49 protein-coding genes and 1 tRNA gene (1 of these 50 cut by a window edge) are annotated in these 46207 nt (G+C 61.4%); 8 read left to right on the top strand and 42 right to left on the bottom strand.

Translation table 11 applies throughout. The features are described from left to right. Positions 1–202: 202 nt before the first annotated feature. From IVA78_RS09130 to IVA78_RS08985, 30 genes are all read right to left on the bottom strand, one after another. The gene (locus IVA78_RS09130; RefSeq protein WP_247277180.1) at positions 203–1987 is read right to left on the bottom strand and encodes an adenylate/guanylate cyclase domain-containing protein; all 1785 of its coding nucleotides are present in this window, start codon (positions 1985–1987) and stop codon (positions 203–205) included. A gap of 146 nt (positions 1988–2133) precedes the next feature. Next, entirely contained in the window at positions 2134–3156 is a 1023-nt protein-coding gene (locus IVA78_RS09125; protein ID WP_247277179.1) for an oligopeptide/dipeptide ABC transporter ATP-binding protein, read from the bottom strand. Then, positions 3149–4129 carry an ABC transporter ATP-binding protein gene (locus IVA78_RS09120; protein WP_247418450.1) on the bottom strand — a complete coding sequence of 327 codons (981 nt, stop codon included), beginning with the start codon at positions 4127–4129 and terminating at the stop codon, positions 3149–3151. The genes IVA78_RS09125 and IVA78_RS09120 overlap by 8 nt, the downstream gene beginning before the upstream one ends. Continuing rightward, entirely contained in the window at positions 4126–4947 is an 822-nt protein-coding gene (locus IVA78_RS09115) for an ABC transporter permease (RefSeq protein WP_247277177.1), read from the bottom strand. The genes IVA78_RS09120 and IVA78_RS09115 overlap by 4 nt, the downstream gene beginning before the upstream one ends. Beyond that, positions 4944–5879 (bottom strand): ABC transporter permease, encoded by a 936-nt coding sequence (locus tag IVA78_RS09110; RefSeq protein ID WP_247277176.1) that lies wholly within the window; start codon positions 5877–5879, stop codon positions 4944–4946. Before IVA78_RS09110 ends, IVA78_RS09115 begins: the two co-directional genes overlap by 4 nt. A gap of 60 nt (positions 5880–5939) precedes the next feature. After that, complete coding sequence (locus IVA78_RS09105) at positions 5940–7526, bottom strand: ABC transporter substrate-binding protein (protein ID WP_247277191.1); 1587 nt, start codon at positions 7524–7526, stop codon at positions 5940–5942. A 156-nt stretch (positions 7527–7682) separates the two neighbouring features. Beyond that, a complete protein-coding gene (mtnK, locus tag IVA78_RS09100) occupies positions 7683–8981 on the bottom strand; it encodes an S-methyl-5-thioribose kinase (protein WP_247465030.1) in 1299 nt (432 codons plus the stop codon). Between the two features lie 35 nt (positions 8982–9016). Beyond that, entirely contained in the window at positions 9017–9364 is a 348-nt protein-coding gene (locus IVA78_RS09095) for a hypothetical protein (protein ID WP_247277174.1), read from the bottom strand. A 240-nt stretch (positions 9365–9604) separates the two neighbouring features. Further along, positions 9605–9880 (bottom strand): DUF1467 family protein, encoded by a 276-nt coding sequence (locus tag IVA78_RS09090; protein ID WP_247277173.1) that lies wholly within the window; start codon positions 9878–9880, stop codon positions 9605–9607. 9 nt (positions 9881–9889) lie between these two features. Next, a complete protein-coding gene (mce, locus tag IVA78_RS09085; RefSeq protein ID WP_247277172.1) occupies positions 9890–10294 on the bottom strand; it encodes a methylmalonyl-CoA epimerase in 405 nt (134 codons plus the stop codon). 10 nt (positions 10295–10304) lie between these two features. Continuing rightward, positions 10305–11975 carry a ribonuclease J gene (locus IVA78_RS09080; RefSeq protein WP_247465028.1) on the bottom strand — a complete coding sequence of 557 codons (1671 nt, stop codon included), beginning with the start codon at positions 11973–11975 and terminating at the stop codon, positions 10305–10307. Further along, a complete protein-coding gene (locus IVA78_RS09075; protein WP_247277170.1) occupies positions 11975–12781 on the bottom strand; it encodes a biotin--[acetyl-CoA-carboxylase] ligase in 807 nt (268 codons plus the stop codon). Before IVA78_RS09075 ends, IVA78_RS09080 begins: the two co-directional genes overlap by 1 nt. A 1-nt stretch (position 12782) precedes the next feature. Further along, the gene (nuoN, locus tag IVA78_RS09070) at positions 12783–14219 is read right to left on the bottom strand and encodes an NADH-quinone oxidoreductase subunit NuoN (RefSeq protein ID WP_247277169.1); all 1437 of its coding nucleotides are present in this window, start codon (positions 14217–14219) and stop codon (positions 12783–12785) included. A 22-nt stretch (positions 14220–14241) separates the two neighbouring features. Continuing rightward, positions 14242–15750 (bottom strand): NADH-quinone oxidoreductase subunit M, encoded by a 1509-nt coding sequence (locus IVA78_RS09065; RefSeq protein WP_247277168.1) that lies wholly within the window; start codon positions 15748–15750, stop codon positions 14242–14244. Further along, positions 15751–17856 carry an NADH-quinone oxidoreductase subunit L gene (gene nuoL, locus IVA78_RS09060; RefSeq protein ID WP_247277167.1) on the bottom strand — a complete coding sequence of 702 codons (2106 nt, stop codon included), beginning with the start codon at positions 17854–17856 and terminating at the stop codon, positions 15751–15753. An 8-nt stretch (positions 17857–17864) separates the two neighbouring features. Next, the gene (gene nuoK, locus IVA78_RS09055) at positions 17865–18173 is read right to left on the bottom strand and encodes an NADH-quinone oxidoreductase subunit NuoK (protein WP_008547737.1); all 309 of its coding nucleotides are present in this window, start codon (positions 18171–18173) and stop codon (positions 17865–17867) included. Beyond that, the gene (locus IVA78_RS09050) at positions 18170–18808 is read right to left on the bottom strand and encodes an NADH-quinone oxidoreductase subunit J (protein ID WP_247277166.1); all 639 of its coding nucleotides are present in this window, start codon (positions 18806–18808) and stop codon (positions 18170–18172) included. Before IVA78_RS09050 ends, nuoK begins: the two co-directional genes overlap by 4 nt. Before the next feature lie 9 nt (positions 18809–18817). Then, positions 18818–19306: an NADH-quinone oxidoreductase subunit NuoI gene (gene nuoI / locus IVA78_RS09045; RefSeq protein WP_026202312.1), complete on the bottom strand. Its 489-nt coding sequence runs from the start codon at positions 19304–19306 to the stop codon at positions 18818–18820. Positions 19307–19320: 14 nt separating this feature from the next. After that, positions 19321–20388 (bottom strand): NADH-quinone oxidoreductase subunit NuoH, encoded by a 1068-nt coding sequence (gene nuoH / locus IVA78_RS09040; RefSeq protein WP_247277165.1) that lies wholly within the window; start codon positions 20386–20388, stop codon positions 19321–19323. A 10-nt stretch (positions 20389–20398) separates the two neighbouring features. After that, positions 20399–22474, bottom strand: a complete 2076-nt coding sequence (gene nuoG / locus IVA78_RS09035) for an NADH-quinone oxidoreductase subunit NuoG (RefSeq protein WP_247277164.1) — start codon at positions 22472–22474, stop codon at positions 20399–20401. Positions 22475–22488: 14 nt separating this feature from the next. Then, a complete protein-coding gene (locus tag IVA78_RS09030) occupies positions 22489–22740 on the bottom strand; it encodes a hypothetical protein (RefSeq protein ID WP_247277163.1) in 252 nt (83 codons plus the stop codon). A gap of 4 nt (positions 22741–22744) precedes the next feature. Continuing rightward, a complete protein-coding gene (gene nuoF, locus IVA78_RS09025) occupies positions 22745–24070 on the bottom strand; it encodes an NADH-quinone oxidoreductase subunit NuoF (protein ID WP_247277162.1) in 1326 nt (441 codons plus the stop codon). A 15-nt stretch (positions 24071–24085) separates the two neighbouring features. After that, positions 24086–24292: a hypothetical protein gene (locus tag IVA78_RS09020; protein ID WP_247277161.1), complete on the bottom strand. Its 207-nt coding sequence runs from the start codon at positions 24290–24292 to the stop codon at positions 24086–24088. Then, positions 24292–24903 carry an NADH-quinone oxidoreductase subunit NuoE gene (nuoE, locus tag IVA78_RS09015; protein WP_247277160.1) on the bottom strand — a complete coding sequence of 204 codons (612 nt, stop codon included), beginning with the start codon at positions 24901–24903 and terminating at the stop codon, positions 24292–24294. Before nuoE ends, IVA78_RS09020 begins: the two co-directional genes overlap by 1 nt. 12 nt (positions 24904–24915) lie before the next feature. After that, positions 24916–25908 carry an FkbM family methyltransferase gene (locus tag IVA78_RS09010; protein WP_247277159.1) on the bottom strand — a complete coding sequence of 331 codons (993 nt, stop codon included), beginning with the start codon at positions 25906–25908 and terminating at the stop codon, positions 24916–24918. Next, a complete protein-coding gene (locus IVA78_RS09005) occupies positions 25908–27104 on the bottom strand; it encodes an NADH-quinone oxidoreductase subunit D (protein WP_247277158.1) in 1197 nt (398 codons plus the stop codon). The genes IVA78_RS09010 and IVA78_RS09005 overlap by 1 nt, the downstream gene beginning before the upstream one ends. Positions 27105–27106: 2 nt before the next feature. Beyond that, positions 27107–27721 (bottom strand): NADH-quinone oxidoreductase subunit C, encoded by a 615-nt coding sequence (locus IVA78_RS09000; protein WP_247277157.1) that lies wholly within the window; start codon positions 27719–27721, stop codon positions 27107–27109. A gap of 11 nt (positions 27722–27732) precedes the next feature. After that, positions 27733–28320: an NADH-quinone oxidoreductase subunit B gene (locus IVA78_RS08995; RefSeq protein WP_247277156.1), complete on the bottom strand. Its 588-nt coding sequence runs from the start codon at positions 28318–28320 to the stop codon at positions 27733–27735. After that, positions 28311–28676 carry an NADH-quinone oxidoreductase subunit A gene (locus IVA78_RS08990; RefSeq protein WP_008136158.1) on the bottom strand — a complete coding sequence of 122 codons (366 nt, stop codon included), beginning with the start codon at positions 28674–28676 and terminating at the stop codon, positions 28311–28313. Before IVA78_RS08990 ends, IVA78_RS08995 begins: the two co-directional genes overlap by 10 nt. 448 nt (positions 28677–29124) lie before the next feature. Beyond that, positions 29125–31380: a TonB-dependent siderophore receptor gene (locus tag IVA78_RS08985; RefSeq protein ID WP_247277190.1), complete on the bottom strand. Its 2256-nt coding sequence runs from the start codon at positions 31378–31380 to the stop codon at positions 29125–29127. Positions 31381–31807: 427 nt separating this feature from the next. Between IVA78_RS08985 and IVA78_RS08980 the strand changes: the two genes are divergently transcribed. Both IVA78_RS08980 and IVA78_RS08975 read left to right on the top strand, forming a co-directional pair. Continuing rightward, a complete protein-coding gene (locus IVA78_RS08980) occupies positions 31808–32011 on the top strand; it encodes a hypothetical protein (RefSeq protein WP_247277155.1) in 204 nt (67 codons plus the stop codon). Between the two features lie 160 nt (positions 32012–32171). Beyond that, positions 32172–32248, top strand: a tRNA-Asp gene (locus IVA78_RS08975). Positions 32249–32286: 38 nt separating this feature from the next. Here the strand turns inward: IVA78_RS08975 and IVA78_RS08970 are convergent. The 3 genes from IVA78_RS08970 to IVA78_RS08960 all read right to left on the bottom strand — a co-directional run bounded on the left by IVA78_RS08970 (position 32287) and on the right by IVA78_RS08960 (position 35344). Continuing rightward, positions 32287–33480, bottom strand: a complete 1194-nt coding sequence (locus tag IVA78_RS08970; protein WP_247277154.1) for a hypothetical protein — start codon at positions 33478–33480, stop codon at positions 32287–32289. Between the two features lie 1127 nt (positions 33481–34607). Next, positions 34608–34793: a hypothetical protein gene (locus tag IVA78_RS08965; protein ID WP_247277153.1), complete on the bottom strand. Its 186-nt coding sequence runs from the start codon at positions 34791–34793 to the stop codon at positions 34608–34610. A gap of 68 nt (positions 34794–34861) precedes the next feature. Further along, positions 34862–35344 carry a hypothetical protein gene (locus tag IVA78_RS08960; protein WP_247277152.1) on the bottom strand — a complete coding sequence of 161 codons (483 nt, stop codon included), beginning with the start codon at positions 35342–35344 and terminating at the stop codon, positions 34862–34864. A 327-nt stretch (positions 35345–35671) separates the two neighbouring features. On the opposite strand from IVA78_RS08960, the gene IVA78_RS08955 reads away from it, so the two are divergent. The 3 genes from IVA78_RS08955 (at position 35672) to IVA78_RS08945 (ending at position 37597) form a co-directional block, all read left to right on the top strand. Then, on the top strand, positions 35672–36106 hold the full coding sequence (locus IVA78_RS08955) for a hypothetical protein (RefSeq protein WP_247459926.1): 435 nt from the start codon (positions 35672–35674) through the stop codon (positions 36104–36106). A gap of 127 nt (positions 36107–36233) precedes the next feature. Next, complete coding sequence (locus tag IVA78_RS08950) at positions 36234–37190, top strand: hypothetical protein (RefSeq protein WP_247277150.1); 957 nt, start codon at positions 36234–36236, stop codon at positions 37188–37190. A 44-nt stretch (positions 37191–37234) separates the two neighbouring features. Beyond that, positions 37235–37597 (top strand): hypothetical protein, encoded by a 363-nt coding sequence (locus tag IVA78_RS08945; RefSeq protein WP_247277149.1) that lies wholly within the window; start codon positions 37235–37237, stop codon positions 37595–37597. A gap of 377 nt (positions 37598–37974) precedes the next feature. On the opposite strand, the gene IVA78_RS08940 is transcribed toward IVA78_RS08945, so the two are convergent. Together IVA78_RS08940 and IVA78_RS08935 are read right to left on the bottom strand one after the other, a co-directional pair. Then, on the bottom strand, positions 37975–38469 hold the full coding sequence (locus IVA78_RS08940; protein WP_247465024.1) for a hypothetical protein: 495 nt from the start codon (positions 38467–38469) through the stop codon (positions 37975–37977). Next, positions 38466–39737: a hypothetical protein gene (locus IVA78_RS08935; protein ID WP_247465021.1), complete on the bottom strand. Its 1272-nt coding sequence runs from the start codon at positions 39735–39737 to the stop codon at positions 38466–38468. The genes IVA78_RS08940 and IVA78_RS08935 overlap by 4 nt, the downstream gene beginning before the upstream one ends. A gap of 126 nt (positions 39738–39863) precedes the next feature. Between IVA78_RS08935 and IVA78_RS08930 the strand changes: the two genes are divergently transcribed. Beyond that, complete coding sequence (locus IVA78_RS08930; protein WP_247277146.1) at positions 39864–40040, top strand: hypothetical protein; 177 nt, start codon at positions 39864–39866, stop codon at positions 40038–40040. Between the two features lie 142 nt (positions 40041–40182). Then, entirely contained in the window at positions 40183–40380 is a 198-nt protein-coding gene (locus tag IVA78_RS08925) for a hypothetical protein (protein WP_247277145.1), read from the top strand. A gap of 1365 nt (positions 40381–41745) precedes the next feature. Here IVA78_RS08925 and IVA78_RS08920 read toward each other — a convergent pair. From IVA78_RS08920 to IVA78_RS08900, 6 genes are all read right to left on the bottom strand, one after another. Continuing rightward, the gene (locus IVA78_RS08920; RefSeq protein ID WP_247277144.1) at positions 41746–42030 is read right to left on the bottom strand and encodes a hypothetical protein; all 285 of its coding nucleotides are present in this window, start codon (positions 42028–42030) and stop codon (positions 41746–41748) included. Next, positions 42027–42650, bottom strand: a complete 624-nt coding sequence (locus IVA78_RS08915) for a hypothetical protein (protein WP_247277143.1) — start codon at positions 42648–42650, stop codon at positions 42027–42029. The genes IVA78_RS08920 and IVA78_RS08915 overlap by 4 nt, the downstream gene beginning before the upstream one ends. Further along, a complete protein-coding gene (locus IVA78_RS34370; RefSeq protein WP_256464556.1) occupies positions 42647–42775 on the bottom strand; it encodes a hypothetical protein in 129 nt (42 codons plus the stop codon). Before IVA78_RS34370 ends, IVA78_RS08915 begins: the two co-directional genes overlap by 4 nt. Positions 42776–42846: 71 nt before the next feature. Further along, the gene (locus tag IVA78_RS08910; RefSeq protein ID WP_247465018.1) at positions 42847–43440 is read right to left on the bottom strand and encodes an HK97 family phage prohead protease; all 594 of its coding nucleotides are present in this window, start codon (positions 43438–43440) and stop codon (positions 42847–42849) included. Positions 43441–43604: 164 nt separating this feature from the next. Beyond that, positions 43605–44189 (bottom strand): hypothetical protein, encoded by a 585-nt coding sequence (locus tag IVA78_RS08905; protein ID WP_247277141.1) that lies wholly within the window; start codon positions 44187–44189, stop codon positions 43605–43607. Further along, a complete protein-coding gene (locus tag IVA78_RS08900) occupies positions 44189–44725 on the bottom strand; it encodes a hypothetical protein (protein ID WP_247277140.1) in 537 nt (178 codons plus the stop codon). Before IVA78_RS08900 ends, IVA78_RS08905 begins: the two co-directional genes overlap by 1 nt. A 387-nt stretch (positions 44726–45112) precedes the next feature. Here IVA78_RS08900 and IVA78_RS08895 point away from each other — a divergent pair, with 387 nt between their 5' ends. Continuing rightward, positions 45113–45508 (top strand): response regulator, encoded by a 396-nt coding sequence (locus IVA78_RS08895; RefSeq protein WP_247277139.1) that lies wholly within the window; start codon positions 45113–45115, stop codon positions 45506–45508. Positions 45509–45515: 7 nt separating this feature from the next. On the opposite strand, the gene IVA78_RS08890 is transcribed toward IVA78_RS08895, so the two are convergent. Next, positions 45516–46207, bottom strand: the 3' portion of a protein-coding gene (locus tag IVA78_RS08890; RefSeq protein WP_247465015.1) for a hypothetical protein. Its footprint extends 16 nt past the window's final position; 692 of the gene's 708 nt are visible here — the last part of the coding sequence; its start codon lies beyond the right edge, outside the window; it ends in the stop codon at positions 45516–45518.

Here is a 46207-nt window from a genome sequence, read left to right as displayed (position 1 = left end):
GCCGATGCCCCATCATGATCTTCAGTCCTGCCAATTAGACAGACTGAATCACTGATATCTCTGCGTCGCAACAGCTGCCTTTTTCAACAGAATCGACCCATCTGCGAAATTGAGCATCGGCGGACCAAAGTCCGGTCATTACATTAGAGCGGGCCTGATTTGCTCAACCTGAGTTCTTCGCAGTTTGACCCGAAGCCGGACATCACCCCTCCGGTACCCCGGCCACGCGCATCCCTTTCAGGATGCGCCTACTTCCGTCGAGAAAGGTCGCATTATTGCCGATTGACATGCTCTTCATGCGACGAATCGTAAATGTGGAATCGAGCGCTTGCCCTGCTTTCGCGGCGGCGTACGCGTCGTTCAGCTTGCCAAGTAGCGCGAGAGCAGCCGCAAGCCCAAAATGCACGAGCGGATAATTTCGGTTGACTTCGATACTGCGAAGGAACCACCCGACTGCTTCGTTATCTGCTCCGACCTGCAACTTGGAAAACCCGACCGGCGACAGCCATCTGTAGGCAAGAGTGTCACGAGGAGAGAGGCGCAATGCTTGGTTTACGTGCCCCTCTGTCTCTGCGCCGCAACCCATTATATACTTAGCGAGACCAATCATCGCGTGGGCGTCGGCAAAATTCCGATCTAATTCCAATGCTCGCTCGCACTCTGCCAACCCTTGAACCGCGCGGTTCGTATGCATCAAGACGATTCCTAAGAGCAAGTGTGCAAAGGGATGGCTCGGTGCATGGGATAGCGCCTTTAGGAGTATGGTCTCTGCGGCTGCCAGACGAAGAGGCAGGTCGTCAGTCAAAAAGGTCGATGAGGATGTCACATCGACCGCCGCCATCCAGATTTTCGCGTCGACGTTTTCAGGGTCGATCGTCAATGCCCGCTCGAAATAAAGGCGAGCTTGTGTCAGCGAGCTAGACGTGAGGCCCTCATTGAATGAATGGCGACCCCGGAAAATCAAATCTATGGCGTCGGGATTGGGCGTGTTTTCCGCTCGCCGTGCCTCAGCCTCAATCAGCTGGGCATTCACTGTGTTCGCCAGCCGCGCTACGATCTCATCCTGCATGTCGAGCAGGTCAGCGACGGGTTTATCGAACCGGTCAGCCCAGAGGTGACTACCTGTTTCGGTCTCGACAAGCTGCACGTTCACTCGCAACCGGTTGCGGTCACGTTGTATGGAACCTTCGAGTGCGTAGCGGACGTTCAGTTCGCGACCGATCTGTTTGAGGTCAGCGACCTTTCCTCTGTAGGTGAATGCTGTGTGTCGGCCAATGACGAACGAGCCTCTGATGCGAGACAAATCCGTGGTTAGGCTCTCGGTCACGCCATCTACGAAGTAGTCTTGCTCAGCATCACCGCTGAGGTTGGTAAAAGGCAACACAACGACGGAAAAATGAGGTGGGGAAACCTGTCGTGTCCGCCCAGTTTCTGATGCCCGGTTACCTCCATCCCGGATCATCGCATAAGCTCGAACAGGGTGAGCGATGTTCTTCAGATGTTGTTCGCCAATATCGGCGAACTCTGCATCGACCTTACCTCGGACGTGTTCGTACACAGAGGCAGACACGCATATGCCACCCGGCTCTGCAATGCTCTCCAGCCGTACCGCTTTGTTGACGCCGTCTCCAAAGATGTCGTGGGGCTCGACGATGACGTCGCCAATGTTAATGCCTACGCGGAAAGCAATACGTGTTTCGTCAGCGTCACCTATCGTAAGTTCCTTGATGAGCTTTTGAAATTGTACGGCAGCCCGCACCGCTTGGACCGCGCTCGAAAACTCCGCTAAGAATCCGTCGCCGGTATTCTTCACGATACGGCCCCGGTGTTCGGCAATTGCCGGGTTGACAGCGTTAGCTAAGAGCGCTGCAAATTTGGCATGCGTAGGTTCTTCATCGGTATGCATCAGCCGCGAATAACCAGCGACATCGGCAGCCAATATCGCTGATAATCTGCGTTCGATCCCGATTGGCCGTTCTTGCACCATGGCCTACGATCCACGCCTCGCGCGATTGTACATCAAGTCGAGCAGGATGCCCACCCATCCAATGTCTCCTGTTGGCCCATTGCATCAATTCGCGGCAACAAAGCCATTCCGCCGCTTTCGGATCGAAGCGGACATTGAGCAAACCGCTACGTCGCGGCCAATGACGTCTGATGGGCAATCTCGTCACTTCGCCAGCACCTCACCGCGTGCCCGTCCGGCCGTGTCTCCAGCGTCGGCTCCGGCTCGCTCCGGCACACCGCCTCTGCGTAACGACAGCGCGGGCTGAACGCGCATCCGTTCGGCGGGTTGAGCGGATTGGGCAGGTCACCGCCTGTCGTCGCCAGCGGGGCGTGGCGCAAGGGATCGGGAATGGCGGCGATCAGGGCCTGCGTATAGGGGTGCGCCGGCCGTTCGAAGATCTCGCGCCAGTGGCCATTCTCCACGATGCGGCCGAGATACATCACGGCGACGCGATCGCTCATGTGCTCGACGACGCCAAGGTCGTGGCTGATCATGATGTAGGACAGACCGAGCGTCTCCTTCAATTCCAGCAAGAGATTGATGATCTGGGCGCGGATCGAGACATCGAGCGCCGAGACCGGTTCGTCGCAGATGACAATCCTGGGATTGAGGATCAGCGCCCGCGCAATACCGATGCGCTGGCGCTGGCCGCCGGAGAATTCATGCGGGTAGCGGTCGGCCTGCTCGGGCCGTAGGCCAACATGTTTGAGCATCGTCGCGACGCGATCCTCGATCTCGCTTTTCGCGGTCACGCCATGGACGCGCAAGGGATCTTCGAGCGTGCGGCGGACGGTCTGGCGCGGATTGAGCGAGGCGTAGGGATCCTGGAACACGATCTGCACGATGCGAGCCAGCGCCTTGCGGTCCGCGGACTGCCTGTTCGTGACGACCTGCCCGTCCAGCACGATGCGGCCGCGCGTCGGCGTCAGGAGACCGAGGATCGAGAGCGCGATCGTCGACTTGCCCGAGCCGGACTCGCCGACGAGGCCGAGGCATTCGCCGCGCCTCAAGCTGAGATCGACACCGTCGACGGCACGGAGCAGCCGCCTCTCGCGGCCGAGCAAGCCGCCCCCCAGTGGAAAATGCACCGCGAGATCCTCGACGCTGAGAATGAGATCGTCGTCCGGCCTCCCCTGTGGCTCATGCATGATGGTGACACCTCACCAGACCGCCGGCGCCCAGCAAATCCGTCCCCGGCGCAGTGGTTCGGCAAATATCGGTCGCCTGCGCGCAGCGCGGATTGAACCGGCATCCGTCCGGGAAGCTCGCGATCGCCGGGACGACGCCCGCGATCTCCTTGAGTCTGGTCCGGCCAAGCGCAGCGCGACTGCCGAGCCGCGGCAGCGAGGCGACGAGGCCCTGCGTATAGGGGTGCGAGGGTGAGCGGAAAATATCGGCCGAGCCGCGCTCCTCGACGATGCGGCCAGCATACATGACGGCTACGCGGCGGCAGACATTGGCGACCAGGCCGAGATCGTGGCTGATCATCAGGATGGCCGTCCGCCGCTCGGCACATAGATTGCGCATCAGCTCGATGATCTCCGCCTGCACGGTCACATCGAGCGCGGTGGTCGGCTCGTCTGCAATCAGGAGATCCGGACCGCATGCCAGCGCGATGGCGATCATCACGCGTTGCCGCATGCCGCCCGAGAGCTGGTGCGGGTAATCCTTCACGCGCCGCTCGGGCGCGGGGACGCGGACGCTCGCCAGTGCATCCACCGCCAGCTGATTGGCTTCCCGCCAGCTCTTGCCCTTGTGCAGCACGAACATCTCGGCGATCTGCCGGCCCACGGGCGAGACCGGGTTCAGGGCCGTCATCGGCTCCTGGAAGATCATGGCGATGCGGTTGCCGCGCAGCGCCCGCTGTTTGGCGGCGGAAAGGTGCTGGATCTCCCGCCCCTCAAAGCGGATGACGCCGCCCCCGATCGACAATGGCGGCCGCAGCAGGCCGATCAGAGCAAGCGCCGTGATGCTCTTGCCGCAGCCGGATTCACCGACAAGACCGAAGGTCTCGCCACGATCGATGCGGAACGAAACGCTCTCGACGGCGGGGACCTTGCGGGATCCGTCGTTGAGATCGATGCGCAGATCCTCGACTTCGATCAGCGGCGAGCCCGTCATGTGCGCCGGCTCCGCGACTGTGGATCGAGAATGTCGCGCAGGCCGTCGCCAAGCAAATTGAGGCCGAGCACCGTCAGGAAGATGGCAAGGCCCGGGAAAACCGAGAGCCACGGCGCCGTCGTGATCTGGTCGCGGGCTTCCGACAACATGCTGCCCCAGCTCGGAAACGGCGGACGCACGCCGAGGCCGAGGAACGACAATGCGGCTTCGGACAGGACCGCACTACCCATGCCGAGCGTGCCGATGACGACGATCGGTCCGAGCATGTTGGGCAGCAGCTGCGTGATCATGATGCGCATATCGCCGTAGCCGAGCACGGTTGCCGCCTGCACATAGCCCTGGCTCCTCAGCGACAGCGCCGAGGCCCGTGCGATCCGGCAGGTGAAGGACCAGTTGGTCAAGCCGAGCGCGATGAGCAGGCTGGTCAGGCCGGGTCCAAGCACCGCCATGATGGCCAGCGCGAAGATCAGCGAAGGGATCGCGAGCATGAGGTTGGTCAGGGCGTTGACGACATCGTCCCACCAGCCGCCCCAATAACCCGCGCTCAGGCCGAGTGCCACGCCGATGACGCTGTTGATGAGTTGGGAGACGATGCCGACCGTCAGCGAAACGCGGGCGCCGTACACGACGCGGGAGTAGATGTCGCGGCCCTGCCCGTCGGTGCCAAACCACCAGGTCCAGCTCGGCGCCTCCTCTGCATTCATGAGGTTGGCGTCCATGATCGGATCGGTGTGCGCCAGCCATGGCGCGAGCAGGCCGACCAGGATCGCAAGCGCAAACAACGCGCCGCCGATGACGAGATTGGCGCGGAGCTTCATGCGTATCTGATCCTGGGATCGATCACGCCGTAGAGCACGTCGATCAGCAAATTGAGCGCGAGAAAGAACAGCACCACCACGAGAATTGAGCCCTGGACGGCCGGAATGTCGCGCTGGAGGACACTGTCGACCAGCAGCGAGCCGATGCCCGGCCATGAGAACAATTTCTCGACGACGACGGCTTGCCCCATCAACGCGCCGAATTGCAGGCCCATTGTCGTGAGAATCAGGACGAGCGCGTTGCGCATCACATGCCACTTCACGACACGGGTCTCGCTCATGCCCTTGGAGCGCGCGGTGCGGACAAAATCGGCGGTCATGATCTCGAGCACGGCGGCGCGCGTCGTCCGGGCCAGCAGCGCCATCGGCGAGACGCCAAGCGTCACGGCCGGCAGGATCAGATATTTGAGGCTGCCGTCGCCATAGCCGAAGCTCGGCAGCCAGCCAAGCTTCAAGGCGAACAGGTACATCAACAGCAGCCCGAGCCAGAATTTGGCCATCGAAAGGCCCGACACGGCGACGACCATGGAGACCGTGTCGACGATGCCGCCCGGTCGCAATGCTGCGACAAAGCCGAGCGGAACGCCGATCGCGATCGCAAACGTCAAGGCTGCGAATATCAATTGCAGCGTCGGCCACATCCGTTTTGCGATCATGGTCGTGATCGGCTCGCGGGTCCGGAACGAGGTCCCCAGATCACCTGTCGCAAGCTTGCCGATGTAGGCGCCAAAGCGCATGTAAACGGGATCGTCGAGGCCGAGCTGCTTTTTCATGCGCTCCACGACCTGCGGGTCCGCTGCACCGCGGCCGTCATCGCTCATGCTCGATACGATGCTGCCAGGGACCACGCTGAACAGGACGAAGACCACCAGCACCACGGCCAGCACGGTCGGAACGGTTTGCAGGATTCGGCGGATCAGGAAGGCGAGCATTGCAACTGTTCCTCCCTCCCTCCGTCGCTTCTTGCGATGGTGGGAGGGTGAGAGCGCGGGTCACTTGGCGGGCGACGTCTCGTCCACCCAGAGGTCCTCGACATTTTGATGGGTCAGTTCCGTCGCATTCAGCTGAATCCCCTTCAGCCACGGCTGCACCGCCATGACCGCCTTGTTGTAGTTGAAGAACCAGACCGGAGCCTCTTCATAGAGCAGAGCATTGGCCTTCCGGAGCAATTGGTCGCGTGTTGCATCGTCGTCGGCCTGCCCGGCTTCGTCGATCAGCTTGTCGAAATCCGCGTTCTTGAAGGACGTGTAATTGCAAGCTGATTGCGGCGTCGACGAGTAGAAGCATTTCAGCGCCGCTTGGGGATCCGGGCCTGTCGCCATGGAATAGACATAGGCCTGGAAGTCGCCTTTGCGGATCACCTCCGCCAACACTGCGGTCTCGACCTGCTTGACCTTCACCTTGACGCCGACGCGGTCCAGCATCGGGATGATGGCCTCGACGATCGGCAGACCCCAGCTTTCGTTCTGACTGGTCGTCCATTCGAACTCAAAGCCGGTGGGATAGCCGGCGTCCGCGAGCAACTGCTTTGCTTTCGCGGGATCGAAGGCGTAGGGCTTCATCGCCTTGTCGTAGAGCGGCGAGGTCAGAGGCAGCCAGCTCGTGGCGCGATAGGCCTTGCCCTTGACGAGCTTGTTGATGATCAGGTCGGTATCGATCGCGTGGTTGATCGCCTGCCGGACGCGCTTGTCGGCGAACGGCTTGAAGGTCGGATTCATTCCCATGTGACGGGTGAAGACCTCGGCGACTTCGACGATAGTGCCCTTGAGGCCAGGGTCGGCCTGATAGGCGACATATTGCGCCGGCCCGAGCACGGACGTGTCGATCTCCTTGTTGCGGAAAGCGACATCGCGGGCCGCGGCTTCGCCCATGATCGAGACGATGAGCTTGTCGGCATAGGGCTTGCCGGGCTTGTAGAACCGGTCCCACCGCTCCAGGACGATACGCGATCCCGGCACGTGCTCGACGAACTTGAAGGGTCCAAGACCGATCGGCTTCTGGATGAAGCTTTCCTTGGCGCCCTCGTCGGCGGGATAGATCGAGGTCAGCGCGTTGAAGAAGTAAAAGCCCGGATCGACCTTCTCAGTCAGCTTCATTTCCAGGGTGAAGTCGTCGATCTTCTTCAGGCCGGAGATCTCTTTGGCCTCCCCCTTCTCGACCGCGGCCGCGCCCTCGATCACGCGCACGAAGCGCGCGCCGGGATAGGCCTTGGTGCCGTCCATGATCCGATTGTAGGACCAGATGACGTCGTCGGCCGTCATCTTGCGGCCATTGTGGAAATACGCGTCGTCCCGCAGCTTGAAGGTGTGAACGAAGCCTCCGCCGGAGACCACGTGCTCCTTGGCAAGCTCCAGAACCGGCTTGCCTTCCGTGGAATTCCAGATGTAGAGCGACCGGTGCAGAGCCTTGGCGTAGATCTCGTCCTGCGCGCGCTGCGTCGTATGAATGTCGAGGCTGGTGAAACTCGAGCCATAGGGCGCGGTCATGCGGATGGTTCCGCCCTTGCGCGGTGTCTGGGCCTCCGCCGTGGCGGCAAGCGCCAGTCCCAAGCCAGCAACGATCGCCATTGTCCTGAACATCATGTGTCCCCCCAATGTAGGCGTGCTCTGATCGGCGAGTTGACCATTCACAGCATGTCGAATGCAAGCGCCTTGAAGGAATGACCTATGCGATCCGGGCTTCACCTCTTCCCGTGGGGAGAGGTGAAGCCGGATCGCCGACCGGGTCCAAATTCGTCATGCCTGGCCGGCGGCGAACTCCGGCTGCCAGTCGCGCAGTTTCCGCGCTGCACTGGTGACGTCGCCGATAGCTGCAAACGCCCCCGCCTCCACCATCATCGCCCGCGCCAGCCGTACGGCGCGGGCTTCGCTGATCGCCCGCGTGCGCAGGTCCGCGATCAGCTCGAAATCGATGTTGTGGGCGAGCCCGAAGATGCGGCGGATGATTTTTGCGGCTGCGAAGCCGACCGTGTCGGCGAACAGGCGCTGCATGTAGGCCTGCCGTTCGGCTTCCAGCCGTGCGGCGCCCTGCTCGCCGGCAAAGAGCGAGACGGGAAAGGCATCGCCTTCGGCTCCGGCGCGCCAGAGGTCGAGGAATTTGCGGGCGAACTCGCGCCAGACCTGCTCGACCGTCTCCAGCACCCAGACTTCGAATGCGGCGCGCTCGCCCGGCGAGCGCTCGTGGCCGGCGGAGGCGAAATAGGCCATCAGGAGGTTGGCGAGCACGGCCCCGACGTCGAACCCCATCGGGCCGTAGAACGCGAATTCGGGGTCGATCACATGGGTCTCGCTCTCCGTCACCATGATCGAGCCGGTGTGGAGGTCGCCGTGAATCAGCGCCTCGGGGCTTGCCATGAACTTCAGCTTGAGGCGGGAGATCGCCACATGCAGCTCCATGTCATCGCGGAGGCTTGCCGCCAGGCCGTCGAGATACGGCGCGGTCCAGCGGTTCTGCTCGGCGATGCGGTAGGGATCGGTGAAGATCAGGTCCTCGGTGATCTTGCACAGCGCATGGTTGCCGGCGAAGGCCGCGATGCCCTGCTTCTTCTCGGCCGCGGAGAGCGCTAGGTCGGAGGTGAAGAACAAGGTCCTCGCCATGAAGGTGGTGATGTCGTCGACAAAGTGCGGATATTGCGTTGCCGCGACCAACCCCTTGCGCATGATGATGTGGGGCTCGAGCAGCTCCATCATCGTGAGCGCCAGTGCCTCGTTGTGATGCAGCAGCGCCGGCACGAGGCCCGGCGCGAGCTGGGCCTGCTTCGACAGCGCCAGGTATTCGTAATGAGCCCGCGACAGCGGCAGCGGCCAGCTCTCGCCAACGAGGCGGACATAGGGCAGCGCCTGCTTCACCGCGATGCCGCCGCAATTGCCCTTGACAATGAAGACGAGGTTGAGATTGCCGTCGCCGACCTCGGTGATCGCCCAGGATGGCGGCTCGCCGCCGAGCAGTGCCCTAAGCTCCGGCAGGCCTGCGAGATAATCCCGCAACGCCGCCTCATGCAGAATTCGGTAGTCCCCCGCCTGCGCCTCGACCATAACGATCCCATCCCATGTTTGGCGTGGCCGGATCGTTACTCCCGCTCCAGGAAGCTCGAGCCGATCTCGGCCTTTCTTTTGATCGGATCGTAATCACAATAGATGCTATCCGCCACCAGGGTGTAGCTGGCGCTGACGGTGTATTTGTCGAGCTTGACCGAGTTCAGGCCGATCACCGACGTGCTCTTGCCGCCGTTCCATTTGAACGGCGTCGAGCTCTTGGCCTGCTCGCAGGCCATCACGGCTTCGTTGAAGACGTAGCCCTCGACGAACGCCTTCAGGGTGCGCACCTGCACCGCCATCTTCCATTCGACATAGCCGATGGCACCGAGACCGGCGACGATCAGGACCAGAAGCGCAACAACGACCCGCTGAAAAGTCATTCGTCCCCCCAATAAAAAAGCACAAAATTCCAGGCGAGAGGAGCGCGCACGCCTCGTCCTTCGAGACGACCGCTTCGCGGTCTCCTCAGAATGAGGCTAACGGACATCGGCGCGCGTTGGAACTGCTACCGCGCACTCGGTCCTCATCCCTGAGGGCCCGCCAAAGGCCGGCGTCTCGAAGGATGGGCCGCACGGAAACCGCTCGCAAGACTGGGTAGTCCCGCTCAGTTGAGAGATAAGCTAAAACGGCATTCCCATCATCTTCGACAGGCGCTCGATCGACAGATAGCCGGCGTGATAGGCCATCATGCCTAGCCCATAGATGATCGCCGAGATGATCGTGGTCCAGATCAGCTTGCGTCCCATCCGCGTCAGGATTGGCGCGCCAGGATCGGTGCCAGGCGCACCGACGCCGTCCTCATGCTGGCTACGCACGCCGAACGGCAGCGTCAGGAACAGCGCGACCCACCAGATGACGAAGTAGATCGCGATGGCGGTCGATATCTGGATGGCCATGGGGCGGCCTTATGCCTGCTCGATCTCGACCAGCGCGCCGGAAAAATCCTTGGGGTGCAGGAACAGCACCGGCTTGCCGTGGGCGCCGATCTTGGGCACACCGTCGCCGAGCACGCGCGCACCCTCCTTCACCAAGGTGTCGCGCGAGGCGATGATGTCGACGACCTCGTAGCACACATGATGAATGCCGCCGTCGGCGTTGCGCTCGAGGAATTTGGCGATCGGCGAGGCCTCGCCATAGGGCTCGATGAACTCGATCTTGGTGTTAGGCAGCGTCACGAACACGGTAGTGACGCCATGCTCGGGCAGCGCGACGGCTTCCGAAATTTGCACCCCGAACGCCGCGCCATAGATCTTGGCCGCCTTGACAGCGTCCTTGGTCGCGATCGCCACATGGTTGAGCCGGCCCAGCATCTTCCCCTCCTCAAACTGTCAGCACGTGTACCAGACAGGGGGGCTTTTTGCCCCAATGTTCGTTGATCACGGCCCGGACAGCGCGTCGTACCGATTCAGCCAGCGCGTCCGGATCGCGGCGGCGCGGCCGCGGCAGGCTCTCGATGGTAGAGACCACGGCGTCGAAGACGATGTCATCGAAGGCCTCACCCGCCCTGTTCTTCTCGGGGATTCCGACCAGATCGATCTCGGGATCATCGGCGAGCTCGCCCTGCTCCGTCATGGCGACAGCAACGAAGGCGCAACCGGAAAAGGCCATGCGCCGCCGCTCGACCACCGCGCGGGACTTGGAGTCCTCCAAAATCGTGCCGTCCTTGTAGAGACGGCCCGACGGCACCTCGCCGATGATGCCGGGATCGCCGGGACCGAGCTTGACGAGGTCGCCGTTGCGGCAGACCAGCACGCGCGGCACGCCGGCGGCGCGCGCGAGCTTTGCGTGCTCGTGCAGGTGCAGGGCCTCGCCATGGACGGGGATCAGGAGCTGCGGCTTCACCCAGGAGATCAGGTCGCGCAACTCGTCGCGGCGGGGATGGCCGGAGACATGGACCAGATGCTCGCGGTCGGTGATGATCTCGACGCCCTGGAGCACCAGATTGTTGATGATCGAGCCGACCGCTTTCTCGTTGCCGGGAATGGTGCGCGAGGAGAAGATGACGCTGTCGCCGCGGTTGAGCGTGATCTCGGGATGATCGTCATTGGCGATGCGCGCTAGCGCCGCGCGCGGCTCACCCTGACTGCCGGTGCACAGCGCCAGCACCTTGTCCTGCGGAAGATGGCCGTAAATGTCGGGTGAGCGGAAATTCTGCACGCCGTCGAGATAACCGGTCTCGCGCGCGACCTGCACCACGCGCTCCATGGCGCGGCCGACCACGACAACCTCGCGGTCGGCGGCTTTCGCAGCCTCAGCCACGGCCTTGATGCGGGCGACGTTGGAGGCGAACGTCGTCACCGCTACGCGGCCCTTGGCGGCCTTGACCAGATCGATAATGGTTCTGGCGACCTCGGCCTCCGACGGCGAGCGGCCGTCGCGCACGGCGTTGGTGGAATCGCCGATCAGGGCGAGCACGCCCTCCTCGCCCAGCTCGCGCAGGCGCTTCTCGTCGGTCGGGGCCCCCAGCGTCGGGGTCGGGTCGATCTTCCAGTCGCCGGTGTGCAGCACGATGCCGACCTCGGTGTGGATCGCCAGCGCGTGCGCTTCCGGAATCGAGTGCGCCATCGGGATGAACTCGACGTTGAACGGGCCGACATCGACGCGGCCCCCCGACGGGACCACCGTCACCGGAATGTTCGGAGCACCGCGCTCGGCGGCGCATTTGGCCTCGAACAACGCCGCGCTGAACTTGGTTGCGTAGATCGGGCATTGCAGCTTCGGCCAGAGATCGATGATGGCGCCGAAATGATCCTCATGGGCGTGGGTCAGCACCAGACCCATCAGATTCTTGCGTTCCTTCTCCAGGAAAGAGATGTCCGGCATGATCAGGTCGATGCCCGGCAGGTGCTCCTCGTCGCCGAAGGAGACGCCGAGATCGACCGCGAGCCAGGCGCGCTGGTGGCGGTTGCCGAGGCCGTAGATCGACAGGTTCATGCCGATCTCGCCGACACCGCCGAGTGGCGCAAACACGAGTTCGTCGGGCCTCGCCATCACGCAGCTCCCACGGAGGCGGCCGGGCCGAAGAACACCTCGCCCGCTGCGACCGGCACCCGCCGCCCCTCCGCGGTGCGGACGATCAGGCAGCCGGTGTCATCGATGGTGTCAAAAATGCCTTCCAGCGTCGTCGCCCCTGTGTGGATTGCGACCTTCTCGCCGAGACCGGCTGCGCGTTGCAGCCAGAGCCTGCGGATCTCGGCAAAGCCGCGGCCATTGTCCCAGATCCCGCGGAACTCGACCCAGGCGTCGGACAGGGCGGCAAACAACTCCTCCGCGCTGATCTGGACACCGAGCGCGGCCAGCGACACCGCCGGCGTCGGCGTGCCCTCGGGCGCGGCGACGACATTGGTTCCGATGCCGACGACCACAGCAAGGCGATCGCCAATGGCCTCGGCCTCGAGCGCAATGCCGACCAGCTTCTTGCCGCCGGCAAGCACGTCGTTCGGCCATTTCAGGGCATAGCGGGGACGACCCTCGCCGAGGCGGAGCGCCGCCTCCAGGCTGACCTTCTCGAGCGCCGTCTCCTCCGCGAGCCCGGCGGCAAAGCCGAGCGTCGCGGCGACGGCAGGGGCGACGTCCATGACTTCGAGGATGCTGGCAGCGAGATTGCCCCGAGGCGCGATCCAGGCGCGCTGGCGCCGGCCGCGGCCGGCGGTCTGCTCGGACGTGACGAACCACATCGGGCCGCGTTCGCCGGCGCGGGCGTGCTCGATCGCGTCGGTATTGGTCGAGCCGGTCCGTTCGAAGGCCGCGAGCTTGTAGCCCGCCGATTGTGCACGAGGACCGAGCGCGAACCCCATTCTAGAACAGCGACTTTGCCGCGGCGGAGGCGACGCTCACGACGGGCCCCGCGAACAGCGCAAACAGCAGGTTGAACAAGCCCGCGACCGCCAGCACCGTCCGCACCTCGATCCTAACAGGATCGACCTGGCCGGCCGGCTCGTCAAAGTACATCGTTTTGACGATGGCGAGATAGTAGTAGGCGCCGACGACGCTGGTCAGCACGCCGATGACAGCGAGCGTGAACAGGTTCGCCTTGATGGCAGCGACGAAGACGTACCATTTCGCGAAGAAGCCGGCGAGCGGCGGGATGCCGGCGAGCGAGAACAGCAGCATCGCGAACATGAAGGCGAGCAGCGGATTGGTCCGCGATAGACCTGCGAAATCGCTGATCTGCTCCACGGCCTGGCCGTTGCGCCGCATGGCAAGGATGATCGAGAACGAGCCGAGCGTCATCGCGACATAGATCACGATGTACATCAACACGCCTTGCGCACCTTCGACCGTGCCGGAGGCGAGGCCGACCAGCGCGAAGCCCATGTGGCCGATCGAAGAGTACGCCATCAGGCGCTTGATGTTGCTCTGGCCGATCGCGGCGAAGGAGCCGAGCGCCATCGAGGCGATCGCCACGAACACCAGGATCTGCTGCCACTGCGAGACGATGCCGGGGAATGCGGTTAGCGTGACGCGGGTGAAGACCGCAAGCGCGGCCACCTTCGGCGCCGAGGCGAAGAAGGCGGTAACCGGCGTCGGCGCGCCTTCATATACGTCCGGCGTCCACATGTGGAACGGCACGGCGGAGACCTTGAAGCAGAGGCCGGCGAGCAGGAAGACCAGGCCAAAGACGAGGCCGACATTCGAGACCGTCGCTGCCGATGCGATGCCGGTGAAGCTGACCGTGCCGGTGAAGCCATAGACCAGCGAGGCGCCGTAGAGCAGCATGCCCGAGGACAGCGCGCCGAGCACAAAATACTTCAGGCCGGCTTCGGTCGACTTGGCATTGTCGCGGTTCGAGGCCGCCACGACATAGAGCGCCAGCGACATCAATTCGAGGCCGAGATAGAGCGAGATCAGATCGCCGGCCGAGATCAGCACCATCATGCCGAGCGTCGAGAGCAGCACCAGGATCGAATATTCGAAGATCCGCCGCGACGGATCGGACAGGAACTCGGTCGAGAGCACCAGTGTCACCGCCGAGCCGATCAAGGCCAGGATCTTCATGAAGCGGGCGAAATCGTCGACGATGAAGCTGCCGCCGAAAGTGACCTGCTTGCCCGCGGGCTGCATGTAGACGAGCGCGCCGACTACGATGAGCAGCACCACCGCCAGCGAGGTGACGGTCTTGGTCGTCCCCTGCCCGCGATAGGCTCCCAGCATCAGGAGCGCCATCGCGCCGACCGCGAGCACGAGCTCGGGCAGCACCGGCGCCAATTGATATCCTGCAGTCTCAAAGCTCATGGCGATATCCTGACCTGCCCGATCACTGGAGCAGTGCGGCGGCCTTCACGGCCGTCACAGCGGTGTTGTAGTTGTTGACGAGTTGCTGGACCGAGGCGGCCGACATGTCGAGCACCGGCTTCGGATAGACACCGAACAGGATCGTCAGCGCAATCAGCGGGAACAGCGTCACGCATTCACGCAAGGTGAGATCTTTCATGCTCATCAGCGACGGCTTGACCAGCGCCCCGAACACGACCTTGCGGTAGAGCCACAGCGCGTAACCTGCCGACAGGATCACGCCGAAGGTGGCGAAGAACGCGGTCGGGATCGAGACCTTGAAGGTGCCGAGCAGCGTCATGAACTCGCCGACGAAGCCGCTCGTCCCGGGCAGACCGACATTGGCCATGGTGAAGACCATGAAGGTCATCGCGTAGAGCGGCATCCGGTTGACGAGGCCGCCATAGGCCGCGATCTCGCGGGTGTGCAGGCGGTCGTAGACGACACCGACGCAGAGGAACAGCGCACCGGAGACGATGCCGTGCGAGATCATCTGGAACATGCCGCCGGCGACGCCCTGCATGGTGCCGGCGAAGATGCCCATTGTGACGAAGCCCATATGCGCCACGGACGAGTACGCGATCAGCTTCTTCATGTCCTCCTGCATCAACGCCACCAGCGAGGTGTAGATGATGGCGATGGCCGAGAGCGTGAAGATCAGCGGCGCGAAGTCATGCGAGGCCAGCGGGAACATCGGCAGCGAGAAGCGCAGGAAGCCGTAGCCGCCCATCTTCAAGAGGATCGCGGCAAGGACGACCGAGCCCGCGGTCGGCGCCTCGACGTGCGCGTCGGGCAGCCAGGTGTGCACCGGCCACATCGGCATCTTCACCGCGAACGAGGCGAAGAAGGCCAGCCACGCCCAGGTCTGCAAGGAGCGCGGCACGGCGGTGTGCATCAGGGTCGGGATATCGGTGGTGCCGCCGTTCCAATACAGCGCCATGATGGCGAGCAGCATCAAGACCGAGCCGAGCAGCGTGTAGAGGAAGAACTTAAATGACGCATAGACCCGGCGCGGACCGCCCCAGACGCCGATGATCAGGAACATCGGGATCAGGCCGCCTTCAAAGAACAGGTAGAACAGCACGAGATCGAGCGCCGAGAAGGTGCCGATCATCAGCGTTTCCAGGATCAGGAACGCCATCATGTATTCGCGGACGCGGTTCGTAACCGCCTTCCAGCTCGCAATGATGCAGAACGGCATGATCGCGGTGGTCAGGATCACGAGCGGCAGCGAAATGCCGTCGACGCCCATGTGGTAGGTGATGCCGGTGGCGAGCCAGTTCGCCTTCTCGACGAACTGGAAGTCGGGGTTTGCGGGATCGAAGCGCATGACCAGGATCACCGACACCGCAAAGGTGATCAGCGTGGTCCAGAGCGCAATCCAGCGCGAGTTGCGCTTGGCCGCCTCGTCATCGCCGCGGCTGAGATAGACGATCAGCGCTCCGACCAGCGGCAGGAACGTCGTGACCGAAAGGATGGGCCAGGTTGTCATTTACTGGCCTCCAAAGCCGAACATGAACCAGGTGATCAGGCTGGCGGCGCCGATCAGCATGGCGAATGCGTAGTGATAGAGATAGCCGGTCTGGATCTTCACGACGTTGCGAGTGACGTCCAGGACCCGCGCCGAGATGCCGTCGGGACCGAGTCCGTCGATGATGAAGCCATCGCCCTTCTTCCAGAGCTGATAACCAATCCACTTCGCCGGACGGACAAAGATGATGTCGTAGAGCTCGTCGAAGTACCATTTGTTGAGCAGGAACTGGTACAGCATCGGCTGCGTCTTCGCGAGCTCGACCGGCAGATAGGGCGCGCGGATATAGAACAGGTACGACACCAGGAAGCCCAGCACCATCATCACCGTCGGCAGGAAGGCGATGGTCTCGGGGATGTGGTGCATCTCCTCGATGATGTGCGGGTTCATCTTCACGGATTCGCGGAAGAACTCCTCGATGCCGTGGCCGGCGAACAGCTCCTTGAACGGCAAGCCGGCGACGAATGAGCCGACCGCGAGCACGCCGATCGGGATCAGCATCCAGATCGGAGCCTCATGCGCGGCCTCGTAATGATGCTCGTCATGCGGTTCGCCGTGGAAGGTCTTGAAGATCAGGCGCCAGGAGTAGAACGAGGTCAGGCCCGCGGCAGCGACCGTCATCAGGAAGCCGTAGACGCCGAACGGGTTGTGCGCGGCGTAGGCGGACTCGATGATCGCATCCTTGGAGAAGTAGCCGGCGGTGAGTGGGAAGCCGGTCAGGGCCAGCGTGCCGACCACCATCACCGCGTAGGTGTAAGGGATCTTGCGCCAGAGGCCGCCCATGTTGCGGATGTCCTGCTCGTGGTGCATCGCGTAGATCACCGAGCCGGAACCCAAGAACAGCAGCGCCTTGAAGAAGGCGTGGGTGAACAGGTGGAACATGCCGACCGAATAGGCGCCGGCTCCCATCGCCACGAACATGTAGCCGAGCTGCGAACAGGTCGAATAGGCGACGATGCGCTTGATGTCGTTCTGGACGAGGCCGATGGTCGCCGCGAAGAACGCGGTGGTGGCGCCGAAGAACATCACGACGGCCTGAGCGTTCGGGGCGAGCTCGAACAGCGGCGACAGCCGCGCCACCATGAACACGCCCGCAGTGACCATGGTCGCGGCGTGAATGAGCGCGGAGACCGGCGTCGGACCCTCCATCGCGTCCGGCAACCAGGTGTGCAGCAGGAACTGCGCCGACTTGCCCATCGCGCCCATGAAGAGCAGCAGGCAGGTCAGGGTCAGCGCGTCGGCGTGCCAGCCGAGGAAGTCGATGGTCTTGCCGGTCAGGCCGGGTGCGGCATGGAAGATGGTCTCGAAGTCGGTCGAGCCGACCAGCATGAAGATCGCGAAGATGCCGAGCGCGAAGCCGAAATCGCCGACGCGGTTGACCACGAAGGCCTTGATCGCCGCCGCATTCGCTGACGGCTTCTGGTACCAGAATCCGATCAGGAGATAGCTGGCCAGACCCACGCCTTCCCAGCCGAAGAACAGCTGCACGAGGTTGTCCGCGGTCACCAGCATCAGCATCGCGAAGGTGAACAGCGAGAGATAGCCGAAGAAGCGCGGCCGGTTCGGGTCCTCGTCCATGTAGCCGATGGAATAGAGGTGCACGAGCGAGGACACGGTGGTCACCACCACCAGCATCACGGCCGTCAGCGTGTCGACCCGCAGCGTCCACCAGACCTGGAGGTCGCCGGAGAAGATCCAGGGCAGCAGCTGGATGCGCGCGTCGTGGTGCATGAAACCGACATCGACCAGCGTCATCCAGGACAAGGCCGCCGACACAAACAAGAGCGCGGTCGTGATCAGCTCGGCGCCGCGCGAGCCCGCGGCCGGCGGCTCAGTCGGGCCGTGGCCATGATCGTCATGTCCGTCGCCGGGCTCGTGATGGGTTTCGTGGATGACGGACGCATCCTCGTTGATCGTATCGGACGCATGGGCGTGCGCGCCGTGGCCGTGGTCCCCGTGATGCTCGACCTCGTCACCCGAGGGGTTGCGGGCGTGCGCGCCCACGAGCGCGATCAGGCCAGCCAGAATGGCGCCCAGCAGAGGCAGGAAAACGATTGCCTGAACCATTTGAGAGCTCAGCCCTTCATCAGATTGACGTCCTCAACCGCGATCGAGCCGCGGTTGCGGAAATAGACCACCAGGATGGCGAGACCGATCGCGGCTTCGGCGGCGGCGACGGTCAGCACCAAAAGCGCGAAGACCTGGCCGACGATGTCGCCGAGGAAGGTCGAGAACGCCACGAGGTTGATGTTGACCGAGAGCAGGATCAGCTCGATCGACATCAGGATGACGATGATGTTCTTGCGGTTCAGGAAGATGCCGAGGATGCCGAGCGTGAACAGGATCGCGCCGACCGCCAGATAGTGTCCGAGCCCGATCGTCATTTCACCCACTCCGCCGCGTCGGCATCCGAAAGCCCCTGCCCCGGCGCCACCTTGCGCATCGCCATCGCCATTTCCGGCGTGCGCGCGTTCTGAACGTTGATGTCCTGCCGCTTCACGCTCGCCTTGTGACGCAGCGTCAGCACGATGGCGCCGATCATGGCGACCAGCAGCACCATGCCCGAGAGCTGGAAGTAGTGGATGTACTTCGTATAGAGCACGAGACCGAGCGCCTCGGTGTTGCTGACATTGGCCGGGATCGCCGCCGTGATCGTCTTGCTGACGCTCGGATTGATGACCCAGAAGCCGACGGTGAGCAGCAGCTCGAACAGGAAGATGCCGCCGACCACGAGGCCGACAGGCAAGTACTCGATGAAGCCCTCGCGCAGCTCGAGGAAGTCGACGTCGAGCATCATGATCACGAACAGGAACAGCACCGCGACGGCGCCGACATAGACGACGATCAGGATCATCGCCAGGAATTCGGCACCCATCAGCACGAACAGACCGGAGGCGTTGACGAAGGCCAGGATCAGGTACAGCACGGAGTGCACGGGATTGCGCGACACAATCACCATCACCGCCGACGCGACGCAGACGCTGGCGAACAGATAGAAGAACAGCGCGGGAAGGATCATACTCTCATCTCACCGGTACGGCGCGTCGAGCTCGATCGCTTTCGCGATCTCGCGTTCCCAGCGGTCGCCATTGGCGAGCAGCTTGGCCTTGTCATAGAACAGCTCCTCGCGGGTCTCGGTCGCGAACTCAAAGTTCGGACCTTCGACGATGGCGTCGACCGGACAGGCCTCCTGGCAGAGGCCACAATAGATGCACTTCACCATGTCGATGTCGTAGCGCACGGTGCGGCGGGTGCCGTCGTTGCGGCGCGGGCCGGCCTCGATGGTGATGGCCTGCGCCGGGCAGACCGCTTCGCACAGCTTGCAGGCGATGCAGCGTTCTTCGCCGTTCGGATAGCGGCGCAGCGCATGCTCGCCGCGGAAGCGCGGCGAGATCGGGCCCTTCTCGAACGGGTAGTTCAGCGTCGGCTTCGGCTGGAAGAAATAGCGCATGGCGAGGAAGAACGCCGAGACGAATTCCGACAGCAGAAGCGAGCGTGCAGTGGCGTTGACGTTGATACCCATGACGGCCCTCACTTCGGCGCGATGCCGGCGAAATGCAGCACGCCGGCCACCACGATCACCATCGCCAGCGAGATCGGCAGGAACACCTTCCAGCCGAGACGCATCAGTTGATCGTAGCGGTAGCGCGGCACGATCGCCTTGGCCATCGCGAACAGGAAGAACATGAAGAATAGTTTCAGGGAGAACCAGATGATCCCCGGCACCCAGTTGAAGGGCGGCAGGTCGACCGGCGGCAGCCAGCCTCCGAGGAACAGGATCGTCGCCATCGCGCACATCGTGACGATCGCGACATACTCGCCGAGCATGAACAAGAGGTACGGCGTCGAGCCGTATTCGACCATGAAGCCCGCGACGAGCTCGGATTCGGCTTCGACGAGGTCGAAGGGCGGACGGTTGGTTTCTGCCAGCGCCGAGACGTAGAACACCACGAACATCGGGAACAGCGGCCAGACGTACCAGTTCAGGATGGTGAGCTGCGGCAGCCCGATCAGGCTGGCAAGGCCGCGCGCATGCTGAGCCTCGACCACGGCCGACAGGTTCAGCGTGCCGGCGCAGAGCAGCACCGTGATGATGACGAAGCCGATCGAGACCTCGTACGACACCATCTGCGCCGCCGAGCGCAGCGCGGCCAGGAACGGGTATTTCGAGTTCGACGACCAGCCGGCCATAATGATGCCGTAGATCGATAGCGACGAGATCGCGAAGATGAAAAGGATGCCGACATTGATGTCGGAGATCACCCAGCCGAGATTGGTCGGGATCACGGCCCAGGCGGCGAGCGCGAGCACGCAGGAGACCAGCGGTGCCAGCAGGAATACGCCCTTGTTGGCGCCGGCAGGGATGATCGGCTCCTTCAGCACGAACTTGAGCAAGTCCGCGAAGGACTGGAGCAGGCCCCAGGGTCCGACCACGTTCGGGCCGCGCCGGATCTGCACCGCCGCCCAGATCTTGCGGTCGGCGAGCAGGATATAGGCGATCGCGACCAAGAGGACAACAAGCACCAGCACGCTCTCGGCGACCATGATGATCAATGGCCAGAGGAAACCGGTCCAGAATGCGCTTTCGAAGAATTCCATCAGATCACGCTCACTCCGCTGCGGTCAGCATGTGCCCGGAGGCGAGGCGCGAACATTCTGCCATCACGGCGGACGCACGCGCGATTGGGTTGGTCAGGTAGAAGTCCTCGACCAGCGGCTTGAACGGCGCCTTCTCGGGCGAGCCGCCCTTCCCCGCCAGCTTCTTGATCTGGTCGGCGGAACCGGCCTCGATCTGGTCGAGACGGATCAGATGCGGCACGGCCTTGAAGATAGCCTGGCGAAGCTGCGCGAGCGAGTCATAGCCGAGCTTCTTGCCGAGCGCTTCCGACAGCGCACGAATGATCGCCCAGTCCTCGCGAGCTTCGCCCGGCGGGAACGCGGCGCGGCCAGTCATCTGCACCCGACCTTCGGTGTTGACATAGATCGCCGACTTCTCGGTGTAGGCGGCGGCCGGCAGGATGACGTCGGCGCGATGCGCGCCGCGGTCGCCATGGGTGCCGATATAGACGACGAAGGTGCCGTCCGGCGCCTTGATCTCGTCTGCGCCGAGCAGGAATAGCAGGTCAAGCGTTCCGAACGTGGTCATCTGCGCCGCGTTGAGCCCGCCCGCCGTGGCGGAGAAGCCGATGTCGAGCGCACCGACGCGCGAGGCGGTCTCGTGCAGCACGCCAAAGCCGTTCCAGCCGTCCTTCACCGCGCCAACGTCGAGCGCGAGCTTGGCGCTCGCGGCGAGAATGGCGGCGCCGTCGTGACGCGAGGCCGCGCCCGCGCCGACCAGGATGATCGGCGTCTTGGCGTCCTTCAGCACCTCCATGAAGGAGTGCTTGCCGGCCGCCAGATCACTGAGCGTCTCGGTGCCCGCGCCGAGATGGTCGTAGTGATAGGTCAGGTCAGCCTTGGGGCCGATCAGGCCGACCTTGAAGCCGCCGGCGCGCCAGCGCTTGCGGATGCGGGCGTTGAACACCACCGCCTCTTTCCGAGGATTGGCGCCGATGATGAGCAGCGCGTCGGCCTGCTCCACGCCTGCCAGCGTCGGGTTGAAGATGTAGGCGCCGCGGCCGAGCGCGGGATCGAAGGCGTCGCCGCCCTGCACCGCCAGATTGGTCGAGCCATACTTGGCGAGCAGATCCTTTAGCGCGAACATCTCCTCGACGCCGGCGAGGTCGCCGGCGATCGCGCCGATGCGCTTGCCGTCGGTGCGCGCCGCCTTGGCGGCGATGGCGGCGAAGGCCTCGGGCCAGCTCGCCGCGCGCAGCTTGCCGGCTTCGCGGATATAGGGCCGGTCGAGGCGCTGGGTGCGCAAACCGTCGACGACGTGGCGCGTCTTGTCGGAGATCCACTCCTCGTTCACGGCCTCGTTGATGCGCGGCAGGATACGCATCACCTCGCGGCCGCGGGTGTCGACGCGGATCGCCGATCCCAGGCCGTCCATCACGTCAATCGACTGGGTCTTGCCGAGCTCCCAGGGACGCGCCGCAAACGCATAAGGCTTGGAAGTCAGCGCGCCGACCGGGCAGATGTCGACGAGATTGCCCTGCAATTCCGACGTCAGCGCATGCTCGAGATAGGTCGTGATCTCCATGTCCTCGCCGCGCCCGGTCGCGCCCATCTCAGGGGCGCCGGCCACTTCCGCCGAGAAGCGGACGCAGCGCGTGCACTGGATGCAGCGGTTCATCGAGGTCTTGACCAGCGCGCCGAGATATTTGTCCTCGACCGCGCGCTTGTTCTCGGCAAAGCGGCTGGTGTCGACACCATAGCCCATCGCCTGGTCCTGGAGGTCGCACTCGCCGCCCTGGTCGCAGATCGGGCAATCCAGCGGATGGTTGATGAGAAGGAATTCCATCACGCCTTCGCGCGCCTTCTTCACCATCGGCGAACGCGTCGAAATCTCCGGCGGCTCGCCCTTGGGGCCCGGACGGCAGTCGCGCACGCCCCAGGCGCAGCTCGCGACCGGCTTCGGGCCGCCCTTCACTTCGACGAGGCACATCCGGCAATTGCCGGCGATCGACAGCCGCTCGTGATAGCAGAAGCGCGGAATCTCGGCGCCCGCGGCCTCACACGCCTGAAGCAGCGTATATTCGGCGGGGACATCGATCTCTTTGCCGTCGATGATGAGCTTGGTCATACCTTAAGTCTTTCTCAGTGCGGCTGATCGACCAGATCGAGACGCCGCTCGATACGGTCCAGCCGTTCTTCAACGCGATCGATCCGTGGGTCGATGCCCGCAATGGCGATCTCGACCTGCGCCAGCCTCAAATCAATGTGGCCCATTCTCTCTTCAACGTTGGTGACGCGGGTCTTCAGATCGCTCACATCCGCGGACACGCGATCGAGCTTTTCGTCGATCCGACGAAGATAAACGAGCACGATGTTGTCCGGCTGGTCGGTCATCGCCCTACTCCGCCGCGACCATGTGCACGGGATCGCGGACGCCGATATCGTCGACATCGGCCTTGTGGGAATACTGGTCGATGCGCGCTTCGATCTCGTGACGGAAATGCGCGATAAGGCCCTGGATCGGCCAGGCCGCCGCATCGCCGAGCGCGCAGATGGTGTGGCCCTCGACCTGCTTCGTCACCTCCAGCAGCATGTCGATCTCGCGCTTATGCGCACGGCCCTCGGCCATGCGGGTCAGCACGCGCCACATCCACCCCGTGCCCTCGCGGCACGGCGTGCACTGGCCACAGCTCTCATGCTTGTAGAAATAGGAGATGCGAGCGATCGCACGGATCAAATCGGTCGACTTGTCCATCACGATCACGGCCGCGGTGCCGAGGCCCGAGCGCAGCTTGCTCAAGCTGTCGAAATCCATCGGCGTGTCGATGATCTGCTCGGCCGGCACCATGCGCACCGACGAGCCGCCGGGGATCACGGCCTTGAGATTGTCCCAGCCGCCGCGGATGCCGCCGCAATGCTTGTCGATCAGCTCACGGAACGGAATGCCCATGGCCTCTTCGACGTTGCAGGGCCGCTCGACATGGCCGGAGATGCAGAAGAGTTTGGTGCCGACATTGTTCGGACGGCCGATGCCGGCGAACCAGGCCGCGCCACGGCGCAGAATGTCCGGCGCGACGGCGATCGACTCGACGTTGTTGACGGTGGTCGGGCAGCCGAACAGACCGACATTGGCCGGGAACGGCGGCTTCAGCCGTGGCTGGCCCTTCTTGCCCTCGAGGCTTTCGAGCAGCGCGGTCTCCTCGCCGCAGATATAGGCCCCGGCGCCGTGCGCGACATAGATGTCGAACGGCCAGCCGTTGACATTGTCCTTGCCGACCAGCTTGGCCTCATAGGCCTGGTCGATCGCGGCCTGGAGACGTTCGCGCTCGCGGATGAACTCGCCGCGGACGTAGATGTAGCAGGCATGCGCATTCATCGCGAAGCTTGCGATCAGGCAGCCCTCGACCAACAGGTGCGGATCATGCCGCATGATCTCGCGGTCCTTGCAGGTGCCGGGCTCGGATTCGTCGGCATTGACGACGAGATAGCTCGGCCGGCCGTCGGTCGATTCCTTCGGCATGAACGACCATTTCAGGCCGGTGGGAAAGCCGGCGCCGCCGCGGCCGCGGAGCCCCGAGGCCTTCATCTCGTTGATGATCCAGTCGCGGCCCTTATCGACGATGGCCTTGGTGCCATCCCAGGCGCCGCGGCGCCGCGCGCCCTCGAGCCCCCAATCGTGGAGGCCGTAGAGGTTCTTGAAGATGCGGTCCTTGTCCTCGAGCATTTCAGTGCTTTCCGATCAACGATTGGACTGCTTGTAGGCAAGTCCGGCGGCGCAGACGCCAAACGTCAGCGCCCAGAGCAGGCTGGATTCCAGCGATGCGTTCAGGCTGAAACGCTGCAGCAGGAAGATGAACACGGCCGCCACGGCGGCGTGCATGGCGATGAAGCCCCACTTCTTCACGGCACCGCTCCCCTGCACTGAACGCGACGAGAGATCACGCATCAGGTGACCTCCTTCAGCGTGGTCGGCCCGGTGATCGGCGCCGAGAACTGGCGGCCGTTCTGCGGACCCGGCTTGGGCGGATTGCCCGAAGCAAAACCGTCGAGCACCTTGCCGAAGCTCTCCTTGGTCAGGTCCTCATAGGTGTCCTTACCGATCAGCACCATCGGCGCGTTCACGCAGGCCCCCAGGCACTCCACCTCTTCCCAGCTGAAATTGCCGTCCTTGGACAGATGGAAGGGCTCGTGATGGATGCGGTGCTCGCACACATGGATTAGATCCTCGGCACCGCGCAGGCGGCACGGCGTGGTGCCGCAAACCTGGACGTGGGCCTTCTTGCCGACCGGCGCGAGCTGGAACATCGTGTAGAAGGTCGCGACTTCCAGCACGCGGATATAGGGCATGTCGAGCATGTCGGCGATCACGCGGATTGCGGCTTCCGAGACCCAGCCCTCGTTCTGCTCCTGCGCGCGCCAGAGGATGGCGATGACAGCGGAGGCCTGGCGTCCGGCCGGATATTTCGCGATCTGCTGCCTGGCGAATGCGAGGTTCTCCGCCGTGAACGCAAAGCTCGCGGGCTGGACTTCCTTCGGTGCTAATCGGCGAACGGACATGGCTTCAATCTCTCATTGCATGCGGCGCGCGGTCTTGGCATTCGGGTTCTTGGCGTTCAGGTTCTTGGCATTCAGGGCTTCGATCCTGTCCTGCCAGAATGCGCTCGCGGTGCCGAAAACGTTGTAGCCGACGTGGGTCGAGACCTTGATGCGGTCGAGGATCGACAGCTCGGTCACGGTCTCCATCCGGTTGCTGCGCGGATCGAACACGATCAGCTTCAGCGGGGTCTGTTCGAGGATGTAGCGCGACACGGCATGGGAGCGGTCGCTGCCGTGCTCCTCGCACATGATGACGCTGTCGGCCTGGAGCAGCCGGGCCCCGCCCTTGATCGCCTCGATCTCGACGCCCTCGACGTCGAGCTTGATCAGGTACTTGCCAGCGGCGGCAACCTTGCCATCGTCGATCAGGTCGTCGAGCGCGATGACAGGCACCTCCTCGCCGCCCGCGGAGGGATTGCCGGCGATGCTGAAGGCCTCGTGCTTGGTGCCGGATAGCCGCGCGGTGCCGCGGGCTGCGCCGATCGCGCACTTCATCGTCTCGAAGCGGTTGCCGTTGACGCGGGCGTTGTTGGCGAGCTTCGGATAGTTCTGGCCCGACGGCTCGATCGCGATCGCCTTGTGCGAACCGAACGGCCTGCTCGACACCAGCACCGACCAGTAGCCGTAATTGGCGCCGCAATCGAGCAGCGTGTAGTCGACGTCGACGGAGTCGGAAAACAACAGCTCGAGCTCGTCCTCGTAATTGTAGGAGCGGTTGAGCAGCTTGCTCCAATAACCGTCGCCGTAAGGAAATTCGAATACCGCGTCGGGATTGAGCCTGATCGCGATGTTGCGCTCGGGCAGCGTCTTCCGCAGCAGGTTCGCGCAGGCGATGTAGCCCATATGCGAAAAGTGCGACGAGATCTTCGATCCTGTAACTAGCGCCAAGGCAGCCGTCCGCTCCCACAGGTTGGCCCCTTCAAGGGCCCCCGAGGCACGGTCAAACTGAATTGGCGCCTGCGCCATCACCGATCGACCTCTCCGAACACGATGTCGAGGGAGCCGAGGATGGCCGAGACGTCGGCGAGCAGATGGCCGCGGCAGATGTGGTCCATGGCCTGGAGATGGGCAAAGCCCGGCGCGCGGATCTTGCACTTGTAGGGCTTGTTGGTGCCGTCGGAGACGAGATAGACGCCGAACTCGCCCTTCGGCGCCTCGACCGCAGCATAGACTTCGCCGGCCGGCACGTGGACGCCTTCGGTGTAGAGCTTGAAGTGGTGGATCAGCGCTTCCATCGAGCGCTTCATCTCGCCGCGGCGCGGCGGCGCGACCTTGTTGTCGGCGACGACGATGGGCCCCTTGCCATCGGGCGCGTTCAGCTTCTGGATGCACTGCTTCATGATGCGCACGGACTGGCGCATCTCTTCCATGCGGATCAGGTAGCGATCGTAGCAGTCGCCGTTCTTGCCGATTGGAATGTCGAAATCCATCTCGGCGTAGCATTCATAGGGCTGCGACTTGCGCAGGTCCCAGGCTGCACCCGAGCCGCGCACCATCACGCCCGAAAAGCCCCACTCCCAGGCTTCCTTGAGCGGCACGACGCCGATGTCGACGTTGCGCTGCTTGAAGATGCGGTTGGCGGTGAGCAGGCGATCGAGGTCGTCCACCACTTTCAGGAACGGATCGCACCAGGCCTCGATGTCGTCGACCAGCTTCTGCGGCAGGTCCTGGTGCACGCCGCCGACGCGGAAATAGGCGGCATGCATGCGGCTGCCCGAAGCGCGCTCGTAGAACACCATCAGCTTCTCGCGCTCTTCGAAACCCCACAGCGGCGGGGTCAGCGCGCCGACATCCATGGCCTGCGTGGTGACGTTGAGCAGATGCGACAGGATGCGGCCGATCTCGCAATAGAGCACGCGGATCAGCTGGCCGCGGCGCGGCACCTCGATGCCGAGCAGCTTTTCGGCAGCGAGGCAGAACGCGTGCTCCTGGTTCATCGGCGCGACGTAGTCGAGCCGGTCAAAATAAGGGATCGCCTGCAGGTAGGTCTTCTGCTCGATCAGCTTCTCGGTGCCGCGGTGAAGAAGGCCGATATGGGGATCGACGCGTTCGACAACTTCGCCGTCCAATTCGAGCACAAGACGCAACACGCCATGGGCCGCGGGATGCTGCGGTCCAAAATTGATGGTGAAGTTGCGGAGATTTTGCGGTTGCTCGTTCATGATCAGACCTTCGGCCCCGCTTTTTCGTCGCCCGGAAGGACCGGATAGTCCGCCCCCTCCCACGGCGAGAGAAAATCGAACTTGCGGAATTCCTGGTTGAGCCTGACAGGCTCGTAGACCACGCGCTTCTCCTGGTCGTCGTAGCGGACCTCGACGAAGCCGGTGAGCGGGAAATCCTTGCGCAGCGGATGCCCCTCGAAACCGTAATCGGTGAGGATGCGGCGCATGTCGGGATGGCCGACGAAGATCACGCCGTAGAGGTCATAGGCCTCACGCTCGAACCAGTCGGCGCCAGGGAACACATCGATCAGCGAGGGCACCTGGGTGGTCTCGTCGGCCTGGGCCCTGAGCCGGATCCGCGTGTTCAGCGTCGGCGACAGGAAGTGATAGATCACGTCGAAGCGCTTCTCGCGATCCGGATAGTCCACCGCCGTGATGTCGGTGAAGTTGACGAAGCGGCAGTTCGGATCGTCACGGAGGTACTTGACCACCTCGACAATCTTGCTCGCGTCGACGTCCACCGTGAGCTGGTTGAAGGCCACCGCGTGACCGGTGGCGGCGCCCGGCAGCGCGCTAACGATCGTCTGCCCCAGGGCGTCGAGCTTGGCGTCGTCCATGACGTAAAACCTTAGCGTTCGATGGTGCCGGTGCGGCGAATCTTCTTTTGAAGCAGCAGCACGCCATAGAGCAGCGCTTCCGCCGTGGGCGGGCAGCCCGGCACGTAGATGTCGATCGGCACGATGCGGTCGCAGCCGCGCACGACCGAGTAGGAATAGTGGTAGTACCCCCCGCCGTTGGCGCAGGAGCCCATCGAGATGACGTAGCGCGGCTCGGGCATCTGGTCGTAGACCTTGCGCAGCGCCGGGGCCATCTTGTTGGTCAGGGTGCCGGCGACGATCATCACGTCGGACTGGCGCGGCGAGGCGCGCGGCGCGAAGCCGAAGCGCTCGACGTCGTAACGCGGCATCGAGACTTGCATCATCTCGACCGCGCAGCATGCGAGACCGAAGGTCATCCACATCAAGGAGCCGGTGCGCGCCCAGGTGATGAGGTCGTCGGTCGCGGCCACGAAGAAGCCCTTGTCGGACAGTTCGGAATTGACCTCAAGGAAGAACGGATCATTGGCCCCGACCGGCTTGCCGGTCGACGGATCCAGTATGCCCTTGGAGGCCGGCGCAACAACCGGACCCGTGGACGATGCAGGGTTCAATCCCATTCGAGTGCTCCCTTCTTCCATTCATAGGCGAACCCGACCGTCAGCACGGCCAGGAACACCACCATGGACCAGAAGCCGGTCGCGCCAAGCTTGCCGAACGCCACCGCCCAGGGAAACAGGAACGCCACCTCGAGGTCGAAGATGATGAAGAGGATGGCGACCAGATAGAAGCGGACGTCGAACTTCATGCGGGCGTCGTCGAAGGCGTTGAAACCGCACTCATACGCCGACAGCTTTTCCGGGTCCGGCTGCTGAAACGCCACGATGAAGGGCGCGATCAGCAGCACGAGGCCGATGAGGCCCGCTACCCCTATAAAGACGACGAGTGGAAGATAGTTCTGTAGAATGCCGCTCATGACGAGCCCTTTTTCCCGCAGCCTCGGGACAGCCACGGATTCGTCCGATTTGGAATTATTCTGAGCCTTAGCGCAGTGCACCAATGGGCGCAAGACACGCTCTTTTCAGGCCCTTTGCCGCTCCCAGAACGGTGGAAATCCCGGAATCACCCCGCGCTGGTATGGAGCAGATCAGCCGACCCAGCAAGGGCGATCCCCGATCAGTCCAGGCGCGCTCGGCCGTGACGGCCACTAATTGGGAAGGCGCACCTTAATCTAGGCCGAGGCGCAGCAAAGTCCAGATTACAATCAGGACAGGGGCTCCCACCGCCCCCGAGGCCTGGCGATAGAGCGGCAGGCCGGTCGGGCAGAGCAGCAGAAAACGGTCGAGATCAGGCTGGTTCAGGTGTGGACCGCGGACCAGAGCCTGGCCGTGCGCGCCTTCACGATTGCCGCCGCTCGCCCGCGCCTACCACTTGTAGGAGACGCTGGCGGTCACGCGCCGGCGGTCGCCGTAGAAGCAGGACGTGGCCGACGCGCAGCTCGCGACGTACATCTTGTCGGTCACGTTGATCACGTTGAGCGCCGTCCGCCAGTTCTGCCATTCGTAGTGGACCGCGAGATCGCCGAGCACCACCGCGGGTACCTCGAGAGTGTTGGCAGTATCGGCCCAGGAGGAGCCGACGTAGCGCACACCGCCGCCGAACCCGAATCCTTCCAACGGTCCGTCCTTGAACGTGTAGTCGGCCCACCCCGAGACCAGGAGTTCAGGCGTGTTGGTCGGCGTCTTGCCGACCAGCGCCGGATCGAGATCCTTGCTGTTGAAGATATGATAGGCCGTGAAGGCGCCGATCAGCTTCAGCTCCCTTGTGGCATTGGCCACCGCTTCGAGCTCGATGCCGCGCGAGGTCACCTCGCCGGTCTGGTTCTGCAGCACCGGCACACTGCCCGGCAACGTCGTCGCGACATTTTGACGGACCAGATCGAAAGCTGAGACCGTGAAATAGCCGTCGAAGCCTTTTGGCGCGACCTTCACGCCGATTTCGGCCTGCTTGCCGGTCTCCGGCAGAAACAGCTGGTTCTGGGCGTTGAGGCCGATGATGGGATTGTAGCTCGTCGAATAGGAGACGTAGGGCGCGATGCCGTTGTCGAAATTATAAATCAGCCCGGCGCGGCCGCTGAACCTGCTGTCGTCGCGGCTGGCGACCATGACGCCCGTGTCGCGGGCGTCCTGCGTGGTCTCGACCCAGTCATTGCGGCCACTCAGCACCAGCGTGAAGTTGCCGAGTTTCATCTGGTCCTGGAGATAAGTGCCGGCCTGCTTCTGCGTGATCAGGAAGTTCCGGAACGGAGCGCTCGGTAATGGAACCTGGGCCGCCCCATAAACGGGATTGAAGACGTTGATCGCGGGCACGCCGAACCCGAAGGCCTGATAGTCGTCGATCTGGTAGCCCCTCAGATCGACCCCGAACAGCATGGTGTGCCCGACTGGGCCGGTGTTGAAACGGTACTCAAGCTGGTTGTCGAGATTGGCCTGATTGGCCGTGTTCTTCGCATACCAATTGTACCGATTGAGAGTGGCCGTGTTGACGTCGGCCCAACCGTTGCCGACATAGCCGCGGTATGTGATGTCCACATGTGCAAAGCGGGCGTTCTGACGGAATGTCAGGTCGTCGGTGAGATTGCGCTCGAACTGATAGCCGAGCATCTCCTGCTCGCGCGTGAACTTGTCGACGCTGGGATCGCCGATGAAGAAGCTGGTGGGAATCTTGCCGAACGAGGCGCTGGTCACTGTGCCCTGGTAAGGCAGGAAGTTGATGCCGCGGGTGTCCTGCTTCGAAGCCGAGGCCAGCACCGTCAAGGTCGTGTCGGCATCCGGCTTCCAGGTGACCGACGGGGCGATGAAGTAGTTGTTGTCGGGCGTGAAGTTGACCTGCGTGCCGCCATTCTGGACCTGGCCGAGCACGCGGGCGAACAGCTTGCCGTTCTCAGGGCTGGTGGCGACCGGTCCGCCCAAATCGAAGCGGACATAGGCGTTGCCGAAATTGTTGAAGCCGGCCTCGATGTAGCGGATCGGCTCGGCAGGCGGCATCTTGCTGATGACGTTGACGATGCCGCTCGGGCTCGATCCGCCATACAGCACGGCTGACGGACCGCGCAGCACCTCGACGCGCTCCATGTTGGGCGTCTGGAGCTTCCAGCTGGCATAGGACGTGTAGAACAGCTGCATGCCGTCGAGGAACAGTCCGATGTCCTCGGACTTAAAGCCGCGGATTAGCCACCAATCGTTGCGGGTATCCGTCCCAAAGGTCCCGGCGCGCACGCCGGCGGTGTAGCGCAGGACCTCGTCGAGCTTGTTCGGCTTCTGGTCGCGGATCTGCTCGGCACCGATCACGGAGACCGACTGCGGCGTCTCTATGATCGGCGTGTTGGTCTTGGTGCCCGACGAGCTGCGGCCGGCGACGTAGCCGTTCACCGGACCGAGCGGCGTTTCGACCACGCCGACATTGCGCTGCGGCTGCGGCTTGTTCCTGTTGGCGGTCTGCACCGACGAGCGCGGCGCACGGCGCTGAGGGGTCGCCGCGGCGCGGCGGCGCGCTTCAGGCGCCGTGACCGTCACCGACGGAATGTTCTGCGCGCCACTCTGCGCCGATGCTTGTGCGGGCGATGCCTGCGGCACCAAAACCCAAGCGGATGCGGTCGCCAACACGGCCGACCGCAGCATTCCAAGACTATTCAACGCGCCACCCCAAAGCTGCATGTTTTGATGCATCATGCCGCCAGTCCCCGCGGCGACATGCGCTTAGGAGGACGCTTATGGGAGGGCGCGCGAATTGCCTAATTGAAAGCTTCTTAGAAAAATTCTTAGAAGCACTTCAATATCTTGAAAACCGGAGATCTCAGCGCGAATTCTTCCCGTTCTCGAGCATCTCGGCGGCGGTCGCCGTGAGTTGATCAATCTGCCGCAGCAGTGCGTGGAACGGCTTCGCTCAAATGATCCAGCAGGCGCCGATTGCGTTGCTGCGCGCCGACGATCGCATCATGCGCGCGGGGGATGAAACCATTTTGCGGAACCCGCGAAACCATCCGGAAACAGAGAGTGCCTAGAAGAGGAGCCCATAGACGACGGCAAAGTCCGTCGGGAGGCTCAGATGAACCACTCAATTCACTCTGCTGATCGCGCGACCCACCTGAAGATCGTGGTGGTGGCGCTGGTTGCCGGCATTGCGGTGGCCGGGTTCGGGATTGCAGCCCGCACCCATGCCGATTACAGCCAGACTGCCCAGTCCACCCAAATCATCAAGGCCGGCAAGCCGGTGGTGGTGACCAGCGCGGGCGCGTCGCAGATTCGCTGAGACGCACTTGACCGGGCTGACCAATGGCCGCCGCCGGGCGGCCATTTTCGTTTTCCAGAGCAATGCTTAACCGAGATGCACCGGCGGAGCGCAACGTCCTTGACTTCACCATGTCCCCCCTTTAAGTCCCCCCACGTTCCGCACGCGTTCAGCGCGCCACGCGGGAGTAGCTCAGTTGGTTAGAGCGCCGGCCTGTCACGCCGGAGGTCGCGGGTTCGAGCCCCGTCTCTCGCGCCATTATTTCAATGGCTTAGCGGCATGGCCGCCCTTCAGTTTCAACTTTTCCCCGTCCCGAGTTTCAACTTTCTGAGCTTGTTCTGTTCTGAACCGAGCAACCTCCGGCCGATTTTGCGCGCCTCATCGGCTGCCCGAACCGCCGCGATGTTCACCGGCATATAGGTTTTCTGCAGCTTGCGGTTTTGGTCGATGCTGTTCGCCATTTTGGCGGCAATGGCCTCTACGGGCGCTCCTCCGGCATTCGCCTCGACCGCGCCGGTTCGGCGCATATCCATCAGCCGGCGCATCTCGCCCTTGCCGAATACCGCCCGGCGCAGGTCCGCAAAATCGTCGATCAGGGAGTCCTTGGTGTATGGAACCGGGAGGCGCGGCCGACCGCCCTTCCCCGTAGGCTTGAAGCCCTTGGTCCGGAAAATGGGCGCATCGTCGTGCAGGTCGTAGTCCAAGCCAGCGACGTAGGCCTCCACGAGTCGCTGCGAGCGTGCTGTGAGCGTTCCTATCGCGGGTTCGCCGGTCTTGGCCCGGTCGCTGGTAAACGCCATGTCGGTGCCGCTGGTGACGGCCTGCGCGGGGGTAAGGGTGCGGACGTCGACCGGGGCAAAGCCGGTATCCCAAGCTACGGCAATGACGCAGGCCAGCCCCCGGTAGCCGGCGCGCCACGCCGCCTTAACCAGGCGGACGACTTCACCCTCCTGCCACGTCTCGGTGCGGCCGGGCACGCCAGTCTTTCGGATGATCTGTGACGGGTCCGCCTCGGGCGTACAGAGCTTCATGCCGGCCAGGACGTTGTAGAGCGCCCTCCAGATCTTTAGCGCACGTCCGGCCTCGCCATCGCCCTTCGTCGTCTTGAGCCGTCCGTACCACCGGTCCAGCATTTCGAAAGTGACGGTCTTCGGATCGACGTCACCAAAAACAGGATCGATGTATTTCCAGCCGCGGTCCCAATCCTCGCGGGTGCGCGGCGGCTTTGACTTCCATTCGTTGCTGCGGCGGAAACGCTCAAAGCCGTCGCCCACGCTGCCGGTGGGATAGACGCGGGCGGGTGCCTTCTCCAACCCCTTGCGGGCGCGCTGGTAGCGCTCTTCCCATTCTCTTGCGATAGCCCAAGCATCTGGGCCGTCCTGCCCGCAAGACACGATCTGAAAGCCCATGGCGCGCATCTTCGCGGTAGGAAGCCAATAGCCATGCTTCCCTTTGCGCACAACGTAATGCTTGAGCTTAATGCTTGCCAAGGCTCGCCAGTCGCTCCTCAAATACGTCGCGAGCATCAACGGCCACACCAACCGCTGCACCGAGACCGGCACGTCGATCTAGCCAAGCATCAATCGCCAGCAGGTCATAGTGTCCAGTTACGGGGCATGCGGCGGGAAAGCCAATTCGCTGAAGTGCGGATAGTTTTGTGAGAAAGTCAGACTCGATCAGGTGTAGGCGTCGAGCGGCTTTCTGCGGCGGCACGAGGCGCGGGTCGACGGGAAAGCGAACGGAGCTTCCCCGAACGTTGTCGTTGGCGGGAATGGGCATAACACGCCCCTGAGAAATCGAATTGTTCGGCAAACCTCGCCGGCCGAGCCGACGCACAAGGGGGATGGTGAACCGCTGGCGCTTCGCTGCTGGGTTTCAGCAATCCAGTGGCCGGCGATTCACCACCGCGATTGATTATACCATACCGCTCAGGCCAGCTCAGGCGCGGCGCCCAGCTCAATGATCTCGTCATCCGAGGCCCGCGCTGACCACATCATGCGCGCGTATTGAATCCGCAGCGCGCCCTTTGGGTCCTGGCGCGCGGCCCATTTGTGGAGGTCGTCATTCGAGGACTCCCCGACACTCCAATAAAGACCGCCGTTCCGGACAATGGGATCGCTGCCTTGAGCACGTAGGCTCGTATAGTACGTGTATGCGCAAAAAGACGTGGATGGATCGATACCAGCGCTAGCCTTAAGATTTAGATTAGTCATTTATAACCCCAGTTCGTCCGGCTCATTTGACCGGCCCCGAAACTGTGTTAACACGGATTCTATGAAACGCCAACCCGTGATAACACGGAAAAAACGGGGGCCGCCCGCGACCGGCAAGGGCACGCTGGTTGGCGTTCGCCTGCAGCCTGACGACTTGTCAGCCGTCGACAACTGGATTGCAGAACAGGACAAAGCCTCTACCCGCCCTGAGGCTATTCGGACGCTGATGCGGCAGGCGCTGAAGGGGAAGCCGAGGGGCTAGAGCCGAGGTCGCAGATTGCGCGGAGCGGGCTAGCGGGTGTGCCGGCCTGGAAGTGATGGACCCAAATTAAAGAGGCTGCCAATTGAGGCAGCCTCCCGCTCAAGTTCCTTGGTACTCTCGAATTCCGTGGCTTTTAGCCTAACTAGGCAATCATGCGCACTTGGAGCGCAAACGCTTCTTCGTTGTGCTTGCGATCCTCTTCAGCTCGCCTCTTAAGTTCGGCAAGCCGCTTGGCATGGCGCGATTGGACTGGAGTCGCGGCAAAGCCTTTGGCGGTCGCACGCTTCGCGCCAAGCTTGGCAATTGCTATGATCTGCTCGCGAGTCATGACCGACTCCTATCTGCTCCTAGTAAACGTCATGTTGACACACCTACCGCCCGGCTCAAAGCGGGATTTTAGCCCCTCCGGTAGAGCCAATAGTTCACTCCCTCCAAGTCTTGGAACTTTGTTTCGACTAAAAAACCATTATCTATCAATACGTTAGTTATCATCTCGTACTTTTCAAGGGCAGCCGCAGGCAAGTTCCGATAATAAGTTTCCATAGTAATTTTCTCGTCAGTGCAGGCTCGGGCCAACATCGAAACGCTTGCAGAGAGCAAGATCCTAACTTCTTCGCGTGCGTACGAAGGGACACACTCAAGCACCGACTCCCGTGAAAAGTCGAGACCTGTGACTTTCCACTCCTTCTCGATGTGGCGACGCCGTATCCCAAACCGGAGATCTGAAACGCCGTCGATCGATGGGCCTAACGTGACTGAGAAGAGGATCACCTCTTCCTGCTCCAGGTCGTACCCAAGTGCGAATTCAACTACACTGGTTCCCAAGTTGTCGACGAAAACGTCGGACAATTCGGAATCCAAATCATAGACATAGGCCATTCGAGCGCTTCCCCAGCCCACCCTAATAGTTGGATTAGCCGGATCGCGCTAGGCTCAGTTCATCACCGGGCACGGCCCAGGCGGAGCCTGCTGCGTCGCCTCTGCCGCAAAGAATGACGCCACGGATAGCGGCTCGCCGCCACTTGCCCACCGTTGTCTGTGAAAAGGTCGAACAACCACGGCGCGAGTGACAACGCGCTGTTGCGCCGACTCTGTTCTACGTGTGTTCTTCAGGGTGCGACGCGAAATGATTCGGGTCGCGAACCGCGCCCGGGCCTTTTCTTGGGGAATCGGGAAACCGGGCGCTCTCGCAATGGAGAACTATCGATGTCACTTTACGATGCTTTGATCAATCCCCCTTTTACGGAAAATCGCTCTCTGCAAGACTGGCAGTGGAAGTTCGAGTTTCAGCGATACCCGATTGATGCCAAGCCTTATGGCCGCGACTGCGTGTATGCTTTCGTCTCGTCTTACGGCTTTGTACACTACGTCGGCAGAGCCGATGATCTCGCCACTCGGATCGGATCTCATGATCGTATCGAGGAAGCCAAGCGCGATGGCGCGACCGAGCTATGGGTCCACCGTACCGACGCACATAGCAAGGTGCATTTTCACGAGGTGGAGCAACGGCTCATCCGAGCATTGTGTCCGCCCTTGAACAAGCAGCACAACTCGCTTGCAAGCCTTGGCGGCCTTCTGGGCCTGTCGGCTGGCACTAAACCAGAGGCGCCTTTCGGGCTGCTCAATGGCCTGAAGTTCTGAGTCTCGCAGCGATTTTCAAATAAGTCTTCGGGCGGGCTTTGGTTGGCCTCGCCCGAAGATCGTCCCTCGTTGATCGCTAAACCGCAGCAAAATGAAGCGCCCGATTGATCACCTTCGCGACTCCGCGATGTCCATGGACGTGGGACCGTCCGGAGGGCACATTACAGGAATGGTTAAGATCGGCGAGCGTCTTCACACCGTGAAGACTGACTCGATCTACCGGATTATGCTAGCCGACGAAATTGATCCTGATCGCACCAATATCAATGTGCCAAACTCGCAACAGAAGGTTCTGGACTACGGCTCAGACTCGCCGTTGGTGGCCAAAACGCTGCTGACCGGCAAGCAGCTTTTTGAGAAGGGCTTCCTAGGTCCCAACTTCGAGTCTACGAAGGCAATCGAGCTAAGCTTCGAATGTTTGAAGAATTTGGCTGCGATGTCCGACCTTGCAACGGATTTCAGCAGGCAGGACGATAACGAAGAGAGACGGCTTGCAGAGTTGCAGATCAAAGGCCGTTCTATAACGCTCCCATCGGCGTCCAACCTAGAGCCTCGCTGCAAAGAGTTCATTCAACGCGCCGATCATGCGCTCCAAGCACTCTTTGCAATTGCTTCTATGTTCTACGGCAGCAAGTTAAAGGGGTGGTTTGAAGGCCTCGCGGAAGAAGTATCGCGGAAACACAAGGGCGACAGCCAATACATTGGGCTGACGTCAGACGTGGCGAATTTCTGCAAATCAATTAGGATCACTCGCAACTGCGTCGAACACAGGAAACCAAACGAGCGGATCGAAGTTTCCGACTACTCCCTAACGCCGAATAACGAGGTGGCTCCTCCCACAATTGCCGTGCACCATCCCAAGTTTAATCAACCACCAATACCGGTTTCCGCCTACACGTCGCAGGTCACCGAGCATATCGCCGATACGTTCGAGATTCTGATTGCGTTCTTGTGTTCGAGAAATATTGATGCATCGGTGACGATTCCTATCCAAGTGGTCGAGCTGCCCGAAAATCAACGCAGCAATAAGCTTGTGAAGTATTCTTACGGTATGAATGGTGGGAATCAGATTATCCCACCGTGACGTGCTTACACGGACCCGGCCCGGATAGAATTAGGAACCTGAACATGCCCATGAAACCGCCCGATCCCCTGGCTGGTCTGAGCGCATCTATGCAGCGAGCGACGGAAACGATGCACAAGAGGCACAATCCGGCCGGCCACATGCTTGGACGCTTGCAAACTCTCATTGCCAACTTTCAATCAAAGATGTCCGAGGAATCCGAGATAGGAGTTACCGTTGTCGGGGGTGGCAGCGATGGGTCCTTCCATCTCCGTCAGATAAGGGCTTCTGATCCAGACATGCTGATTTTCAGCGGCATTGATGAAAGAGGGCGCAACGTCCAGTTATTGCAGCATCACAGCCAAATGTCCGTGATGCTCATTGAAATGCCTAAGATCGAGGAAAAGCCTTATCGAATCGGCTTCTGATAGCTTCAACCGAACATAAGATGCGCGGGTCCCAGAGACTCAAGGTTGCGGCTTTCAACCGTCATCAGAACACCCGCCCGCGTTTTCGCACTCCTCGCCTCAGCCGCGGCCCGCACGCGCAACTCGATCCTGAGCTGAGCGAGCAGCAGCGCGCTCCGCCCGCCACGCCGACCAATCAATCGGTACCGGTTCAATCCTTGAGCCGGGTTGATCTTCAGGCCATACGTGCACGAGGCGCTGCACGACGCCGCTCGCAGTGATCGTCGTCAATACGGCATGGCCGCCGACAACGTGACGCCCATCGAAGCGTTTGCGACGCTGAATCTCCATACAGTGAAGGAGATACGATTCAGGATCGACCTTCTCCAAGTCGGCAATCAAGTCATAGTCCGCGCTTGAAACTCCTCTAGCGACGGCGGGGGCATCGAAATGATCGGTAATTCTGTCAAACTCGCCGCAACGTGCTTTTCCTCAAACTCAGCGCTCTGTCTGACCAACAAAGCTTTTGGTGTGCCGGCCGTCTCTAATTCAATAGAATAGATCGCTGGCCGATCTTCTTTTTCATGCCAACCAGCCAGCACAACGCAAGATGCCGCATCTCCGTTGCGGTACTCGCGCGCGTAGCGCTGGAAATGATGAGTGATCTGAAGCTCAGCGGTTTTGATCAAATTGTCAAATGACTTGTAAGCGAGACGACCGGATAGCCATTCGCCGAACTGCGCCGGACCAGTCGCAGCCACGACAGCATTCAACCGGTACAGGCGATGAGCCTTATTGAGATTGACATCATCCGGGATGCCTTTGAAATATGAAAGTCCGTCCGTCAGCAGGAATGCCGCATTACTTCGAACAAAACCATTTATTGCGCTCATATCCGGACCTCCAATCTAGTGCGCGCCGCCACCATGGCTGTCGCGCCCTTACCCACTGCCACGGTGTCCGCGATCGACCTAGCCGTGTGCTTTATGATGGATTCGGTCGCGCGATCGTAAGCGTTCGCGCCACCATCACCACCGCGTGTCGGGAGTTTTGCAGCATTAGGATCATCTTTGTTGGCAGCGGCCGGTCGGGACGATGGTAGTGGAACGCCGCCTGGAAACTCGACCTTGGACTGCTGCTCGGCCGCAGCTTGCAACATGTCGCGAGCAAGTTGCGCTTTCGCGCGGATTAACTCAAGGGCAGCTGCGATCTCAAGATTCTCGGGTTTGCCCGAAGCGTTTAGATGTTCGATCGCGCGCGTGACTTGGTCGACATCTTGCGGCAGGCCGCGCAAGTCCTTTTGGAAGATGTCCGCTGCATCAGCCCATCTATTGAACACATCCTGGCCGCTACCAGGCTGAATGTTCTGCGAGGCAAGCGCAGTCTTCACAAGGTCGTTGGCTTTATCAATCAAATCATCTAACCAACCGCCAATATCGGCAGCAGTTGATTTGAACTGCGCAGCAAGTTGTGCAGAGGACTGCTTCCACGCTCGATCGAACGCGGCAGCCTTGGCAGCGGTCGCGCCGTCGATGACCGCACCAGCCGCCTCTGCCCCCTGCGCAATATCCTCAAACGACTTACTGCCGTTGCGAAGCGCCTCAACCCAGCTTTCTGAAAGGCCGAGCATCTGCGCGGCCTTCGTTTTTTCCGGCATTGAGCCGAACTTGTTAATCAGATCGCCAGCCACCACCAAAAGCTGGTTGAGGCTGATAACTTGCCCGTTGCGGTCCTTGTACTTGATGTTGTTGGCATCAAGCAGTTTCGTCAGAGAGTTTTCGTTTTCCTTGGCATCTGCGAGTAACGAAGCAACCTTGCGCAAGTCGGTGACCGCGTCCGCCGAAGAGACGCCGCCCTGCCCAGCCGCGAATTGGATCTGCTGGAATCGCTCGGCAGTCAGGCCGGTAAACTCTGCGTTCTTCTGTAGGTCGGCCAGCTCGCTGTTGACCTTGGTGAGCGCAGCGAGCAGCCCACCCACAAGGCCAGTAACGCCAGCAGCGGCAACTCCGAGCGACGCAAACCCTCCGGCAGTTGGGTTGATGCTCGCAAACGACTGCTCAATCCGATTTACGGCGCTATCCGCCATATCGCCGGCTTGGTTCAGGTCGCTTTGGAATTGATCCAACTTCGCGCCGAGTTGGACGACTAAATCGTTTGCCATTGGTATCCTGTCGGTGAGTACGCGCATGCTCGCGCGGGGTTGCGCACTACGAGCGCAATTCTGTGCCGTCCCTCGGACGGATATTGACCACTGGAATATTGACGATCAGGAGCGCATATAGCGTAGATGGCCAAATTTACCGCGATGCTTGAAGTGAGGCTGATCGCCCTTCTCCCGCAGAAGTGGGAATGGCAAGTGTGGAAGGACGACACACTGCTGATGAGCGGCCACGAGACTTCGCGCGAAACAGCCCAGATCGAGGGAAATAGCGCCCTGTTTTACCTACTTCGCTCACCGAACTGACAATTCGAAGCGCCTCAACCGAATTAGGTCGACTCCCTACTGAAAAGGGTGTCTAGTCGCTTCATCACCGCTCGGCCCACGGCTTCTATCGGTGACGAGACCGCCAATTGCGCTCCCGCCCAATCGAGCAGGGAGCATTGTGATGCGACATCATTTCAAGCCATCATCTACATCATTTGAATACCGTCTAGATCGAGAGGCGACCAGCTTGCGCAAGCAGGCTGAAGGAATGCCCACCAGCGTTCGGCGCGACGAGCTACTGCGGAAGGCGCGGCAGATCGATGTTGCCATTGAAATCAACGCGTGGGTGACCTCTCCTGGTCTGCAAGCGCCAACGTAATTTCCAGGCTCAAGCCACCGGATTGAAACCGCTAGCAGGCGCTGACATGCGATCGATTAGAAGATCTTTCGGCTCCTACAATCACAAACTGGAAAACGTGCTGCTTGTTGCGTTGCTGATTGTGACGACTGCTCTGTTCATAGTCTAAACTGCCCGGCTCCTATGCCGTTCCGGTCATGTTGTTATTCTTCGATAAGGTGCGCATTTCTTTCTAAAGCGTTTTCACAGTGGCTTTTGTGTCGGGGTGCTCATGCTTATTTCTCGCGCGACCCTTCTCGCCCAACGTCTTAGCGAACTCTGTTCTGAACTTTCGGAATTGGAGAGCCTTCGGCTTCAGATCAAAGAAGCCGAGAGACGCGTCCGCAGTTCTCCCGTATCCCGGCCGGCTCAGTGCAATTTGGTCAGCGCGCGTGCCGCGCCTCTGCTCCGACGATAGCGAGCGCCTTGATGCATAGAGGCTGTGCCGCGGCAGCGTTTACCCATCACTGACATGGAAAACGCCGCGAATCCTCTGGACGGGTGCTTCAAAGCCCTGAGCAAGTGGAAGAGATTCCCGGTTGGCCGCGCCGGTGCTACGCTTCCAGCCCATGAATTGGCACAGGGCGTATTTCTTAGCGTCGTTAGTCTGGCTGGCCATGGTCGCCGCCGCGCTTCTTTATTACTTGCTTTTCGCCGCTTGACCGCGCCCGGCAAGTCCGCGTGTGTAGTTCCAGAATTAACTCGGACCGCGCCCATCAAGCTTAACGGCGGAATGATCGCGCGAGCGCAGGTTGTAGCCGCTGGGCTGCAAGCATGGCGAAACGCAACCGTCAGAAAAGCAAGCCGGCACCGGCGCCGTTCGATCCGAAGATTGCGGCTCGATGGGCAGAAATCCTTCGCTTGCGAGAGCAGATCAAGAAGGCGATCGCGAAACGCAAAAAGAAGAGCAGACGGCCGCACTGACCGTCCCTGAGGGAGCGACCGATCGAGAATAGATCAGACTCGTCTCGCGGTTTATGCTATCGAAGCCAATGAGAGCAATTGTAGTCACGGGTTTGGTCCTGATCTGGGCCACGTCGGCCGCAGCCCAAACAACCGCGCGACAACAGGTCCAGCACGAGGTGATCTCACCGCCGGCTGCTGCACGAATGACAATGAGCTTCTCGTTTCTCAGATCAGAGCGCTGCATTAGCCTCTTCGACAATCCAGAACTCCGGCTTAAAGATGTTCCGCAAGGAGCGGCTTCAATCCTTGTGCTCTTTTCCCAGGCCGATCGAGAATATGGCGGCCAGGAAGTTCCCTTGCCTAAGAATGGCATCCTTCCCGCTGGCGCTCTTCGCACGTTCGCGCCTTGCAATCCCGGCGTCTACCAGTATGAGGTGACGGTCAAGTCGGCCGCTGGCGAAATACTAGCAAAGGCGCGGCAATCACGTTCATTCCCAGACGATCAGGAGTGGAAAGCGCCTCGTTAGCTAGCACATCCGTCTTGCTCGGATCGACCAAGTGGCCGTTGGCGCCGTACCGGTAAAGACGGATTGCGCATTGAGGTAGAACGGCGTGGTGGCGTTGGTCATGCGTCGGCGCGACGGCTTCATCGACGGAAAGATGTTGTTGATGTCCATCTGCCAATGCGCACATGGTGAGTGCTCGTCTCTGCTTTGATGCAATCATTTGATCTCATCCGGCCACCGCTTCAGCACTTTGATTTGGATACCATCAGCATCGATTTGCGTATGCTGCGCGAAGCCGCCGACAAGTCCGCCAACCGTCGCGCTGCCGAATGTACCTTCGGCGGCTCGGTTAAATCTTGCGGCATGCTGCTTCTCTAGCAACCGCAGTCCATCATCAGGAAAATGCATTCCCGATGAACCATCTACGCTAGGCCTGATGTACAGCTCGACTGCGGCTCCTTTGAAAAAGCCGTGGTCAAAATGGCATTCCGTGACGAAGATCGATGGACCGACATTTTCGGACCAACCCGCCAGGACGACGTCGCACCGGCCGGTCATGTTAAGGCCGACTGCCTTCGCCCGAGTGGAGCACGCCTTAACCAGATCCGGCATTGCATCTGCAAGCGAACGAAAATCGGCGAAGTGATTTTCCATCAGAAGTCCCGAAAGCAGATGCGGCACCGTCGACATTCCGGTGACCGCAAAAATTGCGTTGTGCTCCGGAATCGTGTGGACTTTGGTTCCCACGCCGCAAAGTTTAGCAGACATCGGGTCGTGCCAGGCGCCATCGGAAAAGACGTGAATCGAGTCTGAAGACTTGAAAGCCGAAATCGCAGTCATTTGTCCACGCCCTCGTCATCATCAGACCCTTCGTCAATCACCACGATTTCAGCTTCGTCGATGAAGGTGCTAGTGATGCTGAAAGTCGCGAGAACTGCGGTCGCGATAGCCGTAAAAATTGGCATTGAGATCTCCGTTCTGGGATTTTGTGGTCGGCTGCATGATTAACCAATGCAACCTCTGATACCCCCTCTTTTCAATTGCAGATGCGCGTGAAATGGGAGGGCGCCGGTCTCCGCGGGCAAACGGCCGAGGGAGTTGCTACACCCCTCCCCACCCCGGTGCTAAAGAATGCCGCGCGCTCGCATCTTCGCTTCAATGCGCCGCTTGGCTGCGATGCTGTTGCTTGATGCTCGGCTGATCTGAGCCGAGGTGTCCTTGCCGTAAGCGCCCCAAGGACGAGGCTGATCTCAAACAACCTAGCCTCGGTAATCAGTCGTTTCGGCATGTCGCCGTCGTCGGTCCACTCCTCAACAACCGGAGTAAATGAGACGCTGACTTCATTGACCGTGCCGTTGCCGACAGTCGCCAATGCCTCTTGTCCTAGCGGTGCATTGGGATCAGGTGTTAGCGCAAAATATAAACCCACATTGTCTGAACGCAATTTGAGGGCGCCGTTACTGATGCGCCCCAGTGGCCTGCTTTGATCGTGACTCCAGAGCGCGGCGACGTCTGGGTTCTGCGCGAGGTGCCTATCGAATGCACCACGCGCGAACCTTTCCTCGAAGAGCCCGGCGATGATCGCGGGTCTGTTCCATGAAATGGCGAATCCTGAAATAGTTTCAGCCATTGCGCTGCATCGCTCGCAATCTCTTCTCGCGCTTTTCCTGCATTAGTTTACGCGCGATCACGGCCGGCGAGTCCGAGCATTCGGAGTGTCGTTTTTCGCCGGGCAACTTGACGCTGCGACGCACAGGCTTTCGATCGCCAGCGTCGGAGGTGCGCTCTGATCCGTTAGACATTGTAACCCTTCTCTCTCACTTCCTTCAGAAAATGGAAAATCCTGCCCTCGCGGCGATCGCCCATGAAGTGTGGCGTAATCGGCGCCAGATAGCCGAGGCGCACGTCTTCACGCTCTAGGTCATCAATTAGCGCATCATGGTCTTCGCGAGCCGCTTCCAATGCGCGCGCGGCGTCACACAGCGCAGCGAGACGGCGCTTATATTCATGTCGTACCGCGCTGCAGACAATCTTGCTGGCTTTGTCTCGCGCCTCGCCGGTGCGGCGGTACAACACCTCCCGAGCATCTTCAATGTTGCTCATCTCAGTTACGATGTCGCGAAGTCGCTTCGACAGCTCTCCGATGCTGCCTTTCGCGGCATCACCAAGAATTCGGGCGACACTACTATTCAGGTGCTCCCCTCCAGCCGCTTTAGCGGCCTTGATCTCTTCAAGAAGTTTAGAGCGCTCGGTGTTGAGCTTCGCGTAATTCTGCTCCAGCTCCTGCCTCTTTGCGATCAGGGCGGCGAATTCAGGGCTAGAGTCAGCTAGGCTCGGAACAATGAATTCGTCGGCGGGTTTCTTCTTTAGGAGAGCCATCAGGCAGCAACCTTTCCAAACAACAGATCAAGAATGTCGGCGACAGCAGCGACCGGAATCGTGGTGGCTGTCCTGTGGCCGTCGTGTGCCCAATGGGCAGCGTTCGTACCCGGCTGGCGGAACCGCACAACGGGATCGCCACGGCGTTCGATCACGATTTCCGGCCACGATCGGACGAAGCTGAGGAAGGAATGCCGCGCCTTCGTATCGCCCCTACGGGCCATCTCGACTTCGACTGCGATTGCATCGGCGGCATTTCGCGGAATAGAATCCGGTGCATCGCCAGCAAGACACGTGCCGACCGGCGTCAACGCTCCGTAGGTATCGACAGACATTTCTGCTTGCCGAAGTTTCGGCGAGGTGGCCACAGCCATGACGAGCCGCAAGACGTCATCTTCACTCAACTCTGGTGATCTTGCTGGGCCACCAGCCGGGATCTTTCCCGCCTCACTAAGACGGCGTGCCACGTGTTTGACTCGCGCAGCGTCGAATCCGAGGGAGTCAACTGCGGCGAGGACGTCGGCGAGTTTCGCCACGTTTTCTTCTCCTCAATGAAAAATGTCGAATAGACGGTTGTTGGAATTGGCCGACTAGCGGCTTCACGGCTCTAGGCCGGAAAAAAGGACGCCGGCCGAAACCGGCACAGTGGTGCACGTCACGTAAGGGCAGAAACTCTGCCTATAAGGACTATAGAGCTTGGAGCGATTGCGAGCGTACACGTCCGGTCGGAATGGGACGCTAGCACTCAACCATTGGAAATTTGAGGTGGTGTTTCCCATTGCCGGCCCACGTCTCTTCCCCCGGAGGTCTAGATGCGGACCCGCGCCGACCACAGTGGCCAAAAATGGCCTAAGTTCACTTTTGCGCATTGGAACTTTTCTACTTGCTGCGCGTCATGTTGAGGGCTGTCGGGGAGCGCGTCTGTGTCAGAGCTATCGCTTGCCATTCTGGTCGTGGAAGACGAGCAGCTAATTTGGGCGCTTGTTGAAGACGCTCTTGTTGACGGCGGCTATGAAGCGGAGGTCGCAGCCACGGGTGAGGAAGCGGTTACACTGCTGCAGGGGACCAACAGCAAATATCGCGCGCTAGTCACGGATATCAACCTCGCCGGCACCGTGGACGGCTGGGAGGTAGCAAGATGTGCAAGAGCCATCGACCCTAATTTCCCCGTCGTCTACATGTCAGGCGCTAGCGCCGACAAATGGCCGATACACGGCGTTCCAAATAGCCTTCTCCTCGCCAAACCATTTGCGCCGGCGCAGTTGGTTACAGCCATTTCCAATCTGCTGAATGCAACCCCCATTCCCCCGGCAGAGTAAGGCCCCGTCAAGCTGCGGCGCGCTCACCCTCAGCCATGGCCACGTTCAGCGCAGCGACAGCCGCCCGCACTTCCTTGGAGGCCGATCGCTGCGCGTATTGGCCAGCAAAGCCCAGATACTCGCCTATCTCCGCAAGCGTGCTGTCGCCTGAGGCCATATCCAGCACAGTGCACACCTTGTGCCCCAGCCGGCTGCGCAACCTCTCAGTATCCTGCGCCCGAGCCAACTCCGTCTGAGCGTCGGGCATTTCGGCGTCAAAATGCTCGGTGTCGGCTTTCTCGATTTTGCGCGTGCGCACCTTGCCGAACTTGGCGTCCGGGCTAACCCATTTGCGTCCGCTCCAGACCTTCACGAGCTTGGCGCCCTGCCAGCGAACCATGCCATGCTCCGCCGCGTATTTGAGCTGCTTGGCGCTGACGTCGACCAGCTCTCTATCCATGTTGAGCAGTACGGGCTGCCCGCCGGCATCCGCACCCTCCTCGTCCGGCGCATCGTTATCATTGGCGGCAAGGCGCGGCGGCTCGTTCAAGGCGCGCCATAGTCTGAGGCCCATGAACGTGACCTCGTCTTTCTCCCGCTTCGCCCACGTTGCGCAGGGGAACTGCTCACGGTGTGCAGCGTGCGTAGCTGGTGCAGTCTCCAGCCAGGCACGGCGGGCTGCAAGGTCGGTGAAGTCGTCGGCCTGAATGGGGCCGTTAT

This window comes from Bradyrhizobium sp. 137 (genome assembly GCF_023074095.1).
Classification (GTDB): Bacteria; Pseudomonadota; Alphaproteobacteria; order Rhizobiales; family Xanthobacteraceae; genus Bradyrhizobium.
This window is presented reverse-complemented; position numbering and strand designations above follow the sequence as displayed.

Excerpts from the sequence above, each read along its gene's own strand:
- IVA78_RS09130 (WP_247277180.1), bottom strand. The coding sequence starts at position 1,987 with ATGGTGCAAGAACGGCCAATCGGGATCGAACGCAGATTATCAGCGATA.
- IVA78_RS09125 (WP_247277179.1), bottom strand. The coding sequence starts at position 3,156 with ATGCATGAGCCACAGGGGAGGCCGGACGACGATCTCATTCTCAGCGTC.
- IVA78_RS09120 (WP_247418450.1), bottom strand. The coding sequence starts at position 4,129 with ATGACGGGCTCGCCGCTGATCGAAGTCGAGGATCTGCGCATCGATCTC.
- IVA78_RS09115 (WP_247277177.1), bottom strand. The coding sequence starts at position 4,947 with ATGAAGCTCCGCGCCAATCTCGTCATCGGCGGCGCGTTGTTTGCGCTT.
- IVA78_RS09110 (WP_247277176.1), bottom strand. The coding sequence starts at position 5,879 with ATGCTCGCCTTCCTGATCCGCCGAATCCTGCAAACCGTTCCGACCGTG.
- IVA78_RS09105 (WP_247277191.1), bottom strand. The coding sequence starts at position 7,526 with ATGTTCAGGACAATGGCGATCGTTGCTGGCTTGGGACTGGCGCTTGCC.
- mtnK (WP_247465030.1), bottom strand. The coding sequence starts at position 8,981 with ATGGTCGAGGCGCAGGCGGGGGACTACCGAATTCTGCATGAGGCGGCG.
- IVA78_RS09095 (WP_247277174.1), bottom strand. The coding sequence starts at position 9,364 with ATGACTTTTCAGCGGGTCGTTGTTGCGCTTCTGGTCCTGATCGTCGCC.
- IVA78_RS09090 (WP_247277173.1), bottom strand. The coding sequence starts at position 9,880 with ATGGCCATCCAGATATCGACCGCCATCGCGATCTACTTCGTCATCTGG.
- mce (WP_247277172.1), bottom strand. The coding sequence starts at position 10,294 with ATGCTGGGCCGGCTCAACCATGTGGCGATCGCGACCAAGGACGCTGTC.
- IVA78_RS09080 (WP_247465028.1), bottom strand. The coding sequence starts at position 11,975 with ATGGCGAGGCCCGACGAACTCGTGTTTGCGCCACTCGGCGGTGTCGGC.
- IVA78_RS09075 (WP_247277170.1), bottom strand. The coding sequence starts at position 12,781 with ATGGGGTTCGCGCTCGGTCCTCGTGCACAATCGGCGGGCTACAAGCTC.
- nuoN (WP_247277169.1), bottom strand. The coding sequence starts at position 14,219 with ATGAGCTTTGAGACTGCAGGATATCAATTGGCGCCGGTGCTGCCCGAG.
- IVA78_RS09065 (WP_247277168.1), bottom strand. The coding sequence starts at position 15,750 with ATGACAACCTGGCCCATCCTTTCGGTCACGACGTTCCTGCCGCTGGTC.
- nuoL (WP_247277167.1), bottom strand. The coding sequence starts at position 17,856 with ATGGTTCAGGCAATCGTTTTCCTGCCTCTGCTGGGCGCCATTCTGGCT.
- nuoK (WP_008547737.1), bottom strand. The coding sequence starts at position 18,173 with ATGACGATCGGGCTCGGACACTATCTGGCGGTCGGCGCGATCCTGTTC.
- IVA78_RS09050 (WP_247277166.1), bottom strand. The coding sequence starts at position 18,808 with ATGATCCTTCCCGCGCTGTTCTTCTATCTGTTCGCCAGCGTCTGCGTC.
- nuoH (WP_247277165.1), bottom strand. The coding sequence starts at position 20,388 with ATGGAATTCTTCGAAAGCGCATTCTGGACCGGTTTCCTCTGGCCATTG.
- nuoG (WP_247277164.1), bottom strand. The coding sequence starts at position 22,474 with ATGACCAAGCTCATCATCGACGGCAAAGAGATCGATGTCCCCGCCGAA.
- IVA78_RS09030 (WP_247277163.1), bottom strand. The coding sequence starts at position 22,740 with ATGACCGACCAGCCGGACAACATCGTGCTCGTTTATCTTCGTCGGATC.
- nuoF (WP_247277162.1), bottom strand. The coding sequence starts at position 24,070 with ATGCTCGAGGACAAGGACCGCATCTTCAAGAACCTCTACGGCCTCCAC.
- IVA78_RS09020 (WP_247277161.1), bottom strand. The coding sequence starts at position 24,292 with ATGCGTGATCTCTCGTCGCGTTCAGTGCAGGGGAGCGGTGCCGTGAAG.
- nuoE (WP_247277160.1), bottom strand. The coding sequence starts at position 24,903 with ATGTCCGTTCGCCGATTAGCACCGAAGGAAGTCCAGCCCGCGAGCTTT.
- IVA78_RS09010 (WP_247277159.1), bottom strand. The coding sequence starts at position 25,908 with ATGGCGCAGGCGCCAATTCAGTTTGACCGTGCCTCGGGGGCCCTTGAA.
- IVA78_RS09005 (WP_247277158.1), bottom strand. The coding sequence starts at position 27,104 with ATGAACGAGCAACCGCAAAATCTCCGCAACTTCACCATCAATTTTGGA.
- IVA78_RS09000 (WP_247277157.1), bottom strand. The coding sequence starts at position 27,721 with ATGGACGACGCCAAGCTCGACGCCCTGGGGCAGACGATCGTTAGCGCG.
- IVA78_RS08995 (WP_247277156.1), bottom strand. The coding sequence starts at position 28,320 with ATGGGATTGAACCCTGCATCGTCCACGGGTCCGGTTGTTGCGCCGGCC.
- IVA78_RS08990 (WP_008136158.1), bottom strand. The coding sequence starts at position 28,676 with ATGAGCGGCATTCTACAGAACTATCTTCCACTCGTCGTCTTTATAGGG.
- IVA78_RS08985 (WP_247277190.1), bottom strand. The coding sequence starts at position 31,380 with ATGCTGCGGTCGGCCGTGTTGGCGACCGCATCCGCTTGGGTTTTGGTG.
- IVA78_RS08980 (WP_247277155.1), top strand. The coding sequence starts at position 31,808 with ATGAACCACTCAATTCACTCTGCTGATCGCGCGACCCACCTGAAGATC.
- IVA78_RS08965 (WP_247277153.1), bottom strand. The coding sequence starts at position 34,793 with ATGACTCGCGAGCAGATCATAGCAATTGCCAAGCTTGGCGCGAAGCGT.
- IVA78_RS08960 (WP_247277152.1), bottom strand. The coding sequence starts at position 35,344 with ATGGCCTATGTCTATGATTTGGATTCCGAATTGTCCGACGTTTTCGTC.
- IVA78_RS08955 (WP_247459926.1), top strand. The coding sequence starts at position 35,672 with ATGTCACTTTACGATGCTTTGATCAATCCCCCTTTTACGGAAAATCGC.
- IVA78_RS08950 (WP_247277150.1), top strand. The coding sequence starts at position 36,234 with ATGTCCATGGACGTGGGACCGTCCGGAGGGCACATTACAGGAATGGTT.
- IVA78_RS08945 (WP_247277149.1), top strand. The coding sequence starts at position 37,235 with ATGCCCATGAAACCGCCCGATCCCCTGGCTGGTCTGAGCGCATCTATG.
- IVA78_RS08940 (WP_247465024.1), bottom strand. The coding sequence starts at position 38,469 with ATGAGCGCAATAAATGGTTTTGTTCGAAGTAATGCGGCATTCCTGCTG.
- IVA78_RS08935 (WP_247465021.1), bottom strand. The coding sequence starts at position 39,737 with ATGGCAAACGATTTAGTCGTCCAACTCGGCGCGAAGTTGGATCAATTC.
- IVA78_RS08930 (WP_247277146.1), top strand. The coding sequence starts at position 39,864 with ATGGCCAAATTTACCGCGATGCTTGAAGTGAGGCTGATCGCCCTTCTC.
- IVA78_RS08925 (WP_247277145.1), top strand. The coding sequence starts at position 40,183 with ATGCGACATCATTTCAAGCCATCATCTACATCATTTGAATACCGTCTA.
- IVA78_RS08920 (WP_247277144.1), bottom strand. The coding sequence starts at position 42,030 with ATGATTGCATCAAAGCAGAGACGAGCACTCACCATGTGCGCATTGGCA.
- IVA78_RS08915 (WP_247277143.1), bottom strand. The coding sequence starts at position 42,650 with ATGACTGCGATTTCGGCTTTCAAGTCTTCAGACTCGATTCACGTCTTT.
- IVA78_RS34370 (WP_256464556.1), bottom strand. The coding sequence starts at position 42,775 with ATGCCAATTTTTACGGCTATCGCGACCGCAGTTCTCGCGACTTTCAGC.
- IVA78_RS08910 (WP_247465018.1), bottom strand. The coding sequence starts at position 43,440 with ATGGCTGAAACTATTTCAGGATTCGCCATTTCATGGAACAGACCCGCG.
- IVA78_RS08905 (WP_247277141.1), bottom strand. The coding sequence starts at position 44,189 with ATGGCTCTCCTAAAGAAGAAACCCGCCGACGAATTCATTGTTCCGAGC.